We start from the raw sequence: 55,596 nt of genomic DNA on the forward strand, positions 1-55,596 counted from the left end.
TCCGGCGCCAAAGGCACCTTGCGGGCGTGAACCTTGAGGATCTTCTCGCGGCCGATGAAATCCGGGTTCGGCACCTGGATCTGCCGGTCGAAACGGCCCGGACGCATCAGCGCCGGATCGAGCACGTCCGGACGGTTGGTCGCGGCGATCAGGATGATGCCCTCATTCGCCTCGAAGCCGTCCATCTCGACGAGCAGCTGGTTCAGCGTCTGCTCGCGCTCGTCGTTGCCGCCGCCAAGGCCGGCGCCGCGATGGCGGCCGACCGCGTCGATCTCGTCGACGAAGATGATGCAGGGCGCGTTCTTCTTCGCCTGTTCGAACATGTCGCGCACGCGCGAGGCGCCCACGCCGACGAACATTTCGACGAAGTCAGAGCCCGAGATCGAGAAGAACGGCACGCCCGCCTCGCCGGCGATGGCGCGCGCCAGCAGCGTCTTGCCGGTGCCGGGCGGTCCAACGAGCAGCACGCCGCGCGGGATGCGCCCGCCGAGCCGCTGGAACTTCTGCGGATCACGCAGGAATTCGACGATCTCCTGCAGATCTTCCTTGGCTTCGTCGACGCCGGCGACGTCCTCGAAGGTGACGCGGCCTTGGGTCTCCGTCAGCAGCTTCGCTTTCGATTTGCCAAAGCCCATCGCGCGGCCTGCGCCGCCCTGCATCTGCCGCGAAAGGAAAATCCAGACCGCGAGGAATGCGACGAGCGGCAGCGCGTTGAGAAGGAGCGTCATCAAGAAGCTGCCGCCTTCATTTGGCTTGGCGCTGATTGAGACGTTCTTCGCTTGCAGGCGCGGCACGAGATTGGCGTCGTCCGGCGCATAGGTCGTAAACGGCCGATTGTCGTTGAAGTGGCCGACGATCTCATTGCCCGCGATCGTCACGTCGTGGACGCGGCCCTGGTCTATCTGCGTCAGCAGTTCGCTATATGAAATGTCGCGGATCGGCGTGCGTTGGCCAGGCTGCTGAAATAGCATGACAAGCGCAACCACGAGCAACCCGATGATTGCCCAGAGCGCGAGGTTTCTGAAGTGTGGGTTCATGTGGGAAGCCTGTCGGGAGCCGCTCGGTCGGGCTTATCCCCCGAAGCGCTCCGGTCATGTGCTTAATTTAGGCGCACCTGGTCGCGTTGCCAAGTCTCGGAAAGCCCGTGAATCCAAGCATCGCTGCGTGGCGACTTGGCCGTTTCAGACAAGTTGGTCCCGCGAAAGCCGAATTCGCTAAGTTGAGCTTGAGCGGCGAGGCGGCGCCGGACGCAGCCGAATTCGTCCGCTATTCGCTTCAATCGAGACATCGGCAAGCGTCATTCGGACCGATCCACGCGCGGTCAGCGCAGCGGCCACTCGCGCGCTGGCGCGCTCCAAACGTTCGAGGCGAAGCACCGCCGCCGGCGCCAGACGCTGAATCGCACTCGCGAGCACGCGTAGGAGAATTTCGAGCGGCGCCTCGCACAGCGTCGCGGCGTCGAGTTCGACGCATGATGCGTCCTCTCGACGCAGCGCGCGCGCCAGCATTTCGGCGGCGCAATGCGCCAACGCGGCGTCGGCGCGCGCCGCACGCGATCCAAGCCGCAGGAGCGCGTCTCGACTGAGTCCCTGCGCGGCGAGCATGGGCGCCAGCCTGCGCAGCCGCACGCGCGCGAAGCTGTCGTCTTCGTTGGACGGGTCGCGAAAGAACGGTTGCCCTGCGCGCGCGCAGACCGCCTCCAACTCCTCTTTGCGAAAGTCGAGCAGCGGCCGTAGCAACGGGATGTCTTCGTGGCGTGCGATTTGCGCCATGCCGGCAAGACCTGCGACGCCGGAGCCGCGCGTGAGACGAAACAGGATTGTTTCGGCCTGGTCTTCCGAGTGATGCGCAAGCACGATGGCGGATGCGCCGATCCGCCGCGCGCAGGCGCTGAGCAGCGCGTAACGCGCTCGCCGCGCGCGCTCCTGCACGCGCGTCGAAGGCTTCTCGTCGTCCCAGGTCAATAAATGATGCGCGTAGCCAAGAGCGCGCGCCCAATGGCCGACTTCTTCAGCCTCCGCGCGCGCCTCATTGCGCAAGCCATGATCGACTGTGGCCACGGCGATGTGGCGCGACGCGCGTAAGGACCATTGCGCGCAAAGCAGCATCAAGGCGACCGAGTCAGGCCCTCCCGAAACCGCGAGCAGCAAGGAAGGGTAGGGCGCAATGAGATCGAGCGCGCTTTCACGACTTCCCTCGAGCGAGTCGTCGTCGATGGCGGCGCGGTCTTCCGGCTCCCTGCGCGGCATGCCTAGGGAGGGGCGCCGACCGCCGCGCGGGCGGCTAGCATTGAATCTTTTTGCTTTCGCGTTGAGCCGCTTCGCGGACACGCGTCGCCGCCTTCGGAAATTTGACGTTGATCTCGGAATAGGAGGCGCACGCCTGCTCCTTCGCGCCCATTGCGCTCAGCGACTGGCCGAGTCGCAGCAGCGCCTCTGGCGCCTGCGCCGAATCGCCGTATTTCGTCGAGATTTCCAAATATCTTTCAGCCGCCTCGCGGTGCCGTCCGCGCAAAAAGAAGCTCTCGCCCAGGTTGAACGTCGCGGCCGCGGCGAGCTTGCTCTTGCCGTTCTTCGATAAAAACGTCGAGAGCGACTTCTCCGCTTCCTCGTATTTACCGGCGCGTAACGCGCCTACCGCTTCATCATACTGCTCCTTGGGCCCCGCGACGGGCGGCGCGGCGGCGATTTCCGCTGGCGCGCTCTGGTCGCCGACAAGGCGGCCGTGGGCGATATCCAGCGGTTGGCCTGCTTCGCGCACGGGAGCGAGCGTGACCGAGCCCGACGGTCGCGCGGCGCTTTCGAGCGGCGCTGACGGTGTCGTCGTGCCGAGCGGCCGCGGCGCGCCTGGCGCAGTCGGCTGCGTCCCCGGATCAAAGGCGTCGCCGCGCTTGCCGGCCTTGGCTCCCGTCTCAGACGCCGTCTGCGCCGCGGTTGATGGAACCGTCGGCCCGCGCGGCGCAGCCTCTGAGTGTGGCTCGGACTTTGCGGCGCGCAGCTGCTCTTCCAAAAGCTGCACCCTGTGCTGCAGCTCCTCGTTTTGTCCGGTCAATCGGCGTAGCTCGCGCTCCAGCCGATCGACCCGCATCGCCGCCGCCGCGTCCGGCCCCGGTCCCGCCTCAGGACCTTCATAGATATCCGACGGCGGAACATTGTAGGTCTGAGCCTTGCGGATCTCGCCCTCTGGCCGCGGATCCCCATAGAGGTCGAACGCCTGGGCGGCGCCCGCCATGAACAAGGATAGGGTGAAGAGGAGGGCGTAGCGTGGGGACATGGTCGCGAAGGCCGGGACTTCCGCTAAAGGCGTCGCTCACTTCGACGCGGCGTGACAACGCCTTACCATAGGCGCCCTTTCGGCTAAAATTAGGCGATGGGATTATTCCGCCTCGTTTGGCTCCAAAGAATGGCGATGGCCTCGCTTGTGACGGCGGCGTGGCCGTCATGCGCCGAGTCGCTTCCGCCGGCCGAGGAGACCGGCGAATGCTCGCTCGAGGGCGCCGTTCCGGCGACCGTCGCCGCCGTGGATGAGGATTTCGAACTGCTGCTCGATGACGGCCGCTGCGCTGCTCTCGCGGGGCTCGACTTTCCGCCGCCGGAAATGGCGGAGCTGCGCGCCGCCATCCGCAGCCGTCTGTCGTCGTGGCTCTCCGGCCGAGACATATTCCTGGGCGCATTTGCTTCGACAGGGGACCGCTGGGGCCGAACGCCGGCGAGAATTTACGCAAGCTCGGTCGAGGGAGGGGCGGCGCCCCTTGCGTCCGTGGCGGCCGCGCTGCTCTCGGCTGGCGAGGCGCGCTTTCGTCCGGATCCGACCGCCGCGGCCTGCGCCAAAGCGTATTTGGCCGCCGAAGCCCGGGCGCGCGATACGGGCGTCGGACTTTGGTCACGACCGGAGTTACGCCCGATCGACGCGTCCGCGCCCGGCGCAGTGGACGATCTGAAGCGGCGTAAGGGAATGATTGTCGTCGTCGGCGCGATCCGCTCGGTAGGCGAGTCGCGGCGCGCTTTCTACCTTAATTTTGGCGACAAATGGCGCGATAGCTTTACCGTCGTGATTCTGCGGCGCAATTTGGCTATATTCGGGCAAATCGAGCCCCGCTCGCTCGTTGGGCGGCGAGCGCGCGTACGAGGGCTTATTGAGACCGGGGCTCGCATCGAAATCGCTACGCCAGCCGAGATCGAATTTCTTGACGGCGTCGCCTCTCATTAGGCGGATGGCGCTCTCCCTGCTGGCTGTCATCGGCTTGGCGATTGGAGGCTGCGCGGAGCTCGAGCGGCAAGGACAGATCTTTACCGCCCCCTTGCCTCCGACGCGCCCGGCTGGGCCGCGAACCGATAATCGCAGCACGGTTCAGCATAAGGAGCTCGTCGCCCAATTCGGCGGCGAATATGAGGCCCCGGCTGCGGAGCACTACCTTGATGGCATTCTCGCCAAGCTGGCGACCGTCAGCGATACGCCCGGCCAGCCAACCTACAAGGTGACGATTCTCAACACGCCCGTCGTCAACGCCTTTGCGCTGCCCTCCGGCAATCTTTACGTGACGCGCGGACTGCTGGCGCTTGCCGGCGACGCTTCGGAGGCGGCGGCGGTCATGGCGCACGAAATCGCCCATGTCTCCTTGCGCCACAGCGCCCTTCGCGCCGAACGCGAGCGCGAGGCGGCGATCATCTCGCAAGCCGCGGCGGTGATTCAGAACCGTCAGAAAGGCGACGAGGTGCGTTCCAGTCAGCGGCTCTCCGTCGCGAGCTTCTCCCGTCAGCAGGAACTCGACGCCGATTCCGCCGGCGTGCGCGTCATCGCCCGAGCCGGCTTCGACCCTTATGGCGCTTCGCGCTTCCTGACGGCGCTGGGTCGGTCCGCGGATTTGCGCGCGGCGCTCTACGGCAAGAAGAAGTCGCTCGACTTCGACATTATGTCGACGCATCCCTCCACCCCCGACCGCATCTCCAAGGCTGTCGCTGCGGCGCGACAAATTGGAGCGCCAGGGATCGGCGTCGCCGACCGCAGCGGCTATCTCGAGGCCATCAAGGGCGTCGCGTTCGGCGACGATCCCATGGAAGGCTACGTTCGCGACCGCAAATTCACCCATCCGCGACTGCGCTTCGCCTTCATCGCGCCTGAGGGCTTTCTTCTGGAAAATTCCAACGAAGCGGTATTCGGTGTGCGCGAAGCCGACAATGAAGCCTTGCGGCTCGACAGCGTGCGCCTGCCGTCGGACGAGAATCTTGAAGCCTATGTCGGCTCCGGCTGGGTCGACGGCCTGCTTCCTTCCTCCGTGCGCAAGATCGACATCAACGGGCTCCCCGCCGTCATCGCCGTCGCTCGGGCGGGGGAATGGAATTTCCGGCTGGCGGTGATCCGGTCGGGCGAGTTTCTCTACCGCCTGATTTTTGCAGCGCGCAAACTGAGCGACGAGGCCGACGCGCTGTTCATGGAGTCAATCAGATCCTTCCGCCGGCTCGGCCCCGATGAAACCACTGACGCCCGGCCCTTGAGGATTGCGATCGCCGTCGCCGCCCCAGGCGACACGATCGAAACGATGGCCTCACGGATGGTGGTGCCTAACAGGCCCGTCGAACACTTCATGCTTCTCAACGGGCTGTCCCCCGGCGACGCCCTTACCGCCGGCGAACATTACAAAATCGTAACCGAGTGACGGTCGGTATTTGCTCGCTTTGGGAACAACTGCCGCGTCTGGCGGTTATCCCAGCAAGGCAAATCTTGGCGCGCGGACTCCCACCATTAGTGGCGGATAGCCGCGTATGGAGGGCGTCATGGCTTATATGCCTGGACTGGGGCGCGAATTAATTAAGGCTGCGGCCGAGGCGCCCTTTCTAGAACGCGAGGAAGAAAAGCAGCTCGCCATCGCATGGCGTGAGCGGGGCGACTCCACAGCGCTTCATAAACTCGCCGCCGCACATATGCGCCTCGTCATCGCGCTGTCGGCGAAGTTTAGACATTACGGATTGCCGCTCTCGGATCTCGTGCAGGAAGGCCACGTCGGACTCTTGGAGGCCGCGGCGCGGTTCGCGCCGGAGCGAGACGTGCGCTTCTCCACCTATGCGACATGGTGGATCAGAGCGTCGATCCAGGATTACGTATTGCGCAACTGGTCGATCGTGCGGGGCGGAACGAGTTCGTCGCAAAAGGCGCTGTTCTTCAATTTGCGTCGCCTGCGTGCGCGGTTGGCGCGCGAAAATCACGGCGCGAGTTCAGTCGACACCTATCAGACGATCGCAAATGCGATCGGCGTTTCGCGGGCCGACGTGGAGATGATGGATTCGCGTCTATCGGGCTCCGACGTGTCGCTGAACGCCCAGCTCGTCGACGACGATACGTCCGGCTCCGCGCAGAGGATGGATTTTCTCGTCGACGAGAAGCCGCTCCCCGACGAAGTCGTCGAGGAGACTCTGGATTCCGATCGGCGCGCGCGCTGGCTTAAGGATGCCCTGACCATTCTCTCCGAGCGCGAGTTGCGCATCGTGCGCGAGCGTCGGCTGGCGGAAAATCTGGTGACGCTTGAGACGCTGGGCGATCGCCTTGGTATTTCCAAGGAGCGGGTGCGGCAGATCGAAAGTCGCGCGCTCATCAAGTTGAGGCGCGCGCTGTCGCGGATGCAAGAAACGACGACGTCCGACGAGCCCGCAAGAGTGTAACGAAAAACCCCGGAAGTCGCTTCCGGGGTTTTTGTTGTCTGATGAGAGTAGGTTTCGAAAAGAACCCGCTTGTTTTGAGCGATTCCTATCGATCACATGATTCGATGTGATCGGAAGCGAACTAGGCGGCTCGGTCCACGTCAGCCTCATCCCCGCCATCGTCGCCCGTATCCCCGTCCGCCTTCGGCCCGCGGCGGGGGCCCTTCAGCAGAAAGGACTCGATCAACTTCAACGATTCCGAATCGATGAGCTTGCGCACGGCGGCGACTTCACGCGCCATGCGATCCAAGGCGGCTTCGTAAAGCTGGCGCTCCGAATATGACTGCTCGGGCTGAGTGTCGGACCGGTACAGGTCGCGGACCACCTCGGCGATGGTGATGAGATCGCCCGAGTTGATCTTCGCCTCGTATTCTTGAGCGCGGCGCGACCACATGGTGCGCTTGACGCGGGCGCGGCCGCTCAGCGTCTGCAGCGCCCGCTCAACGACGGCCGTTTCGGCGAGCTTGCGCATGCCGACGCTGACGACTTTGCTGGTAGGCACTTTGAGGGTCATCTTGTCCTTGATGAAGCTCACGACAAAGAGCTCCAGGCTGAAGCCCGCGACTTCCTGCGTCTCGACGCCGACGATCTGCCCGACGCCATGCGCGGGGTAGACGATGTATTCGTTGAGTTTGAAGCCAGGCTTGGCCGACGGCGTCGTGGGCTTCGGCTTGGCCGGCGCGCCGGGCATCGGCGCACGACTAGGCATACCGCGTTCAATCGGCGCCGAGGTCTCCTGAGAGGGAGCTGCGGGCGGCGCCGCGACCATTTGTTCCACCAATTTCGACTCCGTTTCCACCGCGGGACGCGGCTTTGCCGCCGCAGGCGCGACTGGCGCCGCCGGCTTCTGCTGCTCGACGGGCTTGCCCGCCGACTGCTTGGCCGCTGTCGCCGCTTGGGCGGGCTTCGCCGCCGCGGTCTTGCTGGCCGCAATGGGGTTCGCCGCCGGCGTCTTCGCGCTGGCGCTCACCTTTTCCACCGCCGTTTTGGCAGCCTTCGCGGCCACGGCGCGCTTCGTCACGGTCTTGCCTGCGACCGCGGTCTTGGCGCTCGACTTGGCCAGCGGCTTAGCGGCGGGGACGCGGGTGACGCTGCGAGGGCTCGCCGCCGTTCGACGCGTCGCCGCAGCGCGCGCCGGGGTCTTGGCGGTCTTGTCCTTCGCAGTCGATTCCTTCGCGGTCGATTTCGATTTCGTCGTCGTTGTTTTGGCTGTCATCGTTCTCGCGGCTTTTGCGGAGGTTTTTGCGCTCGCTTTCCGGCTCGAAGCGGCGGCGGCGCGCGCAGGCTTTCCCGCCGAGGCGGAGCGGCTGGCCGGCTTCTTCGAAGTCGAACTCTTCGCTGCGGCGGTTTTCGTCGCGCCGCTCTTGGCGGCTCGCTTCGCGAGCGTTTTGGAGCGAGCGGCCGAGCCCTTGGCGCGCGCTGCGGTGGAGGCAGTCGCAGGCGACTTTTTCTCGGTTTTGTTGGAGGGCATACGCGGGCTACTCCTATGCTGTCCCGCTGTGGAGACGGGACCATCGCTGCCTGACGAATCGCGCGCGCCGTCGGCGAAAAAGCCGCGGCGGCGCCGCGAAGGCGGCTGGTGGAAACCTTGCTAGCGCCGCATACCCAACAGACGGCCAAGCGGCCGGCCCTCGAGAAAGAGAGGCTTCGAATTCGTCGCGAGACGGTGACTGGCGCCGCATCGCCCTTCGACAAGGCGTGCATTTAGTGTGTGATTTATAACACGCCGAAGCGTGAAAATCAAAGGCATATGCGCGCGAGCGGCGCCCGGGCTGAGGCCGCGAACTACGCTAACATATTATAGCTTCAGACTTTTTAAATAAATTAAGGATGTGGAAAGCCATCCTACGCAAGTTAGGCGCCAGATTGGCGCTGAACGCCGTTCAGTCTCCCTCGCCAGCCTCGGGCGAAAAGAACTGCTCGAATTTGCCCGGCTTGCCGTCCCATTCCTTGGCGTCCGAAGGCGGTTCCCGCTTGATGGTGATATTGGGCCAGTTCTGCGCCATCTCGGCGTTAAGCTGCAGCCACTGTTCGAGATTCTCTTCCGTATCGGGCTTGATGGCGTTTGCCGGGCATTCGGGTTCGCAGACGCCGCAGTCGATGCACTCGTCCGGATGGATCACCAGCATATTCTCGCCTTCGTAGAAACAGTCCACCGGACACACTTCAACGCAGTCCATATACTTGCACTTGATGCAGTTTTCCGTGACGACATAAGTCATAAGGGTGATCTCTCCCGCGACCTTGCCGCTTGCTAGCTTTTTTGCCAGCGTCACGCAAGGCGAGCAGAACGAGGGGCGCGTCAGAGATATAATTGCGCTTGCAACCCACAAGGTCAGCAAATGGTCGAAACAATAAATTCGCCCGCGACGACCGCGATCAGCCGGCAGGCGCTGACGGCCCGCGCCTTGCTGCTTGGCGAGCGGATCGACACCGACGGGCTCGAACGGGCGGATCTCGTTTCTACGGCGCCTCTCGCGTTTCACGCCGGGCAGAGCGGATTCGCCGTGCTCTACCGCTTCGGGGTCGCCGTTCTCTTCGGCCTTTCGCCGCTCGAGGAGGATGAGATCGTCCAAAAGATCGGCCTTCGCGTAGCGGGCGCGTCGCGGGGCGATGACGAGACGTTGATCATCGAAGCGACTCCCGACGGCGAGGAGAAGGCGCTGCCGGACGGACGCCTCGCGGTAAAGGACCTTTCCGAAGCGCGGTTGTTGGTGATCGCCGACGTCTTGGCGAAAAGCGTCGCCCTGGGGCGTGACGAGCGCCGCGTCAACGCCGTTTTCGACACGATCGAGCCCTTCGCCGCCGAACTTGCGGCGAGGGGCAGCCCGCCATGGAAGCGCAAATCCATGTTGGAGCTCATGGGTCAGACTCTGCTCGTGCGGCACCGCGTGTCAGGCCGCGTCGCCGTCGACGACAAGCCGGATGTGCTTTGGGATCGGCCTGACCTCGAAAGGCTCTATGCGCGTCTCGAGGATGAGTACGAACTTACGCCGCGGGCGCGCACGCTGAACGCCAAGATCGATGTGATTGGCGAGACCGCCCGCGCGCTGACCGATCTCATCGACGCGGCGCGCTCGGTTCGGCTGGAGTGGACGATCATCATATTGATCGCGATGGAGATCGTCCTCACCCTGTTCCAGATGTGGGTCGCGCGCATGAGCTGAGCGCGTCTTCGACGTCGCGCAGCGGCGTTTCGCCAGCGATCCATTCGAAACTCGGGAGCTGGTGTCGCGCGAAGGTGAACTGACGCTTGGCGTAACGGCGCGTATCGAGCTGACTGCGCAAAATCGCTTCCGCAAGCGTCAGTCGACCCTCGAGATACGCGATGAGGTGGGGCACGCCATGCGCACGCATCGCCGGCAGCGACGGATCGAGTCCCCGCGCCTTAAGCGCCGCGACCTCGTCGAGCGCGCCCGTTTGCGTCATCCTCTCGAAGCGCGCGTCGATGCGCGCGTAAAGCGTCTCCCGCTCGGGCGCGAGGAAAAAGGCCGCGCATTCTGACTCCTTCAAAATCGGCGGGCTGCGCGGACCTTGAAAGGAAACGAGCGGCTTGCCTGTCGCCTCCAGGACTTCCAAAGCCCGCAACAGCCGCTGCGGATCGGTTTTGCGCAGCACGGCGGCCGTTGCGGGGTCGCGCGCGGCAAGTTCGGCATGAAGCTGCTGCGCGGTCTTGTCCTGCGCCCAGGCGCGCATCGTTTCCCGCACGTCGCCGGGAACGGCGGGAATGTCTGAAAGCCCGTAAAGCGCGGCTCGGAAATACATTCCCGTGCCGCCGACGAGAATCGGCGTCAATTCGCGCGCATCGAGGTCGTGTAGAACGCGTGCGAGATCCTCGAGCCAGCGTCCGACGGAATAGTTCGTCGCCGCATCGACGTGGCCAAAGAGAAGATGCGGCGCGGCGGCTTCCTCCTCGATCGTCGGGCGCGCGGTGACGATCCGCAGGTCGCGATAGACCTGCATCGAATCGGCGTTGACCACCGCGCCGCGCCGGCGGCGCGCGAGGTCGAGCGCGAGCGCGGACTTGCCCGAAGCGGTTGGACCTGCAATGAGAATGGCGCGTGCGCGCATGGCGCTATTGCCGCTGAAACGGTGGAGATGTCAAAGCCCATCGAGTACGTCGCAACCTTCGTCGCCGGACGGGGCGCGGCGCTCAACGAACGCGCAGTGTCGGGCGCGCTATACGACGCTGGATTGATCGACGCGGGGCGCGACTGGCTCGCGCCCGATCATGCCGTTGACGTTTTCCTGTCGGGGGCGGGGCATGACCTTGCCGACTTGCGCGCGCGGCTGCAGGTTGCGGTCGCGGACGATCCGATCGACGTCATCGTTCAGCCGACGACGGGGCGGCGCAAGAAACTGCTGGTCGCCGACATGGATTCGACCATGATCGGGCAGGAGTGCATCGACGAGCTTGCTGACCTCGTCGGCTTGCGCGAGCATGTCGCGGCGATCACCGAGCGCGCAATGCGCGGCGAGGTTGCGTTCGAAGGCGCCTTGCGGGAGCGCGTCGCGCTGCTGGCTGGCGTGACTCTGGCGCAGGTCGAATCCCTGCTGACGCGCATCACGCTGACGCCCGGCGCGCGACAGCTTGTGGGCGCGATGCGGGCGCATGGCGCCCATACGGCGCTTGTATCTGGCGGCTTCACGCAATTCACAGAGCCCGTCGCTGAGCGCATCGGCTTTCATGAGACGCGCGCCAATCATCTTGAAATTGCTGACGGCGCGCTGACCGGCGCGATCGTTGCGCCGATCCTGGGAAGCGAAGCCAAGCGCGCGGCGCTTGTCGAACTGCGCGAGGCGCGAGGGCTGTCGCGAGACGCGACGCTGGCGGTGGGCGACGGCGCCAATGATCTCGAGATGCTGCGCGAGGCGGGTCTGGGCGTCGCCTTTCACGCCAAGCCGAAAGTGGCGCAGGCGGCGGATGCGCGCGTCGACCATGCCGATCTGACGGCGCTGCTGTATGCGCAGGGGTATCGGCGCGAGGAGTTTGTTGAGTGACAGCGCGCTCCTTGGCCATCCTCGCGTTTCGCAGGAGGGCGCGCTAACGATCGGCGCGGCGAGGTGAAGTCCCTCTCCCGCCGCAGGCGGAAGAGGGTTGTGGTCACTCCACCGGCAACGCGACGAAATGCGCGTCGCCCTGGCCGTTCGCGACGATCAGCAGCGCAGTCTTCTTGCCCGCGCCTTTCAGGCTCTTGATTTTCTTGAGCACATCCGCCGGGTCGCTCACCGCTTCCTGATTGACCTCAAGCAGCACCTCGCCCGCCTGCAGGCGTTTCTCGGCCGCCTCCGAGCGCGGATCGACGGCGGTGATGACAACGCCGCCCTTAACGGTGTCCTTGATCTGATAGCGCGTCCTCAACGCATCTGAGAGACGCGACAATTCCAGCCCCAGCACGCTCTGCGAGGAGCCGTCGCCGCCGCTTTCGGACTTCTCCTTGTCGCCGCCGTCCTTCGACGCGACCTTCTCACCGTCCTCAAGACGGCCGAGCTTGACGATCTTGGTCTGCTCCTTGCCGCTGCGCACCACGACGAGTTCGACATCCTTGCCGACCGGGGTCGCCGCGACGAGCTTGGGCAAATCGCGCGACTCCTTGATCGGCTTGCCGTCGAATTTGACGATCACGTCGCCGACCTTCAGCCCCGCCGGCTTAGACGGGCCCTTATCGTCGACGCCGGCGACGAGCGCGCCGCGCGTCGCGCCGAGGTTGAGCGTTTCAGCGATGGCGTCGTCAATATTTTGAATCCGGACCCCGAGCCAGCCGCGACGGGTCTCGCCGAATGCCTGCAACTGCTCGATGACGGGCTCCACGGTATTCGCCGGCGTCGCGAAACCGATGCCGACCGAGCCGCCCGACGGCGACAGGATCGCTGTATTGATGCCGATGACTTCGCCGTCCATGTTGAACAGCGGTCCGCCGGAATTCCCCTTGTTGATGGAGGCGTCGGTCTGAATGTAGTTGTCGTATGGACCGCTATCGATGTTGCGGTTGCGCGCCGAAACGATGCCGGCCGTCACCGAGCCGCCGAGGCCGAACGGGTTGCCGACGGCGAGCACCCAGTCGCCCACTTTCGCCTTGTCGCTGTCGCCGAATTTGACCGCTTTCAGCGGCTTTTCCGGCTTCACCTTCAGAACCGCGACGTCCACTTTCTGGTCCTTGCCCAGGACTTCCGCCTTGAGTTTCTGGCCGTCGTTGAGGATCACCGTCACCTCATTGGCGTCGGCGATGACATGGTTGTTAGTGATCACGATGCCGGAGGGATCGATCACGAAACCGGAGCCGAGCGAACTCGACCTGCGCTGCCGCGGCATTTCCGGCATTCCCTGGCCACGCCGCCGGAAGAACTCCTCAAAGAGATCGTCGAAGGGCGCGCCCGGTCCGACTCCAGGCGGCAGGGCGGGGCCGTCGTTACGAGAGCTGCGTTTCGCATCCACCGTGGTGGCGGAAATATTGACCACGGCGTCCGAGACCTGGGTGGAGAGTTCCGAAAGCGAATCGGGACCTTTCGCCTGTGCGGGAGCGACGACGAGGTAGAGTGCAGGCGCGGTCGCGAGGATCGTTCTCGCGGCGCGACGAAGTGCGGACGTCATGCGTTATGTCTCCTGTCGAGGGACAAGTATGCCCGGGCGCGGCTCAACGCTCGCGCTTGCGGGTCATTTTTTTAGGTTTCGCTCCGGTTCCGATTGTTCCGCGCTCGGCGCGGCGCTCGCCTCCGGAGCTGAGAAAAAACGGAAGAATTCCGAACGCGGACTGATCAGGAAGCGCGTCTCCCCCGGCTTGAAAGCGCTCTCATAGGCTTGCATCGACCGATAGAAAGCGAAGAAGTCGGGATCCCGGCCAAAAGCTTCGGCGAAGATGCGGTTGCGCTCGGCGTCGCCTTCGCCCTTCATCTGGTCGGCCTTCTGTTGCGCTTCGGCTTTCAGCACAACGACGTCGCGATCGGCCTTGGCGGTGATTTTTTGCGCCTGCTCCGAACCTTGGGCGCGGTATTCGGCGGCCTCGCGCTGGCGCTCAGTCTGCATGCGCCCGAAAACCTTTTCAGAGATCTGCTGCGGGAGATCGACGCGGCGAATGCGCGCGTCGACGACCTGCACGCCGAACTTCCGCGCCTCGCGGTCCGCCTGCTCCTTGATCTTCACCATCAACCCGGCCCGCTCGTCGCGCACGATCTGCTGCTGGTTGGCTTCGCTCAGCACGCGTCGGACGGCGGAGTTCAACACCGAACCCAGCTGATTGTTCGCGCCCATGACGCTGTTAACGGTCTGATAGAACCGCAACGCGTCGACGATGCGATAGCGGATAAAGCTGTCGACCTCGAGTCGCTGATTGTCGGCGGCGAGAACTTCCAGATTCGGGCTTTCAACGTCGAGAATGCGGTTGTCGAAGGTGACGACATTCTCGACAAGCGGAAACTTGAAGTGGAGGCCAGGCTCGGTGATCAGTCCCCGCCCGGCCACAGGTTCGCCAAACCGCAGCACCACCGCCTGTTCGGTTTGTGAAACGGTGAAGAGGGCGCCGCCGACGGCGATGACGCCGATAAGCAGCGCGACGGCGAGCGCGAAGAGAAGGCCGGACCTCATTTGCGGCCTCCTTGGAAGGGCGTAAAGGCGGGCAGGGGCACGAAGGGCGTCACGCCGGCGCCGCCTTTCGATGAATCGTCGAGAATGACTTTCTCTGAGCCGCCCAGCACGCGCTCCATGGTTTCGAGATAGAGACGCTGCCGGGTGATCGTCGGCGCGTTTTTATATTGAGCGTAAATCTGCTCGAAACGCGACGCCTGGCCGCGCGCCTCCGCGACGATCTGTTCGCGGTAGGCCTCGGCCTCCTGCAGAATGCGGGCGGCGCCGCCGCGCGCTTCCGGAACGACTCGGTTGGCGTAAGCTTCGGCCTCATTGCCGAGACGCTGCAAATCCTGCTGGGCGGCGGTCACGTCGCGAAAAGCCGCGATCACCTGCTGCGGCGGATCGACCGACAGCAAGAGCACCTGCAGCACCAGCACGCCGGCGTGATATTCGTCGAGCACCTTCTGCATCAACGCCTGACTGGCGGGCTCGATCAACTTGCGGTCGGCAGTCAGAATCTTTTGAATTCGAGTCTGACCAACGATCTCGCGCATGGCGCTTTCGGCCACGGCCTTCACGGTTCCGGCCTGATTGGCGACGTTGAAGGCGTAATCTTCCGGCTTCGCCGGATCAATTTGCCAAATGACGCGAAACTTGACGTCGGCGATGTTCTCATCGCTGGTCAGCATCAGGCTTTCTTCAGGCGCTTCCGGCCCTCGAGGCGCGGTGACCGACCCCCGGCGACGCCCATCCGAGACGACGTTCGGCTCTTCGCGGAAACCGACGTCGGTGATGTTACGGTCGGTAACCGCAAGCTTCACAACCGATCCGATCGGACCCGGAAGATTATAGTTCAGGCCCGCCTGGGTCTTGCCCATATATTTGCCGAAGATCAGATTGAGGCCGATCTCATTGGGTCCGACGGTGTAAAGCCCGGAGAGCAGCCAGGCGAGCACGGCGACCAGCACGAGTATCGCGAGCCCGCGTCCGCCGAATCCGCTCGGCAGAATCTGTTTCAGACCTTCCTGGCTGCGGCGCAGCATCTCCTCGAGGTCCGGCGGCTGCCCGCCGGAGCCCTGTCCCCAGGGACCACCCGGCTGTCCCCAGGGATTGTTATTTTGATTGCGCGGCCCGCCTTGATCGCTCCAGGGCATGTCGTCTCGCATAAAGAGGAATGGGCGGCGCTCGCGCCGCGTTTGGCAATGTTATAGGCATTCGCGGGCGCTGCGGCAATGACGCGCCGGTTAGCGCTCGTGCAGAGGAGAGGCGCATGATTCGCGATTACACCAATATCGCGGCCAATGAGCGGACCTTCCTCGCTTGGGTTCGAACAGGCATTGCGGTCATCGCTCTCGGCTTCGTCATTGAGCGATTCAATCTCTTCCTGTTGACCATCGCCGGCGCGCTAACCGTCGACGCCGAGCGACTGCACCTCCATCGTTTGGAGCATCCGGCCGGCCGTTACGGCGGCGCGGCGCTCATCGTCGCAGGCGTCATGCTGATCGTGATTTCAACGGTCCGTTTTATTCACACCGCGCGGTTGCTCGCGCGCGACGAGCCGTATACGGCGCGCGCGACGAGGGCCAGCCTGTATTTCCTCGCCGTGCTGCTGCTCACCGTCGCCGCGTTCAGCGCCTATCTCGCGATCGTGTGAAGCCACTTCGACGTTGCGGCGGAGGGCAAGCGCTCGTCTGTCCGCCGAGCGACGCGGGCGCGATTGACTGCCTGCTGGAGCCGTCGATGGGCAGGGCGGCAGAAGAATATCTGGACTGGCGGAGACGGTGGGATTCGAACCCACGATAGGGTTTCCCCTATAACGATTTAGCAAACCGTCGCCTTCAGCCTCTCGGCCACGTCTCCATGCGCCCGCATAATAAGGCGGCGCGCGAAAGACATATGCCAAAGGCCCGGCGCGATGGCAAGAGAACGCCTGTTTCGGCGTCCGCGCCGAGCGCCCTGACGCGCAAATCACGCGCGAGGCGCTCCCCGGCCCACAAGTCCGAGCGCGGTTCTCGCCAAAGCGGGCCGGCGTCGACAGGGCAATCTGCGTCGCCTCAATGAATTTGCTCGACCGCCGCGGCCATATCGGGGATCAATCGCACGCGATAGCGGGCGTTCGAGCAGGTCAGCAGCCAGACCGGCTCGTCCGGTCTGGAAGCACGCGGGTCGCGCTTGGCGGCTTGCGGCGCGTCGCAGGGGTATCCCTGGCTTCGAATATGCGCGGCGACAATGTCCGCGGCCGTGGCCTGCGCCGACGCCGGGGAAACAAACACCGACGTAAAGGGCAGAAGAACCGCCAGCCGAAATAATATCCGCATCGTCGCCTCCATCATCCGCGCAATCGCTGGCGCCCTCTCGGGGTTATAGCTCCGATAATAGCGGAGCGTCGGGACTAAAGGGCGTCGGCGAGGCGACGCGGATCCCGCGCAGATTCGCCTCGATCAGCGGCGCGATGCCAGCCACCATGACCGCGGTGCCAAGCGCATTCGGGTGCTTGCCGTCGCTCTGCATGAGCGCCGGGTGGCCGAAGACTCCGGCCAGCATGAAAGGATAGAGCGGCACCCGATTACTATGCGCGAGAGTAGGATAGATGTTGTTGAACCCAACAATATAGTTTGGTCCGTTCTTCGGCAGCGAGAGCATGCCGGCCAGCACCACGCGCGCGCCGCGCGCCTTGCAGACGCGGATGATCGCATCGAGATAGCGGTAGGTGACGCGCGGGTCGACACGATCCAGCATGTCGTTCGCGCCGAACTCGACAAGAACGAGATCTGGATTGTATCGCAGCGCCTCGTTGATGCGCGCATAGCCGTCGGAACTCGTGTCGCCGGGGTTGGAGCCGTTCCACACGACAACGTTATAGCCGTCGGCGAGCAGCCGGTGTTTGAGCTGAGCCGGAAATCCCTGCGCCTCGGTAAGGTCGAATCCGGATGTGAGGCTGTCGCCGAAGACCAACACATTCATCGGTTGCGCCAACGCTGGAGTAGCGAAGGAGGCGAGAAGGAGCGCGAGCGCGGCGAATTTCGACAATGAAGTGAACAGAATTTTTGACATGCCTCACCCCCACACGTGCCGCTCAATCTCAGCTAGGGCGACGTGACGCCTTAGCCAGCTTAGCGCCCGAGGGAGAGCAACAGGTTAAGAGAAGTCGGCAAGACCGAGTTGATGGGGAGGGCGCTGCGCCGCGGCCCCTGGATGGCGCCTCGCGAGCGAAGGGACGGCAGCGCCGGCGTGAAGGAATAGCGCCGATCACCCGGCCTCAAAACATCGCGCATGGGCGCCCGTTCTCAGATCCCTTAGCTGAGCGGTTACCGGGGAGCTGTTATTGAGATGGATGCTAATGACATTGTTGTAGAATCCAAAGCGGTAGTCAGTCTTCATCGGATAGGATTGGCCCGCCGCGACATAGAAGCAACAAGAACTGTATTGTGGATTGGCTCTCATAGAGATCGAGCAATGTACGGAATAGTTCAGCGGCGCGCACTTGAGCGCGACGTCTTTCGTGGGAAGCCCAAAATTGTTGGCGCTCATCGCCCCTGCGTCGGCGGTCTCAGCGGTCAAACTCAAGGCCGCGCACGCCGCCGCGATCACGGATAGATTTTGCATGTAAGACCTCGCAGCAGTTGCGCCTAAGACGGTAGCCACGCGCGGGCGCTCCCGAGACGGGATCCCGCTCCCGCGCCTATTCAGATAAGGCGCCGCTGACATCGACAAGCGAAATTATCGGCACAGATCGCTCCAGCCTGCCCCGTTCTATGCTAACATCGAATACGGCGCGCGCCTCGCGCCGGGCGAAACGAGCCCGAGGAGGCGACGATGGACAATCGAATATGCTCTTGCATCCCGCCGCCGGTTGGATGGAGCGTCAACCGGCAAACGCATCCTGCAATCGCTCAAGCGATCTTCGCTCTTTCCAATAACGAGCGAACGCCTGAAGCGATTTGGGAAACGCCAACGCCAGAAGAGTGGCGGAGGATTTCCGAACTCGTCGTCGAATATGTCATTGACGGTGATTTCGCCGTCGACAATGGCAAATTCGCCTGGGGACCGTTCGAAACGCTTCGCCTCTTGCCGGCGCGTCGCAAAGACTGATTGCGCGCGCATCGAAGGTCATCAAGCATCGTGGCGCGCGAGCGCGGCGACTCTCTCTGGGCGCGCGCCACGGGCGCCGATGATCAGTAGCGAGGGAACATCGGCGGTTCGAAGGGGTCGGGCTCAAAGCCGTCGAGTTCTCGCGCGAATTGGCGCCGACGCGGAACCGGAGCGCGCGACTGTCCACGCGCATTCCCCAGAATCTCTCCGCTCTCCGTGACGACCACCCAGCGACCGCCGCGTTCCTGAATGGCCATCACTCGACCAACGCCCGGCACCACTTCGCCGGGCTCGACTCCGATCATGCCCCTGTCCGATTCAATAAGGGCGGCGCCGTGATAGACGTCGCGCACCCTGTAGCCGCTGACGACTTTCGAAGCCGGCGCGATCGTCTGAACGGGCGTCATGTCGACTTTGGCGTTTTCGTTCCCGGCGGCGCGCGCAACTTTGGCCTGCCCCTTTTCGGGCACACGCGTCGCGGGCGCTGCTTTCGCCGCGACGGCGGCAGCCTGGCTTTCGACAGCGGGCGGAGGGGGGCTGGCGGCCTGCGCGCGATCGCGGTCGGCCTGTTGTTGTTTCGCCACGGCGTCGAGTCTTGCGCGCAGCTCCTGCACTTCATCTTGAAGGGCGGCGATCCGACGCTTCGACGCTTCGTCCAACACCGGGATCGCGACTTGCTGGGGCGCCGGCGCCTCAGCCTTTTGAACTGCCGTGTCCTTTGACCGGTCTGGCGCATAAAAATGCGTGGCCGCAAGTCCGGCAAGACCGATCAACGCGGCGATCAGACCATAGCGGACCGGCCGACCGCCGCGGCGGTCGATGACGATCTCCACCGGCAGTTTTGCTGGCGGGCCGTGTCTTTTCGGCTGTGGCGGCTCCGGCGGAATGATGAGGTCGTGCATGTGTAGAAACCCACCTTCGGTATAGGGCGGAGATTTTGTACATGCGCCTGAATCGCGGCGAAATGGCGTCGATTCTTTTTCGCCGCTGCGCCTTACGCAGAGGCAGTGCGGGCATCAGATGAGAGCGTCGCCCGGCGTGAATCGCTCAAGTTACTTGAAGGGATATGGAGCAGGAGGCGTATTGAGAGGCCGGGGACCCGGCGAAGCCGTCATCACCGTATAGAGTCGCTCAAAGAAGCAACTCGAATCATAAGGCTCCACGCCCCTGTTGCATTCAGGCCGGGGAATATAGAGCGGGGGTTGCAGGTGATCGGAGAGGGCGATGCAGACGGGGTCGATGTAAGGTTTTCCGACATTGTCCGTGACGATCGGATGACCGCATTGATCCACGGGCGTCGTCGTCTCTGCGCCCGCTGAAATTGGCGGAGGAGCCGCATGCTTCTGCTTCGCATCGGCAGCGCTCGAGAGCGCAACGACCAAAACAGCAATGGCAAGGGCGCCTCTGTCGAACCTGGCGCACACGCTTCGATGTTGTTTTCGGCGGCGGCGTACAGCCGAGACCGCGAGACAAGTGCTTTGCAACGAGATCCTCACGATGTGCCTCTCGAAATTCGGTGTCGGTCCGATCCAGTCTTATAGCCGATAGCCTGCTGGCCGCGAAGGCGGAAGGCAGGGCGCCTGGGCCGAGTACGGCGATGACGGCCGAGCGGTCGGCATGGCCTGAGTTCTTCTCAGGAGCGGCGCGCGAGTGGTTTGAGGACTTGGAAAGCCCGGCGCGCGTCCTCCGTGTCGTCTAACCCTTTATCAACTAGGTATTTTCCACAGGTGGAGCACTGCTGCGCCGAAGGCTAGGAAGAACCATTGATCTGGACATTGCGGCAATGACAACAGTTGCAGTGGGCTGCGGCTTGGTCTCATTGATCGGACCGAATTTCGCGGCGTATGTCTAGGGCGAGACGCTGGCCGTCTCGCCCTTCTTTTTTGCTGCGCATTACAGGAGCCTTCGTCGCTCGAACGAGCCGACCAGCGCTTCTAACCATCGCCCCCCAATGCAGTGGATCAGCGTGGGATCGGCGTCGCCCGTCCCAGATCTTGACTCGACGAGGCGATCCATTCCTGGCGCGCATCGCCTCGGCTCGACAAAAATATTTTGAGCGCAAATATAAGGCGACGATCCAGCTTCTCGCGTGGGGCTCGTCCGGATGCGTCCGCATCATCAATCAGGATATCGCGCATTTGTATACGCGTGCAGCAATCGGGACGCGCGTTATCGTCCTCGCGTGATCGGCGTCGCCAATTTGCCCGAACGATCCGGTAGTCGACGACACGTCGGCGCGCTTGCAGGTCGAACGAGCGTTCTGCCGACTGCGCATCACTGTGCCGCCAGTGAGTCAGTCCGAGTAAAATTGCTATTCCGATAATCCGATTTTGTAGTCTCTCTGGCGCTTCTCCTTCTCGCCGCGCGGACCATTTAGGTCTCTGTGGAGACATTTCATGCTCGATCTCGCCTATGTGACGTTGCTCGACTTTCTCTCTCGATCGCGGCCTCTGCAGGACGGCAGAGATGAGGCTTGTGAGCCGCGGTTCGTGCCAATCGTCGGCGAGGGTGAAGACAGTTGCGAAGAAGCGGCGCCGCTGGACATTGCCAACGATCATGCCGAGAAATCCTCGCGCGCCTAGCTCAACGCTCAACACTGCGCGAGTGAAGCTGATGACGGTCAGTCCTAGGGGCGCGCTGCGTCAACGTTGCTTCAGAAGAATTGTAGAGTTCAGGGCGTCATCAAAATTGCGGCGCGGCCACTACTACAACTCAGTGACAGAAATTTAACTCCCCGCATGCGCTCACGTCGTAGCGGCGCTGCTGGGAGAGTAAGATGTCGAAGCAATCTAGGCCGCACTCTTTGTTGTGCTGTTTGGTTCAGGTTCGGCTCTCGCGAAGAGCCCCAGATGTTTTGAAGGTTACGTCAGGGCGCCCTGCGGCGCACCCCCGCCGTACTACGTCGAGGGCATGACGTATTGGGGGTATGCGCTGCCTCATGCCGAGCCGCACGATGCCACCGGCCGAATAGTGCTTGAAGGCGCGGCAGGGGGAGGAGCGCCGGACCGCGATTAGCCGCCGTACTCTGGTGACGGTGGGCGCAGCGTAGTTGCTGCGCCTGCGCAGATCGGAAACTCGCACGGTTCTTCCTTTGGCTCGCGCGCGTGACCGACCGATACGACGGCGTCGCCATGCAAATGTCCCGGCGCATCGTCGAAAGCGCCGAGCGATGCGCGCTTAAGTCGGACTATTGCGGCATAGGCTCGCTGAGCGACGACCGCCCCCAAATCGTCGTCGCCCATAGAAAACGCCCCGACCGTGGATGTAACTGCGGGGCGTTCTTGTTTTGCTTGGGCTACTTGAATTCAATCAACACGCCGTCTGCCCCCAGCGCAGTCTGTAATCCTTGGCGGCTTGCGCTCAATTTCATGGTGACGCCATTCCCATTCGTTAGCCACATCGTCCCTCGCCCGCGCTCAGCAATAGCCCAACCTCGTCGCACCTGAACGTAAGCCCCAGGGAAATCCGAAAGCCTCGTAAGGCCATAAACGGCGCCAGAGGCCGTCAATTTGGAAGCTCCTATACCGCCAATTCCCAATCCCCCAACGGTGATGGGATAGGATTTTCCAGCGTATTCTAGTGTCCCACCGCCAAGCGAGCCGGACCCAATGAACGCGACCTGGATTTGCTCGATCGTCACTGTGGCGGACGGCTTTCCAGCGGGAGCATCTTGGGCAGACGCAGGGGCGCCAAATGGCGCGAAGGCCGAGGCGAACATTAGAAAGAAGCGGACAGCGCCGGAAGGCAGTGCACAACTATTGAACATTAATTTTCCTCTCTCGAAACACGATGCGCCAGCATCCGCCGACTGGACACGTCGATTGTCGCCGCCAGATACACGAAGCCGCGCCGCATGGGAATGTCGCTGATGTCCATCGTCCGCATGCTTGGCGCAATCTAGCTGGAAGCCAGACGGCGGCCAGTCCGGCATGACCTGCACCTCACGGGCGCCGCATTCCCGGCGACGAAGCGTCGCGTCTTCGGAAGGTCGATGAAGGTGAAGCCCGAGGGCGGGCCGATCGTCTCGAAGCTCACGACACCATCGTGCTGGCAGTCGCGATTAAGCACCATACCCGCGCGCCTTGGACGCTCTCGGCGCGAAGGTCGGCGATCGTCGCGGGGCGGGACGCTGCATCCGGGGAGCATAGACGACGACCGGGCTTTTTGATGAGGGAGGGGGCGCCCGATAATGCCCCGAGCACGGATGAACTGGCGAGGCGTTTTTCGTGAGGGATGGAGTGGTTGCGGACAGTGTGCGGACACAAGAGAAGAGCCTCGTATCCGCCGCATCCGTCATTTTCATAAATAGCTGTATTAATGTCGATTTATGGTGCCGGTTAGAGGATTCGAACCCCTGACCTACTGATTACAAAGCATATCGATACGTTTGCTATAGTTGCCAATAATATCAGATGGTTATAATCATTATTGCCGCCGATTTTAGGGTTTGAGACACTATAGGAGCCACAACGCCTCTGTCGTCCACATGCTGAAGTGGGGCAGGGGCGCTTGGCCCGTGGCGCTCCTTTTCAGAATCGAACGCGCTCGCAAGTTCGAGAGCCCGCCGATATCTTGATGCATGCACCGCCTCGCGCCACCGAGCATCGCCGATCTTCGCGCGGAAGGCGTCGCTGGCGCGTGGGTCTGGTGCACGGGGCTGGGCTGCGTCAATCACAGCAAAATCGCGTTCGACACGATGCGCGCGCCGCCGGAGACGCGGTTCATCGCATTGGCGAGATCGCGGCGATTCGTTTGTTCGCGATGCGGCTCGCGCGCCGTGCATAATGCCCGATTGGCAGCCGTATCGAGGGCGAGGTGAGCGACGCCCAGCGCGGGCGCTTAAGGCGATTCGTCTCTTTTAAGGGGCAAGTGGCGGTTTCGCCCTCAAAAAATTTTTGACATTCCATTGCGCGGCGCTTTCCTGTCTCCCATCTCGAAAACTAGGCGGTCCTCCCGCCAACGCGCGAGCGTGAACCTTCGGGAGAGGATTCTCGCGCCGACCTGATCGCAGGCGTCGAGAAGCATCGCCAGCCAAGCGATGGGACGCGGTAAGGTAGGGCATGGCCTCTAAATGAGGTCGGGGCGACGCGAGCGAGATCAGGGCGACGCCCGACCTTTCGTATTCACACTCGAAAACGAAAGGTAATGTCATGAAACAGTATGCGTATGGCCGCAACGGCGGTCACGCCAAAGGCCACGTTCGCGACGCTTTCTTAGAGATGATCGAAGCGTTCATTCACTGGCGGCCGGGCGAGCCGGAACCGACAGTCGAATTCGAAGAACGCCAGATCACACTCAAAGAAATGGTTGGTCTCGTTTGGAATTGCAGCGACACGCTGCCGAGCGACTACAGCGATTTATTCGATGAGCGCCCCGGCAGTTATGCGGCAGCGGCGCGGATCATGAAGCGTGAGCTGGCGGCGTAGAGACTTTAAGGAAGGCGCGGAGGGCAAAAGGCTTCCGCGCCTTTTCGCTCTTCCGAAGTCACGCATCGATGAGAGCGCCGTGTTCTGAAGCGAAGAAGTCGAGGGCGCTGTTCGCTAGCGGGCAGCTTCGATCATCTCCGCTCGCGAGCGTTACGAGCGGTGACAACCGGGTTTCCTCATTGAAGTGGGAGAGGAATGGGGAATTAAGTCGCTTAGTTCCCGACACTCGCCTCCAACATGAATCATTGCATGGCAGTTCGCGCAAACGACGGCCAAGTCCTTCAGGGTCACTGTCTGGCCTGTTCTCGCCAAAAGGCTTAGCTCCAAGAGATGGTGGACATGGGCGAACCCCCGGCCAAGTTCGCCGTAACGCTCAAGGAAATCAAAGTCGCATCCCGGAACTTCACAAATTAAATGTCCCCCGTTGGCTTTCAGCGCCTCCTCGATTTTCTCCTTTCTTAGCTTGGCTTCTCGATGCCGATGGAGGATGAATTTTCGTCGCAACTCGCCTTCAAAGCCGGCGAGTTCGGGGTCCTCTAACCCTCCCTCAATCGGGACTGGGGACACGCCCCGAGTCAAAACAAAATCGCCAGTCTTGCTGTTATATGCTGTTACCGCCCATCCGACTTCATCTAGCAAGCGGTTGCTCACGTTCGACTCCGCTCCTCTCTCTCCGTCGAGAACGATCACGCGAACCGGAAGTTCTTCCGCGTAAGCGAGATGAGCTGCGGCATCCATTTTCAGGTTTCGCCTGATCCAAACATCCTTGCCTCCGGCAGCCTTTAAGGACGCCGCTCGTGTGCGAAGGTTTAGTCTTAGGATTAGATCACCATTGTCTTCTGTTATATCGTCAAACCAAAGGTTAAGAACAACGACATGACCAGGTTGAACGAAAGACCAATCATAGCAATACTTTGGGTTTGCGGCTGGAGGACCATCGTAGTTTGACCAGTCGGCGACATCGACACCGGCAGCTTTGACCAAGTCGATCACACGTTCACGTTTTCGCGGTTTGATTTTATCTTTTGTGAAGGACATTAGTGCTCCGATAGGATCGATATCTGCATGATTCCTTATCTCGGCAAGCGGTAGCGTATGCCGAAGTTTGGGCCGTCGCTTGCTTTCTTCGAAATAGTATTGTCGATCCCAACTCGTTGCTCTTGCCGCATCACGCTACAGCAGTTGGGATAACGTTGGGTCCGCGTTGGGTTGGTTCGCTGAACGGCGTCGTGCAGATCACGCGCCAAGACATCGATTTCGCTTTGTCCAACCGATTCCGCGGTCCGAAAGCGTGAATGCAATTCAGATCGGAATTCATCAGCTGTCGCCATTATCCTCTGCGCTTTCGCTAAGCGAAGCAAGGAGGTTGGGCTAGACGCAAGCGCGCGTCAAGACCGCCAAATTCAAGCTGAGAAACTACCCGCCAATTCGTCTTCTCTCGATTGGCGCGACGCGGACGCTTGGATAGCCGGCGACAACCACGGTTCGTTGCTGCGCGCGCCGCCCGAGGACTCCTTGCAGGAGTGGATCGTGTCGCCGCGCGTCAACCGCTCGGGCGTCGGCGATGATGATCCGTCAATAATCGAGCCTGAACGACTTGGCGCGTCGGAGTCTGCTTAGCGCCATTTTCGGACCTTGGTTCCTCACCGGAAAGCAGACCTTCGGCTTCGCGCCTCCATTTCGGTCGCCGGGTACCTTGGATCCCAGCCTAAAAACTGCCATTCATTTTTCAGTTTAGAACAGAGATCGAAATCGCGGCACGCGGCAGGATCCTATTCCCAACTGCGCGACAGGAGATATCGTGCAGTCGACACACGGGAGCAGCACGGGATGCAATTAAAACGTTTAAAGATTGCAAATTTTCGTTCCATTCGACAGGCGGACATAGATCTCGGTCCCGTTACAATTCTGATTGGCACCAACAATGCTGGCAAGTCGGCGATCCTAGAGGCGATCCGTATCGCACTAACCCGAAGATGGGGGCAGCGGGGCACCGGATTTACAGAATACGACGTTCACCTATGTGACGGTAGGCCCGATCCCAAAGTCGGCGATCCGGTAGTCATTGAAGTCGAGCTTCAGGAAGAAGCCGCCAACGAGTGGCCCGAGGATCTGCATGGAGAGTTGGAAGATATCATCCAGCTCGACCCAATGTCCGGCCGAGCCTCCATCATCATGCGCGTCAGTTGCTCATGGGACGCAGCTGAGGAGAGTTTCGTTCCTCGATGGGAGTTCCTGAACGTCGACAGGAACCCTCTCGCTGGTCGTGGTGCCCGCGCGGTGAATCTCCAGGAGTTTTTCCAGTTCCTCCCCGTCTTCTATCTGGAAGCACTTCGTGATGTCGCAGATGAGTTTTCGTCGCGAAGCCAGTTTTGGGGCAAACTGCTCAGGACGGTCCAAATCCCCGAGCCTCTGGAGCAAAAGTCAAAGCGCATATTCGATCTGCTGAACCGCCGCCTTCTCGGTGCCGATCCGCTTCTCGCCAATCTTGCGACCGGCCTATCGCACATTAGCCGTGTCGCGGCGGCCGACGTCCCCGGCGAAGCTGACTTACGTCTGTTGCCGCTCAACACTTGGGATATCCTCTCGAAAGCCGAGGTCATCTACCAGACAGAGGGTGACAAGCCCTGGTTGCCACTGGCGCGGCATGGACAAGGCGTCCAGAGCCTCTCGATAATGTTCCTGTTCAAGGCCTTCGTCGAGTTGATCCTCAAAGATCTATATCGGCCCGAAAGTTCGGCCGTTCTCGCTCTGGAAGAGCCTGAGACGCATCTCCATCCCCAAGCAGCACGCAGCCTCTGGCGTCATATCAGTGAGCTTCCAGGCCAAAAGATCGTCACGACGCATTCGCCTTATTTCCTTCAGCACGTTCCTTTCCGCGATATTCGCGTCGTGCGGGTCGGGAAAGACGGTACGACGGTCGGCTCGCTGCCGCGCCAGTTTCGCGCGCCGGTTCCTTATATTCCTCAACTTGATGCCATCGTCGCAGCCTCTGCTGGCCTGATCACCTATGACCGAGGCCTCAATGAACTGGTGCTTTCCGGTTCCTTGCCGCAAAAGCAATACCGCCAGCTTCTAGTTGCTTATGGGGATCGGCCCGACAGGCAGGCTATCCATGCTGCTCTCCGTAAGGCTTTTGATACGTCGCAGGAATTCATTTCAGACGCTGAATTAGAGCAACTGGAGACATTCGCCCGACGTATCCGCGGCGAAATTTTTTTCGCGTGCCGATGGCTGCTGGTAGAAGGGCCTTCCGACTATCATCTGGTTCACGGGATTGCCAAGGGCTTGGGTTATGATCTCGACGAACACGGTGTTTCAGTCATTGATTTCCAGAACAACGGCAGTCCGGAAATCTTCGCTGTTCTCGCGAGGGCGCTGGGTTATCCATGGCTGGCCGTCGTTGATGGTGATGCCGCTGGGCTCGACTATATCGCTAGAATTGCGGCACGAAGTTTTTCCGCCGACGAGATTGCGCGGCGCACTTACTCGTTGCCAGCAGGCCATCTCGAACAGCAACTGGTCGCGGATGGGCTGCAGCCTGAACTTAAAGCGATCCTGATTTCTTTCGGCAACGCAGCGGCAGCAAGCTTCGATGACGCAACGCTGATTGCGACGCTTGAGAATGACAAGATTGGCTATGCTGCCGTACTCGCAAAACAGTGCGCAGAGAATCCTGTGCTGGCCCAACGCATGTCGGCACCTTTCCGCAACGCTATCCTGTCTCTGAGAGGCCTAACATGACCGATTCCGCCCTCAGCGTTGCCATGTCCGAATTGACGGAGGCACAGGCTGTCGCCGTCGCTTGGCGCGACGGACCGATGTTTGTGTTGGCAGGCCCCGGCTCCGGCAAGACTCGTGTGCTGACCACTCGGGTTGCCAAGCTGCTCGCCGACACCCCGGACCGCTCGTTTCGCGTTCTCGCCCTGACCTTCACCAACAAGGCCGCCGACGAGATGTCAGGCCGCGTCACCGCACTCGTGCCCGAACAGGAACGGCGCGCGTTGGTCGGAACCTTTCATTCTTTCTGCATGCAGATGCTGCAACAACACGGCTCGCACATCGGTATCAATCCAGACTTCGCGATCTATTCCCTCGATGTCGACCGTCAGGAAATCCTGCGAGATGCGATCAAACAGGCGGGTTTGGCAGCCGACGATATTCGTCTCCTCTCGACTATCGACAAACTCAAGTCCCGACTCGTCCAGCCATCAGGGTCGGCGCGATATTTCCGTGACCCGTCCGATGGAAAGCGCGTCGAGCAGGTTTATACCGCTTACGAGGACGCCCTTACGCGGGCCAATGCCCTGGATTTCGGTTCGCTCATTGCCCAGGCCCATCGCCTCGTCACGAGCTTTCACGGGATCGCCGTACGTTATCGCAAGACCTACGCTTATTGGATGTTCGACGAATTCCAGGACACCACCGACGGGCAATACCAGCTGATCCGCGCGCTGGCGGGTGAAGATTTCAAGAATGTTTTCGCGGTCGCTGACGACGACCAGATCATCTATCAGTGGAACGGCGCAAGTTATCAGCAGATCCAGCGGTTTCGAGCCGATTTTAGCCCCCAGGAGCTACAGCTTCCCACAAACTATCGTTGCCCACCAGCAATCGTCGCGGCGGCTAACCACCTTGTAGTACATAACATTCAGCGCACCACCGCCAAGCAGCCGCTGGAGGCGGGCAAGACCTCGCTACGATATCCTAATGAGCAGCACATCCGTGTCCTACGCTATTCCACCGATGAGGTGGAAGCGGCGTCGATCGCGGAGGGCATTTCTAAAATCGATCGTGCCCGGTGGGGCGAAGTAACTGTCCTGGCACGTACACGCTACCTGCTCGAAAAGCTGCAAGCCGCTCTGACCCGAAAGCAGGTCAGCGCGGTGATCTCCCAACGCCGCGACGATTTCAGGTCGCCTCAGTTCTTGTGGCTTGCCGCCGTCTTGCGTCAGGCTCTCCGGCCTCTCGATCGCCGCGCGCTCGAAATCCTAACGGGCGCGTTTAATCGCTGGTTCGGCACCGATACGCGGGTTGATCTTATCATCACCGCTACTGAACTCACCGAACGATCCTTGCTCGATGAATGGGCCGTCGCGGTGAAAGCGGCCTTGAGCGAAAACCCGGGCGCGATTGCCCTGGTGGACCTCGCCGCAAAGTTCGCAAAGGAGCCCACACGATTTAGGTCGTTTATTGAAGCGGTCCTCACAAGAATTCCCGCACAAGATGACGAATCCAGCGACATTGCTGAAGATCGTGCGGCCTGGTCCGATTTGGTAAGAAGCATCGGAAAGACCCTCGGCCGCGATGCACCGCTCGAGCAGTTCCTGCAGGAACTGGCAATTCGTTCTAAAGAAGCTCCTGTCGGAAAGAATACGGTTACGCTTATGACCATTCATGGTGCCAAGGGAAAGGAATTCGATCACGTCTATGTGGTGGGTCTCGCAGAGGACATTCTTCCGAGTTTCCAGAGTCTCAAAGCTGGAGAGAACAGCCCGGAGATGGAGGAGGAGCGGAGAAACTGCTTCGTGGCCATCACCCGCGCGCGCGAATGGCTTTGCCTGTCCTATGCAGACAGTTATCGAGGTTGGGGAAAACAGCCTTCACGTTTCCTGCGCGAAATGGGTGTTGATCTTCCCGTTACGCCGGCCGGGTGAGCTTTCAATTGTGGAGTTTTTTCTGCGTTATCGATTGACGTCGGGGATATGAAGAAGCGAGTGAGAAATGCGCGACAGAGTCGAGCCGGCGTCATTGCCGTCGAACAGGCTTGTAACCGGCTTGACCTTATCTGGCGCAATCTGCTGGAGGAGGATGTCGGGGTTGACGGGACGATCGAGATCGCGCTCGGCGAATTCCCGACGGGAAAGCTCGTCGGTGCCCAGATCAAGTCGGGCATGAGTTACATCCGGTCGGAGACATCGACCTCCTTCAGATTCTATCCAGACAGTAATGACCTCGCCTACTGGCGCGAGCTGTCGATCCCGCTCATCCTATTCGTACACCATCCCGGTGAAGACCGCGTTTATTGGGTGGACATCACCCACCATGTCGAGTGCCGCGGCGACGATCCGTTGGGCGCTAGCTACATAGAATTTTCGAAGAACAACCAGGTCGACGCCGCGTTCGAAACCTATCTTCACGGACGGTTCGACTTGGTCGTGTACAGCGACGACCAGTATGCGCAGTTGCGCCACGAACTTGAGACGCTGGTGCACACAGATGGCAGCGGTGGCGGAACGGTGAGCGTCAGCGCCCTAGATCTCTTTGTCGAGGGTCTATGGGGTCTTTGCAGCAAGCTGCAGTTTCATTCGAGCCTTCTCGCGGACATCATCCGCAAGTCAGTTCGGGACCGAGAGGGTGCGGTTCCTATCACGTACACCTTCGACCGGGCTGTCCTCTACCCATTCTTTTCTCGCTATTTCAGTCTCCTGACCAGGCATCATCTCGCGCTGATCGACAGTGCCGACATCAACAATTCGCTATACGCCAAGCTCGAATACCCCGCCTTCATCGCCGTCCTCACCACAAACGGACGACGGTTCGTCAAATATCTCCGGTCCACAGGGCGCGAGAATGTCCATGACAACCAGTTTCTCAGCCTTACGGCGCGTCCACATGTGCAAATCGAAGTCTATTCGAGCTTCGAACAAGTGGGCGGTCGCGCAAATTTCGGTCCGTTCACCGATGTCCTCGCGATCCGCTTCAATCCCTATCTCGACTATTACGAACTAACGCACATCTGTCGCTCATCACCGGAGGAGCAGCCAGTAGAGGTCGTCGACCAGACGGTCCATTATCACGAGCTGCGCGAGTACATCGCTAATCGGTTCGATGACGTCGACAAGGACAATCTCCTGTTCCGCTATCTCGACATACCGCTCAGCCCGCTTATCTGCTGGCTGGAAAGTTGGAACCCTAACCCGAGCGAGATGCCGACCAAGGAACTGCGCGGAAAGTCGGTCACCGATTGGGCAGGGCTTCATGACGAGATGATGGCGATCATGCCGGGTTCGGCAACGGTCACGGAGCCGCCGGAGATGGCTTTCCCTATTGAAGTTCTCGCCAGCGGGGAAAGACTGGCCAGAACTCCTGGCCTAGCCCGCCGCAAGCTTGCCCGAGGGCCCTTAGGAATGGGGCTTAAGCCTCCAATTTAGCTGGAGAGATCTTGCTGATTGCCGCGACGGATGGCAGCTGTCTCCCGATTGGTTCCTAAAACGGCCTGTCCGGAAATGGACCCAGCGGTCGCTCGGGTCGGGGCAATCAACATATCCGGAAGCGGACGCTCCAGGGCTCGCTTTGGGTCAAACTGAGACATTAGTGGTCGGTCCGCCGCGACTCTGGCATTGGCGCGTCCATGAGATTGACCGAGGTGTAGTTCAGTTCTCTAGAATCGCAAATCGATCAGCGAGGCGCGCGGACTCTTCCGGGCAGACGTTGCGCAGCGGCTCCACGCCAGCCATGCTGCATCATCTGCCGGCGCTGCCGATGCGCATCGCGCATGATCGCCGCCTTGTCTCATAATGGCCGATTGGTCTGAGTAAGCTGTCGGGCTTCACGTCTCGCCACCGTCGTCGGTAGCCGTGAAGCTGAGCCCGTTGAAGCCCTGAAGGGCTTTCGTTAGCCGCCTCTGCAACGCAGGATCGTTCGCGGCACGGTCAGCCGCTCAGGACCACACAGCTCGCGCCGCCCGTGCAATGCGCTTCTTGAAGATCGCGCACGATCCTCCAATCCGAACGCTTCGGCGTCTTCCCGTGGCTCGCGCGACCAACAGCGCGTCTTGCCGGAGGCCATCAAGCCAAAGGCGTATATCAATTCCGGCCCGGCGAAGCGCCCCCACAAAAGCGGCGGATGGACGCCCAGATCTTCCGCCTCTCGCAAGATGATGCGACGTTCAATCGCGACGGCGTTCATTCTCCTGCTCCTTACGAAATCGGACCGGGACCAGCGGCGCGGTTGATGACACGCCTGCCGGTCCCGACCCTTTTCGTCCGGCGGAGGGACGAACGACCGCCGGACGTTCCGCGCAGGAAGACGGAGGTCAAACCGCGCGGAAACTCCCTTCAATGTCGCCGGGATCGGGGTGGAAGCCTGACACCCCGATCCCGGCTTTGCCCGGCGAGCCTGCTCCACAAGCGCCGAGCGGTCCGCGTGCAGGGCGAGACGCCCACCGCGCGCGGAAACTTCGAATTGCGCCCGCCCCGAGACGCCGCGCCTCGAACGCCCCGGAGCGGACTGGTCGTCGCCGGGCATGGGGGCGGCGGCGGCGACGTTTTCTTTCCCGCGATGAGGAGCCGCGAGAAAGAAACCATCAACTCATCTTCGCGTCGGCGTCGCCGCATAACGCGCTGAACCATTCACGATGACGCTCGCCGCCGGGCGCACGTTCAATCGAGTTTGGCGAGCACCACGGCTGTTGCAGAAAGGATTCGATCGCCTGTCGACCTAGGCTTGCATGAGGCAACATGTGCGCGACCGCAATCAAGGTCGCCGACTCGGAAAGCACGGCTTGTCGTGCAGTTTCGGCGCGCGCGAGCATCGGCGTAACGTCAATCTCAGCGGCGGCGACTCGGCGCGCAGCGTCCGCGACACGATGCTTTGACATATCGAGCGCGATCAAACGCGCTTCGATCGCCTCTTCGGCGCTTTTGCGGGCGGCGCGCCAAACAGCGATCTCGACTTCCGCTTCGTCGAGCTGCTTGCGCAGTTCGTCGACAGGGCTTTCCGTGATGACGTCGAGCCCGCCGGCAAGGCTGGCGATGAATGCGTCCGTCGAACCCGGCGCATCTTGTTCGGCTTCCTCAATCGCGCGTTCGAGCGCGCCGACCTTGCCGGCGGCGTCGGACCATTTTGTTTCCGCGTGGTGCGCGGCACGTTTCGCCTCGTCCAGCGCGCGCTCTGCGAAGGTCTGCGACTCAATTTCTTGTCGCAGGCATTGGCGTTCGACTGATGCTGACATTGTGTGCCCTCTTTAGGCTTGCCGGATGCGCATCGCGCCGGGAAAGCGCCGGGCGTAGCCATCAATATCCGGCGTTACTTGGCGCTGCGGCTCCGGCGTGCAAACCGGCTCGATTTTGATTCTCGCAGCGGACGGGAAACGCGCGGCATAAGCGATCTTCGCGTTCTTCGCGTCTTCGCCGATATCTTCGGGGCTGTTCGACGCGGCGCGTTGCTTTTTCGACGGCTGCGTCAGAATTTGTTTGACCGCCGCCAATTCGGTCGGCAGCAATTTCATTTCGAGAAGCGCCATAACGCGATCGACGACGCTCTGATCGACGCCGTTCGACGTTTCGTTTTTCGTGCCGTCTTCTTCGACAGCGTTCTTCATTTTTCTCTTCAGTTCAGGAACGGCGACGTCACAAGTGAGGTCGCCCGATGTTGCGCGACAGACAGCGCCGACAACATCATCGAGACGGTCGGCGATGTTTCCGTCATCGCAGCCGATGAAAAACGGCGTGCAGTCAAGAGCGAAGCCCGGTCGCAGTTTCGGCGTGAGAAACTGACGCAAAGCGCGATGGGCCTTTTCGGTTTTCGTGTTGCGGATCATTGGACTATTCCTTCTGTTTTGAGTTGCATCACATCGGGACGATCGGGACGCCGTTGCGCCTCGGGCGATTGTCGTGTCGCTCGCCGAGCCGTTGCCTGACGTAAGGCGACGGCTGCCCCGCCAGTTCGATCATTCGTTGCGTTGGGCGGAAGGCGCGCTTGCCGGCGGCGGCCAGCAGCAACGCGCCGCAAACGGCGTTGGCGACGTCATCATGACCGCCCGGCGGATGATCGATTGAGTCACGACCGCCGCGCGTCGTTCGACGTTCCAAACTAATGAGCTGGTTCACGAGTTTCGGATGGTCGAGCAATTCGCAACGCTGGCCGTTGTAGAGCGGAATTGAGTCCTTGTAGATTTCGACCTTCGGCTTCTCGGCGCTCTCGTATTTGATGCCGTAGCTCTTAAAACGGTCGGTCGGCCATTCGCCGGCATACTTGTCGCCGCGCACGGAATGCAGCCCGTAAGACTTCAACGTCTCCGCGAAGTCGGCGCAGACTTGGTCGGGTGAGAACGGCGGTTTAGCGGCGCGGATGCAATCGACGATGACGATATTGTTTTCGCGATGACAGATCGCGAGCGTCATGTCGTCGCTCGACCCTCCAGAGGGGTCGGCGAACGCTAAATATCGCACGCCCGACATGGGCGGGATTTCGAAGCGGTTGGGAATGACGCACGCTTCGACGACTTCTCGCGGAAGGAACGCGTCGATATCATTTCTGAAATCGCCATACCACTCTGCTTGCGCCGATTGGGGATCACGTTCGACGGCGCGGTCGATAGTTTTCTGCGGCACCGTCTCGTTGAACTGCCGCGTCGCGCCCTTGGCGACGATGATCTGCGCGTCGCCTTTGTCGCCGTAGTGCTTCGCAAACATTGAATAGCCGAAACCGGCTTTGCGATAGGGCGAGCCAATCGTGTAGAGCTGGCCCTGTGTCGTCACGGTGCCGGGACGAATGGCGTCGATGATTTCGAAGTCCGGGTTGGCGCTATCTTCCGAGCGCCAGAAATTGATCTCGTCTGCGCAGACGATGATGTAAGACGGCCCGCGCAATCCTCTAAAATCGGCAGGACGCACTTCGATCTCGACGGCGTTCGATAGTGACAGACTGAGCTGCGTGCGACCGACGATCATCTTGCGCAGCGCTGGCGATTGATCGATTGCGCCTTCGATGTAGCGCAGCATGATTCTCGCCTGCTTCATATTCTCGGCGATCAGCAACGCGACGCCTGTCTCGCCGGGAGACAAGCGGTCGGAGTAATCGCACAAGCAGGCCGCATAGGTGATCAGCGCGGCGAGGCCGGAACTCTTGCCGGAGCGGCGGCCGGCGAAGACGTGTGCTTCCTCGCAGCGTATGCCGGGCGAGACCTCGCGACCAGTGAGCGTGCGCCAATGCGTCATTTCGCTGGCCGTCAAAGGTTCGCCTTGGCTGGCGAGAAGAAGCGCACGCATCGCCTCACGAGTCGGGCCGCCCATGACGCCGCCGAGCAGGCTCGGGTCTTCGAGGGCTTGGCGAAGTGAGACGAGCGGCTTCATCGTCAATGGCCTCGCATGTCGGACGGCCGCCAGTCTCCGATCGCTTGCGTCGTGAGCCAGCGGTAGGCGATGCGCGCTCGAACGCGGGCCGTCATGCGCCGGCGCAGGGCCTCACGGGCGGGGGGTTCGCGCCAGACTCCGCGGGGGCAGCTTAACCATTCAGCGCAGCGGGCCGTGGCCAAGCGGGCCTCATCGCGCGAGTTGGCGAAGATGGCGGCCGCGCGGGCGAGGTCGTCGTTCGACCATTGAACGAAAGCGTCGCCGAGAGCTTCGCCGGTATGTGGGAGGGCGGCCGTCATTCTGGCGTCTCCTCGCCGGCAAGGGCGTCAGAACGCGGCTGCGGGGCGGGATGGGCGCGCGAAGCGCCGTTTGTCGCTACGGGAGGGCCTTCCGGCGGCTTCGACGCTGTGGCGGCGCTCGCTGCAGCTTTGGCGGCATAGCCGGCGACGATGTCGGCGAGTGTGGGCGTAACGTCGCGCACGGCTCGGTCTAAGCCTATCGTCTCGGATATCCTCCGAACGTGGCTACTCAATCTCGCGAGCAAATCGACGTCGATCTCTTCGCCGTTCGCGAGCTGAACCTCCATCTTCTCGCATTCTAGGATCAGAGCTGCACAGCGCCTGATTAAGCTCAGGCGCAATTCGGTGAGGTTTTCGAGGCCGCCGGCCTCATTGGCGAGCATCCCGACCATGTCACGGTAACGTCTAGCCCAAGGCGACCTACCGTCCGCTGCGATGAAGAGCGAGCCGACTGTCACAGGCCCGCCTCGTAGGCGTGCATTCGTGACGCGGCTTCTAGCGGCGGCCTTCAAAAGTCCGTTCGGTGCGCTGTTCGTGCTCATTTATCATACGTAGTGCGGGCGTTACGCGATGTGAATGGTATTAACATTGACCGCCAGACCCAGGATTTTGAGACGTCCGGCGGCGCGGCTTGTGTCCCTCACAGTGCCTCATCCCTCGCGCGGAACGCCTAGAGATTGTGGGAAGCCCGGAATTGCTGGCGTTCGATGGCGGCGACGGAATGCTGATGGAGCAGTTGCACAGCGATTTTCGTGGCGTTGAGGTTGGCGCTTTTGAGGGTCTGGGCGGAGAAAAATCCCGACCAGTCCGCTTCTAGCCCAGGACATTTGAGGCTTCGAGGCTTCGAGGCGACCCAAGGGTTTTCGAGGTGGCGGCGCTGGGCGGAGAAAAAGCTGGGCGATGCTGCCTGTTTCGCCCTTGCTCCCGGTTACTTTTGGCCCGGTTTTCCGTAGTCGACGCCTGGGCGCTTTTTGCGTACTCTCCCAAGCCTTGACCAAGCTATCTGCCTCACCTAACCGATAATACAGCCAATCATAAACCTGATACTTGTAAATCTTGCCGTGGTTATAAGCCTGCACGGAAGACATATAAGCGATATAGCGCGCCTGCCTAGACACGCTGTTCCACAGAAATCGTGCACTTGAGCGTCGGCTATCAACTTGATCCAAGCAATAGTTCATCGCTGCCACGCTGGTATGGAAATTAGTGTGATTTAAATCGGCCCGACAAAGCATCTGCGTTTCGAATTCCGGGAACTCGTCTTTATAATCATCGGGAACAGGAGGAGGTTGACTTGCATCTACTCCTCCAAACGCTTCGCTAAGGAAAGCAACAGATAGCGTAAGCGCCAGAGCTGTACGTTTCATAATGAATCTCCTTGCTGTTTACCGGAACAGCCGGCCTCTTCGCTCGTCTGCCCCATCGGCCGTTAGGCCGCCAATCGATCGTCCTCGGGCGGCTCAATCCATCTGCGCGCAATGCGGGCTCTTTCAAGCGTCAGCTCGATAACGGCCGGCAGATCGGCGAAGGGGACGATCGGTTTTTCGGGCGTGTCTCTTTCGAAAAAAGGACAACGGGCCGAGCAGACTTTCAAGCTTGGCTCTCGGATCGGAAACGACGGAGAGATCGGCTGAACCCCGCTTGATGCGTTGCTTAGGTGCAGCCAGTTGGTAGCGGAAAGAACAAGTGGACATTTCCGCTATACAAGAAGATAGAGAAGCTTGAGTATCGGGCTCCTTATAACGGAAATGTCCACTTGTTCCTGAGCGCTGCAAAGCTTTGAGCGCAGCTCCTTGGCTTCGCCATAAGCTCGGGTATGCCCTGAACGCGTCTGCCGCGCTCTCAAAAGCGATTCCGCCTTCCGCGAACATGCGGTCGAGAGGTTCGGCCCGATAGAAGGCGTTCCCGTCAAACCAACCGTCAAGCGCAAGCTCCGGCAGCGGCGTTTCGTTCAGGATCAAAACTGTCGCCGCCCGGTCGCCCGTCCGAAGAATCGGCCGCAGCCTGCCAACGGCTTGGACGATCTCCCCTTCGCAGATGCGCGCCCGATGCGCTTCGGCGTTTTTGTCCGGGTGACGGTCCCCCTCGATATTGATGACGCCGAATCCCTCACCGTTCGGCAGCCGCACAAGCTGCTCGGCCGGTTCCTGCTCATACCAGCGATCGGCTTCAATCGGCGCTCGGCCCGTGATCGCCCCGGCGATCGATTCAACGGCTTCCGGCGGCGGCAATGGCCGTCCGATAATGACGAGAAGATCGAAGTCGCCCCATTTGTCGCGGCCGGCGATCGCGTTGAAATTCGCCGTTTCGATCGGCGACGGCAGATCGAGCAGTTCGACAAGTTCCTTGTAGGTGATAATCAGCGTCCGGCCGCTGCGACGCGCCAGATTGATGATGTTTGTTCGCAACGCCTTTCGATTGTTCTCGCGCGTCAGATTTTTTGCGATTTCCTCTTCGGTAAAGCCGGCTTTCGGGTCTGCCGGCGGTTGCGGCAATAGCATCGCTTTTGCGCTTGATCTCCCGAACGATTGCAAAACCCGAACGTTCGGCGCATCGACGTCGATTGCATCAAGTTCGACGATGTTCGGAAACAGCGGTTTGACACGCGCCGCATCAAAATTCGCATCGATCAGCAACGTCGGTTTGCGAAAGTCGGGATGGATTTCGTCATAGTCGGTGACGCGCAGTTCACAAACTTTTCTGCCGCCCTCGTGCATGATGCGCAATTCCAAACGTCCAGAAATCTTCGGTCCGTCTTCCCGCAACAAATCGGCGATGGCTTTCCACATGCGCGTCATTGGCGCAACGGACAGGTTTTGCTTCAGCAAAAACGAATCGTCGCCCCTATAAATCCGTCGCTGTTCAGCGCGCGCCGCCCATAGAGCGTCATCCGCCGTGATCTCGTAGCCTGTCAGCGCCGCCGCTCGCAGACGGCCAAAATCCTTCCGCTGGCGCGCGCGGTCGAGCGCTCGGCTCAGCGAAGCGCGCAGCGTTTCAAGCCGTCTGGCGTTCGCACTCCCCATTTTCCACGGCAGCGGCGTCGCGTGCGGCGCGAGTTCGGCGAGCTGCACGATGATTTGCTCGTTCGCGCCGAGTCCGCGCAGGCCGGCTCTTTCGATTGATTCATCGACAACGACAAATTCGACTCCGGCGGCGGGAAACGGTTTTGGCTGACTGCCAAACAAGGCTTGATGCGAAACGAGCCAAAGGTCGGCGCGTTTGCGATATTGCTGGCGATAGGCGCATGTGTCGCGAAATTCGCAGCGCTTGCAAACCTTTCCTTCGATGTCTTGTTGCTGTTTCTGCGCCTCCCGCACGACGTCGAGGTTCCTGCACATCTTCCCCGAACCGTCCGGCGCTTCGGCCTCTCGCCCCCGCCATGCCGCCGCCCGCAAACTCCCCGCCTGTCGGACGAGGCGTTCGATCGCGAGCGGCGACATGCCGGCGTCGCGCGCCCGCTGTTGAATCGACTCGACTTTTTTTCTGACGATATCGTTGAAGCGCCTTACGAGTTCTTCGCCAAGACGATGCGTCGGAACGCCGAGCGTTATGACACGACGGCCGCGTTTGCCGCGCCGTCTGCGAATAAGAAACAGCGCACCGAAAATCGCGCGCAGCCCGATTTCAGTCTTGCCGATGGCGACTGTCGCGCGCACGCCCACTGCCGGCGGCGGTTCGTCCCGTTCGGGATTCCAGTCCAGAAAATCGATGATCGTTGATTGCACGCTTTGGGCCAGCCGCGTCTGGCCTTCCTCCAGCGAAACGAATTCAACTTCGATGGGAGTCGCATGTTCGATCGACGGGCCGACTGACTGTCCTGCGTTCGCATTCGGATGCGCATAGCCGATCGGGCTTTCGCGCGAGAATTCGAGGCCGACAATCTCTTGCTCCAACTCCTCGCGGTCGACATAGGGCGGCTTGCATTTCGGCGACCAGATTTCAAACATGAGATCGCCGGCCTTCTCCGGCGTCACTCCGACGTCGAGCAGCTTCATGAACACGACGACCGCCGCGTCGTGGCGTCCCTCGCCCTGCACGCCGCCCGGCGTGCTCGCGAGATATTCGCGCGCCGCTTCGATAGCTGCATCGTCATCCCACAGATGCTTATACGTTTCGTCGAGATCGGGCGTAGCTGCGGCGGGCTCTTCCTTCTTCGCTGGGGCCGGCGCTTGCTGTTTGGGGGCCTTCTCGCTTTTGGCCGGCGGGGCCTTCTCGGCCTTCTTCGTCCCGGCCGTGTGCGCCTTCGGTTGCGTCGCAAGTCTCGTTTGACGCGCCGGCTTTTTGGCAGGCTCGAAGAAACTGTCGTCCGGCGCATCGACGGTCGGCTTGTTGCCGGGCAACACGACGATGCGGCCGTTCGGCAGTGGGTCCATCGACAGCTCTTCGAAGACCGGGCTCGCCGTATAATTGCAGCCGTTCGCTGAGCATGGCGTCGTATCGACGTGCGGTTTTTTGCGGCCGGCAGGTTTTGTCGCATGCATCCATCTGCGGAATTGGCTCGGCGTCAGCGCTCGCGACAGGCGCACCCATGCACGAAACCGCAATCCGGGTTTGCGCAGATAGCCGGACGACGCAACGAAAACCATTTCGACGTCGCTAAACTCGGCCGGCAATTGCGCGCGCGCCAGCGCCGCCGCCGCATGCAGGTCGTGCAAGTCGAATCCATCTGGAAGCGCGACGTCATGCAGGTCGAGATCGAGCAGGAAAACGTAGCGCGGCGTTTCCAAGAGTGTCGCCGGGTCGCCGGGCCGCGCTTTTTGCAGCCGTCGCACGCTCCAATCTAACCTGACGCCCTCCGCGATCTGTCCGTAGGTGATGCATTTGTCGGGATGCGTCGCCAGCTCTTGCGCCAGCGCGACGATCTTCGCCGTCGTCGAGACGTCGCACGGCGTCATGATGATTTCATACGCCTTGTCGTAATCGCGTTCGCTGCCGTCTGCGAAGACGACCTTCGTCAAGAGCTTTCCGTCCGTCGCCACGACGAGCGTCAGCGCGTGCGGATCGTCGGTCTTAAGGTTGCCGAGCGTCGACCGTTTTACTGGCGGCGCGGTTGTCGCGGGCGCGGGAGTCGTGGTATTCTTCGAACGCTTCATGAACGCAACTCGTGAGCACATATTGAGGCCGCCGGCTCCGCAAGGCCGGCGGCCTCTATTTTTTACAGATGCGACGCCGTGTGCGCCGAGCCGCGCCAAGCACGCAGGGCAGACTCAAAAGCGTCTTTCGGGCTCATTTCCTTGGCCGTCGTGACCGCCGTTGCCGTCTCTGCGATGAACCAAAGCTCGTTTAGGTCAGCGTCGCTCAGCGCCGCGCCGAAGTGCGTTTACGGCGGACGGCAAGTTTGATGCGTAGCGGCGAAGATCGGAATCGAGGATAAGCGTTTTGCGGCCGAATTTTTTCGCGTGCAGTTCGCCGGCCTTGATGGCCTCGAACAGCCGCGTTCTTCCAACGCCGAGCTTCTGCGCCGCTGCGAGCGGCGAATAGGCGATCGGATCGTCATTACCCATCGCGTAATCTCCTGGACGCGCCCGGTTCGTCGTGGGCGTTGGCCAGAAGATGGCGCATATGAAGCAGCCGCAACAGTTCCCGTAAGAAATTTCTTAATGGGACGGTTCCCTTAAGGGAGTGGCTTAATGGGACGGTCTAGCGGTCCATTTGACGACTTGTTGCTTGCTGGTTTCGGTGGCGGTCGCGACCGACGAAATTGTCGCGACTGTCCCAAGATTACGTCGTCCGTAAAACGCAAAACTCCAAGCCGCGACCATTCGCGCCTGCACGCGCGTCGCGTCGTCGCCGACACGTCGCTCAATAATGTGCGGGTCGTCGCCATTCGCTTCAATCAGCTCGGCCTGAAAGTTGAAGTGGTCGGCGACGATGGCGAGCGCCTGCTTCAAGTCGCCGGCAGCGTGTTGGCGCTGCTCTCGACACAGCGCGGCGGCTTCGGCAAGCTTGCTGGCCTTTGCGTCGTGCTCGGCGCGCGTCTTCAATGAAGGCGACTTGGTGAGCGCAGCGACGGCATTGACGAATAACGCCGCCGCCGCACATTCCGCCCGCGAATGTTTGGAGAGATCGTCGCGCGTGAGGCCGAGCGGCGTATCGCGCTCTAACCAAATAAGATGCGCGTCGACAAGCTTGTCATTGGCGCGTTGCCGCAACAGCTCGCGCCATGCGGCGTTCATGCGCGGATCACTCAGCAAGCGATCGACGACGTCGCTTGGCGGTAGGCGCTTGGCGATGAGTTCGACGAGCGTGGGAGTCCCTTTCGCCGTGCGCGTCGTCATGTCGACGATTCCTTTGCACGGGCGCGGGCGGCGTCGATCGCATCGGCCCATTGCGTCAACGCGTCGAGCATCGGCGTCAGTCGCGTCGACTGATCATAATGCTTCGACAACGTCGTCGTGCCCTTGTGCCCGGCGATGCGTTCGGCGAGCACCGTATCGCCCTTCAGTTCGACGATGGCGCTTAGAGCCGTGCGCCTGAGATCGTGAAGGACGGCTTCCTTGATATCGAGCCGGTCACACAGGCGCGAGAAGGCGCGCGACAAGGATTCGGGATGCAAATGCTCGGCCCGGCCGCCTTCGTTACGGGCGGGGAAGACGAAGCCGGTCTTCTTCGGCGTCTCCATTTTCAGCGCCCGCAACAGGTCGGCGGCTTGACGCGGCAAGGGCAGGGTGCGAACGCCCGCTGCGGTCTTGGCCCGCACGACGGTTAACGCCGGCGTGCTGTCGTCGAGGTGGACGGCGCTCCATTGCAGCGACGCAACCTCGTTGGCGCGCATGCCGAGCAGCAAGGCCAACAAGAGCGCCGCCCTTGTGCCGCGATCGGGACCGGGCGTGTCGAGATCGGCCAGCGCCTCGGCGAGGCGTCCAATCTCGCCCTCGTCGCCAGTCACGACTCCGTGCTCGTCGGGCGACGGCTTCAATACGACGCTGTCATAGAGGATGCGGGCGCGTGCAATTTCGCTCGCCGGCCGGTCGAGATCGGCGGCGGGGTTTTGTCGCAGGTGGCCCTTCTGGCGGGCAAATTTGAAAGCCTGCCGAGCGACGCCGAGAGCGATATTGGCGGCGCGTCCAGTCCTGCCCGCCTTGCGCAATCGCTTCTCCTCGCGATCGATAACGGTGGACACGTCGAGCGGTTTGATGTCGTCGAGCAATCGATCGCCGAGCGCTTTACGCAACATGGCGACGGCGCGCTTCTGCATGAGCATCGTTTTCGCGGCGAGTGGTTTGCCCTTCCGGCTGCCCCTTTGGTGGCCTTTCTCGGCGCGTTCGATGAGATAGAGATCGAGGAGCCGGCCGAAGGTGGCGACGGTCTCGATCCCTTCACGGGCGCGCCGCCGGTCGAGCGCCGGGTCACGGCCCGACTTCACGGCGGCGCGGGCGGCCAAAAGCTTCTGGCGCGCCTCGGCTACGCTGGTCTCGGGAAAATGCCCGATCGTGATCCGACGGGCGTTCTTGTCGCCGATGCGACGAAGTCGAGCCTGAAAGGTCTTGTCGCCGCTCGGCGCGATGCACACCGTCAGCCCGTGCCCGAGCGCTAACCATTCGCGCTCTGCCGGCGGCTTCCGGTTTTGCAGCCATGCTTGGAGACCCTGATCGGTCTTCGGAAGCTTCTCTATCGTCTTCGCCATCGTCCTCGTCCGCGACACGCTGCGAGACACAAATACCGGGGACGGCGGCGTGTCTCAGCGAACTAATACGTAAGATCGCGGACGGATGAAAGCAAGCTGCGGCGGGACACGGCTTGACGTAAGTTCAGCTTATATAAGTGGAAACGGCTGGTTTTCCGGGGGATTAGGTTGGTGCCGGTTAGAGGATTCGAACCCCTGACCTACTGATTACAAATCAGTTGCTCTACCAGCTGAGCTAAACCGGCCCGTGGCGTCATCGAGGCGCATCGCGCGGCTTCTCTATGCGTCCAAGCCGGTGGAGAGGTCAATCCCGGGTTTTATCCAAGCCGGGTGGTCACAACGCTCAACGCGGCGGCGCAGGCGTTCGACACATTGAGGCTCTTGATCGGCCCGGGAAGATCGAGCCGCGCCACGGCGTCGCAGCGTTCGCGCGTGAGGCGGCGCAATCCCTTGCCCTCGGCGCCAAGCGTGAGCGCCAGCGGCTTCGACAGCGGAGTGGTCGAAAGCGATTCGGCGCCGTCCGAGTCCAGTCCGATGCGCGTATAGCCGCGCGCGGCGAGGTCGTCGAGCGCGCGCGCGAGATTGACCACGGAGACGATCGTGACGAACTCCAGCGCGCCCGAGGCCGCTTTGGCGAGGACGCCGGAAAATTCCGGACTATGCCGCTCCGTGACGATCACCGCGTCAACGTTAAAGGCGCAGGCCGTGCGCAGGATCGCGCCGACGTTGTGCGGATCGGTGATCTGGTCGAGCGCGAGCACCACGCCGCTGACGCTGACGATGTCGGAAATATCCGCCTCCGGCAGCGGACGCGCTTCGAGCAGCAGGCCCTGATGCACGGCCTCTGGACCGAGCCGCCGTTCGAGATCGCGCGAATCGACGAGGCGCGGCTCGAGTCCCGCCGCCTGCGCAAGCTCGTTGATGCGCGGCAGCGCGGTGTCGGTCGTATAAAGCGTCAGCAGCTTGCGCTTGCGCGCCGTCAGCGCGGCGCGCACGGCATGAGCGCCGTAAAGCGTGACGAGGTCGGGCGAGGCGGAGCGGAACGGGCTGCGCGTCTCGCCCTGTGCAACCGGCGCGCGGCGGCTCCACTCATGCCCGCTGCGGTCCTTCGGCGGCGGCTGGCGGGTCATCTCAGCACGGCCGTCTTGACCCACCATCCCGGATGCTGGGCGCGAATGACGCTGGCGGCGCGCACAGCCTCGCGCTGCGTCGAAAACAGCGCGAAGCATGTCGCGCCCGAGCCGGACATGCGCGCGAGCCTGCAGCCCCGGGCGCCGCGCAACATGGCGAGCGCGTCGACGATCACCGGCGCCTGCAGACAGGCGGCGTCTTCGAGGTCGTTGCGCCCCCTCGCCAGCGCCGCAAGGAGTTCGTCCGCGCCTGGTCGTGCGGCGATGTCGCCATGCGCGGCGCCGTCCCGCAACGCGCCCGGTTGCAATCCAAGCGCGGCGAAGACGGGTCCCGTAGCGACCGGCGCCCCGGGGTTGAGCAGCACGGCCGGCAGGAGCGGCAGGCGAATCGGTTCGCCAAGCGTCTCTCCGGCGCCGCGCATCATGCGCGCCCGTGGGTCGAGGCAGACCGGCACGTCCGAGCCAACCGCGCGCGCGACCTCGATGAGGCGCGGGTCGTCCGGCGCGAGATGATTCGCCTTGGCTAAAAGGCGCAGCGCCGCGGCGGCGTCCGACGAGCCGCCGCCGATGCCCGCTGCGACAGGCAGGCGCTTGTCGAGTCGAAACCGGCCGAGCCGCAGCCCCTTTATCTCTTCGGCGAGCCGCCGCGCGGCGCGCAGCACGAGATTGTCGGCGCCGGCGCCGGCGGCCGAGGAGGTCGGTCCCGAAATATCGAGCGACAGCGCGTCGTCGTCCGGCGTGAAGGACAATGTGTCCCCCGCGCCGGAAAAGGCCACGAGGCTTTCGAGCGCATGGTAGCCGTCTTCCCGACGGCCGAGCACGTGAAGCGTAAGATTGATTTTCGCGGGGGCGCGCGTCGTCAGCATCTGACCCCGGTCTCCGCAAGTGGGGGATTTGCGGAGCGTTGAATTGGAGCGGGCGAAGGGATTCGAACCCTCGACCCCAACCTTGGCAAGGTTGTGCTCTACCCCTGAGCTACACCCGCATCCGTCGCGCCGGCAAAGCAAGTCGCCGAACCGTCGCGGCGTCGTTATGCCGGAAACGAATTTGCTTTGCAACTGGCGCGACGCGCCTGCGTCGACGCTCCGGAAGGGACGGCTTCCGGAGCGTCGCGACGTCACTGGATCATGCGCGCCGTGTTGCCGGTTTCCACCGTGATATTCGCGCTGTCCGGCGAGATCCAATGCGGAACCCAGGTAAGAGCGACGATGACGAAAGCGGTGAAGCCGATCAGATACACGAGGATCTTGCCGACTTCGCCGTCGTGAACATTAACGGCCATTTGCCTCTCCCATTTTATGTTGTCCGGCTTTCGCCGGAAGGACAGGGACGGCGGCGGATGATGCAGCGATGAAAACCGCCGCCGTCCACCAGGACAGCTACAGGGGGACTGCCATGGCTGGGGCGTAGTCTGCGGAAACGGTCCACGGAAACAAGGACCACAGACAGTATTTCCGTTGGTAAAATACTTGGTATCATGGAACTTATACTTGCTGGACCTAGCGTCTCCCGATGGGCGGATGGCCTGCGGTTCGGTTTGCCTCCATGCTATCGAATTCTCCGACATCGCCATTCGTACAAGCCGAAGGGGCCGCCATGTCCGAAGCTCTGAGCCATGAAGAGATTGTCGATCTGCTCGCGCTCGAGCCCAATGCGACGTGCGGCTTCGTCCGCATCACCTATACGAGCAAGCTGTCCTTCGGCGCGGACGCCTTGCCGCCGCCCTTCGCGCGCAGCGGGCCGGTGGGTTCAGCGCTCTACTTTTTGGTGACGCCGCACGCGCCGGTTCGGCTGCACCGGATTCGCAACGATCAGCTCTATCATTATTACCTCGGCGATCCGCTGGAGCTGTTCATGCTGCATGGCGACGGTTCAACCGAGCGCGTGGTGGTCGGACCGGATCTGCGCGCCGGCCAAAGGGTTCAGCTGCTTATTCCCGGCGACACTTTTCACACCGCGCGGCTTCTGGGCGGCGGACGCTGGTTTTTTGGCGCCAGCACCGAATGGCCGGGCGTCACGCCGCAGGACGTCGAAATCGGCGATCTCGATCAACTGGCGTCGAAATATCCTGGCGTGGCGTCCGAAATCCGCTCAATCGCGGCGTCGGTCAACAACGTTTCGATACCGACGGGCCGGCGGTAGGATCTACTTGCACTCCTGCACGGCGCGGGCGAGCGCGTCCGACAATCCCTTGAGCGAATAGCTGTCGGTGGTGCTTGTCCCTTTCGACGAAGCGGCCTTCACGATGAGCTTGGCGCCGCCGCGCATGGCGCCGACGAATTCTTTCTCCCGCGACTGATCCTTCACCCAGGCGTTCGTTCCCTTGGTGATCAGTTCGTAGCTGTCGCCGTCGATATCGGCGACAGCGGCGGAGCCGTCCTTCGTCGCATAGCCCAGATTGATCGCGACCTCATTGTGGATATTTTCCGCCGGTCGCGTCGAGATAAAGATGTAGGCGGAGGCGTCTTTGAGCTTCGCTTTGGGCGTCCGTTCCTTGGGCTGTCCGAGCGCATAGCAGGTCCTGTTGCGGCCGCTCTGAGCGGCGTAGGCGCCCCATTCCCCATAGTTGCCGAGTTGCTCAGGCTTGTCGGAGCCTTTGTCCGCCGGTTTCTCGGCTTTCTCGTTTTTCGCCGGCTTTTTCTTTTTGGCGTTTGCATCCTCGGCTGGGGCGTCTTCAGCGCCCGGCTTGGGCTTCGCTTCGGCAGCATTAAAAGCGAAGGCGATCGCCAGTCCGATGGCGGCGACAGCGACGAGAAGACGGGAGCGCGTGCGAGAATCTCTAAGCATAGGCTCAGATTTTACCGGCGAGAGTGGGCGCAAACAAGAGCCGCAGCTTTCTCGCTCCCCCTGCTGGCGCGAGTCTAGCCTTCTTTTCGAGCCGCCATCAGGTAATTGACGTCCGTATCGTGGCTTTTTCGCCAGCTTCTCGTCAGCGGCTGGAAAGTCATCCCCACGCGATCGATCTCCCGCATGCCGCCCTGGCGCACCCATGATGAGAGTTCGTCCGGGCGGATGAATTTGTCATGGTTATGGGTGCCTTTCGGCACCCAGCCGAGCACATATTCGGCGGCGACGATGGCCAGCAGATAGCTTTTCGTCGTCCGGTCGATCGTCGCCAGAAAGAGGAGCCCGCCGGGCTTCAGCAGCCGCCCCAGCATGGCGACGAATTCCCGCGGCCCTTCCACATGCTCGATGACTTCGAGCGCCGCCACTGCGTCGAACTGTTCGCCGGCCGCGGCGAGGTCTTCGGCGGTGATATTGCGATAATCGATGTCCAGCCCGGACGTTTCGGCGTGCCGTTTCGCGATGGCGATGTTGTTGGTCGCGGGGTCGACCCCGGTCACATGAGCGCCGAGCTGCGCCAACGACTCGCTCAATATGCCGCCGCCGCAGCCGATATCCGCGATGCGCACGCCCTCCAGCGGTCGGTCGCCGGGCGCGTTCAATGCGCTGGCGTCATGTCGGATGAGCCGGCGCACGTGATCGCGGATATAGGCGACTCGAATGGGATTGATCTCGTGGAGAATCCCCATCTTGCCATTCTTGTCCCACCAGAGCTCGGCCAGGCGGTTGAAACGCGCGACGTCTTCGGGATCGACGCTGGCGGAGTGGGGAGCGGACTGTTGGGGCAAGAGAAACCTCGCGAAGATGCGGAGAAATATGTGCAAGCTCCTCAGCCTGAGGAGCGCGCGAAGCCCGCGCCTCGAAGGACGAAAGCTTGCGCATGATTCCCTTGGCGGAGCGCTGCCGTTGACAGGTCCGCCGACGCGGACACATATAGCGCCGCTTCCCGCAAGACGCGAGCGTCTCGCCCATTTTCGGTCTCCATGTCACGCCTGGTTATGAAATTCGGCGGCACCTCGGTCGCCACTGTCGAACGCATCCACAATGTCGCGCGCCATGTGAAGCGCGAGGTGGATGCTGGGCGTGAGGTCGCTGTGGTGGTCTCGGCGATGGCCGGCAAGACCAATGAGCTTGTCGCCTGGTGCAGGGAGGCGGCGCCGCTTTGTGACCAGCGAGAATATGACGCCGTCGTCGCTTCGGGAGAACAGGTGACGGCCGGGCTTCTCGCGATGGCGTTGCAGAAGTCGGGGGTGCCCGCGCGCTCCTGGCTCGGCTGGCAGGCGCCGATCTACACCAACTCCACGCATGGCGCGGCGCGGATCGAATCGATCGACGGCTCGGGCATCATCGAAGGCCTCAACCGCGGTGAAGTCGCCGTCATCGCCGGCTTTCAGGGCGTGCACCGTGAAACCGGGCGGATCACGACCCTCGGACGTGGCGGCTCGGACACAAGCGCCGTCGCCATCGCGGCGGCGATCAAGGCCAACCGCTGCGACATCTATACGGACGTCGACGGCGTTTACACCACCGATCCGCGCGTCGTGCCGAAGGCGCGGCGCATGGACAAGATCGCCTTCGAAGAGATGCTGGAAATGGCGTCGCTCGGCGCGAAGGTCCTGCAGGTGCGCTCGGTCGAGGTCGCGATGGTGCATGGCGTGCAGACCTATGTGCGCTCGTCTTTTGATGATCCCGAAAATCCGGGGCAGGGGACGCTGATCTGCAACGAGGAGGACATTGTGGAAGCCCAGGTCGTCACAGGCATCGCCTTCTCGCGCGACGAAGCGCAGATCACGCTTCGCGGCGTCGCCGATAAGCCGGGCGTCGCGGCTGCGGTGTTCATGCCCTTGGCCGAGGCCGGAATCAACGTCGACATGATTGTGCAGGTCGTCTCCGAGGAGGGCATGACCGACATGACCTTCACCGTAGGAACCGCTGATTACGAGCGCGCCTTCGCAATTATCGAAAAGGTCAAGGACGCCATCGGATTTGCGAGCATTACGGGTGAGAAGGATGTCGCCAAGATTTCCGCAATCGGGATTGGCATGCGCAGCCACGCCGGCGTCGCTGCGGAGGCGTTTCGCGCCCTGTCACAGAAGGGCGTCAATATTCGCGCCATCACCACGTCGGAAATCAAGTTTTCGGTGTTGATCGACGAGGCCTATACGGAACTCGCCGTTCGCACGTTGCACTCGCTCTACGGCCTCGACGCCGCTTAGTGGGCGGTATGGCTACGCTTGAAGGACAGCGTTGCCGCGACATCTACCGCAACCAAATGGTTCGTGGAGGATGTCCCATGGAAAAGCTTACCAGTAACGTCGTCTCCGAGACGAAGCTTGATCCGACCGTCGCTAAAGCGGCGATCGGCCTCGTCCTCAGTTTTCTTCGCGACAAGGACACGACCGGCAATATGCAGGTAATGATCGCCAAGATGCCACGCGCGCAGCAAGACATCGAGGCGGCGCAGTCGGTCGGCGACGGCGGCGTCACTCAAGTCATCGAAGGCATGACGAGCTTTATCGGACACGGCCGCGCCGATCTGAACATTCTTGCCGGACAGCTCGAAAAGCTCGGAATCAGTGAAGCGCAAACCGACGCGTTGGTTCGCCAAGTGATCAATCGCGCAGAAGACATTCTTGGTCCCGAGGGCGCCGAGAAGATCAGGAACATTCTGCCGGCGCTGCGTGAGCGTACCGACTCGCCGACGGATCTGCGCCAACGGGCGTAACTGTCGGGCTGACGCGCGCTCGCGCGTCAGCCATCCGTCGCGTGTATAAACGCAATCGGAACGCTTGATTTTCCTTCCTGTCGCGGCGACAGTCCGGCGTCTTTCGGTTTGCGAAGCGGAGGCCTGCAATGGATGAACTGGTGGCGCGCGTCTCGGCGGCCCTTGGCGTTGACGCAGAGGTCGCCAGGACGGCGGTGGGTCTTGTTCTGGGCTTCCTTCAAAAGGAGTCGCGCGACGGCGCCGTATCGGAGTTACTCGAAAAGCTTCCCGGCGCCCCTGAGGCGATCCAGTCCGCTGAATCCGTAGGCGGCGGGGGCGGGCTTGGAGGTTTGATGGGGGGCATGGGCGGGCTGATGGGCCTTGCCGCCAAGCTGAATGGCGCCGGCGTCGATATGAGCCAGATTCCAAAACTGGGCCATGAGATTTTCGGCTACGCCGAAGAGCAAGTCGGGCCGGAAAAGCTGCGGGAGATCGTCGATTCGATCCCAGGCATCGCGCAGTTCGTTTGATCCCTATCGTCTAAGGCTTGCGATCGTCACGCCGCTCGCGCGCAGCGCCCCGAGAAGGACGCCGGCGTAGACGAGCGCGCCGACGAGCGCGAGCGCGGTGAGCGCGACGAGATTGGCGAGAGCGCCGAAATGCGCGCCAAGCGCCAAGGCGGATGAACGGCCGAAAATGGCGACCGCGGCGAGACAGGCGCAGGCCACAAATGTCGCGCCGAGCGTCTTCACGAAAATGGCGTCGAATCGCATTCCTTCCTGGGCGAGCGCGAGTCCGACGAGCGCGGCGAGGTTGATCCACAATCCGACCGACGTCGCCGTCGCGAGCCCGACCGCGCCAAGCGGTCGAAACAGCACGATCTTCAACGCGACATTCGCGGCGAGCGCCGCCAGCGCGATGAGCATCGGCGTTCTTGTGTCGCCGCGCGCCTGGAAACTCGCGCGCGCCGAGGCGATCAGCACAAGCGCCATGAGACCGGCGCCATAGGCGGCGAGCACGTCCCCGGCGGCGTAGGCGTCGGCCGCCGAGAATTTGCCGCGCTGGAAGAGCCCCGCGACGATCAACTCGGGGATCGTGTCGAAGGCGATGAAGAACGGCGCCGCCAGCGCGACGGTAAGCGCCATGGTTCGGCTCTGCGCGTGAAGCGCGCCCGCCTCATCGCCCGCCGCGAGCCGGCGGCTCATCTCCGGCAGCAGCACCGTGCCGGCGGCGATGCCGATGACGCCGACCGGAAGCTGGTACAGCCGCTCCGCGTAAGAAATCGACGACACGCCGCCGTCGGGAAGCATCGACGAGAGAATTGTGTCGGCGAGCACGGCGATCTGCGGACTTGCCGAGCCGATAATCGCAGGCCCCAGGCGAATGAAGAAATCGCGCACGCGCGCCCAATGCGGCTTGCGCAAGCGTTGCAGAACGCCAATGCGCCGCGCTTGCCACATCAACAGTCCGAGCTCCAGAACGCCGGAGATGGTGATGCCCCAGCTCGCCGCATAGCCGGCGTTTGGGAATAGAAAGGCGACGGCGAGCGCCGCCATCACAGAAAAATTCATCAGATTGGGCGCGAAGGCAGGAAGCGCGAAGCGGCCGCGCGCGTTCAAGGCGCCCATGTGCAAGACGAAGAGCGTGATGAAGAGCAGATAGGGAAAGGTGATGCGCGTCAGATTGACGGCGAGCGCGAATTTTTCCGGCCGGTCGTCGAGTCCCGGCGCGAGCAGCGAGACGAATTGGGGCGTCAGCGTCCAGACGACGGCGAGCAATATGATCTGCGAGGCGAGGAGCAGCGTGTAGACTTCGCCGGCGAATTCCTCGGCCGCCGCGTCGCCCTTCTGCTCGATCGCCATCGAATAAGATGGAACGAAAGCCGCATTGAACGCGCCTTCGCCGAAGATCGCGCGAAAACTGTTGGGCAGGCGTTGCGCGATGAAGAAGGCGTCCGAAACGGCGCCCGCGCCCATGATCGCCGACTGCATGGCGAGCGACAGAAAGCCCGTCACCCGCGAGAGCAGGGTGAAGCCGCCGACCGAGAGCAGATTGCGAATCATCGCAATCGTCCTAGCAGGATTCGGTTAAGCCTGCGCTCCCGTCAGTGCGGACAGTGCAGGGAGTATCCGCCAGTGATCGTGGCGAGCTCGTCGCCTTCGCCCCGAGACCAGCGAATGTTGGCGCTGCGTCGGCATTTGTCGGAAATATCGGCTCGGCGTTCGTATGTGGCGACATCCTGATCCGCATCCACCGTGAATCCTTCGTCGCGCAGCTCATCAATGAGATCGTCGACTTCCGTCGAACCCACGTGAAAGCGTTTGGCGAGCCGCGCCTGGAAGAGCCGCTGATCGGCCTCGGTCTTCGATTCGGGGAGGCCGTCGAGCAGGGTCGGCACGGCGGGGGCCGCCACGAAGCGCCACATGCGGACGCCGAAGGCGGCGAATAGCGCAATCAAGGCCGCGGCGATCAAGAGGTTTCTGCCGCGCAATGGCGAACGGCGCTCGGTGTTCATAGATGCACGCCTCGTCCCCTTTGTGCAGTTGCAGCGCGAGGCATCTGCGAAAGCCCGCGCGCTTTCAGTTTGTCGACGCCCTAGTCGCCCGCTTTGGCGTTGGTTACGTCGTTCTCGCCCAGCCTCTCGGCGACGAGATAGAGCGGCCTTCCCTTTACCTCATTGAAGATGCGGGCGACATACTCGCCGAGCACGCCAAGCGAAATCAGCTGAACGCCGGAGAAGAAGGCGATTGAGACCACCAGAGTGGGAAAGCCCGGCGTATCCACGCCCAAAACCATGGTGCGGGCCCAATAATAGCCGGCCATCGCGATCGCGAAGGCGGAAATCGCCAAGCCTACATAGGTCCACACCTTGAGCGGAATCGACGAAAAGGACATCAGCCCGTCGAGCGCAAATCGCGCAAGCCGAAGGAAATTAAATTTTGACGTTCCGCCGGCGCGGCCTTCGACGTCGAAAGGCACGCCGATCGATCTGAAGCCGATCCAGGCGAAGAGGCCCTTATTAAAGCGCGCGCGCTCGCGCATCGTCAGCAGCGCGTCGACCGCCTGCCGGTCGAGCAGGCGGAAGTCGCCGGCGCCCGGCGGCAGGCGCACGTCGCCAAAATTCTCCAGCAAACGGTAAAAAACATGCGTCAACGCCGCGCGCAGCTTGGGATCGGTCGCTCGGTCGATGCGCTCGCCGTAGACGTTCTTATAGCCTTCCCGCCACTTCTCGATGAATTGCGGGATGACTTCCGGCGGGTGCTGCAGGTCGGCGTCCATGATGACGACCGCGCGTCCGAGCGTGGCGTCGAGCCCCGCGACGATCGCCACCTCCTTGCCGAAGTTGCGCGAAAGCGACAGAGCGCGAAAGCGCGGCTCCTCGGCGCAGAGCTCGCGTAATATCTCCAGACTCTCGTCGCTGGAGCCGTCGTCGACGAAGATCGCTTCATAGGAGGCGTCGCATGCGTCAACGGCCAGGGCGAGTCTGGCCGCGAGAGCGCGAAGATTTTGGGCTTCGTTGAAGACGGGAATCACGAACGATAGATCGGGCCTGTTCATGGCGGCGTTTAAACCAATATTTATAGGCGGAGCATAGGATTAACGGGCGCAGCAAAGGCGAAGCCGCTTGGGCGGCGCAGAGGAGCGGGCGATGGTTGATAACCAGATTGTTGCGGTTTGCGCGGACGATTACAGCCTGTCTTATGGGGTCAGCGCCGGCATTTTGGAAGCGCTCGACGCGGGGAGGCTCACTGCGGTTTCGGCTTTGGTGAATGGTCCGCGCTGGCCGGCGATGGGCTTGGAGCTGTCTCGCCGCGGCGGAAACGCGGACGTCGGCCTGCATTTCAATCTCACCCTCGGGCGGCCTCTCTCGTCGATGCCGAAGTTCGCGCCCAATGGAGAGTTTCCGCCGCTCTCCAAAGTTGTCCAGATGGCTTTCGGCCGGCGTTTGCCAATGGACGAGATCCGCACCGAGATCAATCGGCAGTTCGACCGGTTCGAAGCGGTGATGGACCGCCCCCCGGATCATGTCGACGGGCACCAGCACATTCACGTCCTTCCCGGCATCAGGACGGCGCTGCTCGATGCGATGGAGGCGAGAAAGCTGGGCGGCCGGGCCTGGGTTCGCGACGCCGGGGATGGCTTACATCGCATTCTCTTGCGCGGCATCAACGCCCGCAAGGCGCTCTCCACGCTCTCGCTGGCCAGCGGCTTTCGCCGGGAGGTGCGCCAGCGCGGCTTCGGCGTCAACGACGGCTTCGCCGGATTCTCGAATTTCCACCCAAGCTTCGATTACGCCAAGATTTTTCAGAGCTATCTTCGAGCGCCCGGCAGCAGACATCTCATCATGTGCCATCCTGGCCATGTCGACGAAGAGCTGCGAAGGCTCGATCCGGTGACGATCACCCGCGAGCAGGAGCTTGCTTTCCTGCTGTCGACTCGACTGCCGGAGATGCTGGAGAAGCGCGGTCTGCGTTTGGGTCGTCTGTCGCAGGCGAGCCGGAACCTAAGCGCCCAGCATGCGGCGGCTCAGTAGATCCCTTCGAAGGAGATCGGCGCCCGCTTCTTGCCGTCCTGCAAATAGATGTCCTTTGAGAACGGCGCGCGTCGGCGGTTGAAGGCCTGAAGCCACCATCCGTCGCCTAGCGGATCGAAGACCGGGGCGTCGGTTCGGCGGAAGATCGCGGTCGAGCCGACAAACTCCACCTTTTCGAACATGTGATCTTCGCTCAGGAAGTCCGCAAGCCGGCTGATGGTTGGAATGTGGATGTCGTCGACGACGAGCAGCCCATCCGTCTTCAGGTGCGGATAGAAGTAATAATATTCGAGTTCGGGGAACGGAAAGCCGTGCGGACCGTCGATCAGGACAAGGTCGTAGCGAAAATGGTCTTCGTGTCGCGGCAGCGTGAGCTGAGTTGGCCCAAAGACAAGGTCGAGGCGGTCCGGACGCGTCGCGGGACAGTTCATGAAATAGTCGACGCTGGACGCTTGCTGTCCGCGATCGTCAAAGCAGAAAACCTTGTGCCGTTCGGCGATGCGCGAAAAAAAGATGGTGGATTTTCCGCAGCCCGTTTCGGCTGAGAAGATCTCCGTTCCGGTCAGCAGGCGCTCGATGCGCAGCAAGGTGCGTAGGGGCATCGATCCCGCGCTATGGGCGTAGCCGAAGGCGCGCTCATAGTCCCCGATTTCGGCTGCGAGGCTTTTGTCGCGCGTCGCCTCCGCCCGCAGAGGCGACGGGATTGATGAGAGCGGAGAGCTCCAAAGCCTTCGCCGCACTCGATTGATCAGCTTGCGGGCGAAGGACGAGGGCATGGCTCTTGATGTTTCTCGAGGGTCCGCGAAAGGGTTTATGGCTTATAGCAGCGCGAGCCTCGCCAAGGAAGCGATAGGCCGCCGCCCGCCGCTGAAGTCCCGGCGCCAGATACTTTCAAACGAATTCAGTGTCTAAGCCGAAATCGAAGACCGGGGCGGAGTGCGTCAGGGCGCCAACGGAAATAAAGTCGACGCCGGTTTTCGCGATTTCCTCGACGCTCGCGAGCGTCACGCCGCCCGAGGCTTCACAGATCATGCGGCCGCCGACGAGCGCCACGGCGCTGCGCAGATCGTCGAGCGTCATATTGTCGAGCAGCACGGCGTCCGCCCCCTCGTCGAGCACCTCGCGCAGCTGGTCGAGCCTATCGACTTCGATCTCGATTTTGACGAGATGGCCAATATTCCGCTTGGCGGCTCTGAGCGCCGGAACGACGCCGCCAGCGACGGCGACGTGGTTATCCTTGATGAGCACGGCGTCGTCGAGGCCGAAGCGGTGATTGACGCCGCCGCCGCATCGAACGGCGTATTTCTCCAAGGCGCGCAACAAGGGCGTGGTTTTGCGCGTGTCGCAGATTCGCGCGGATGTTCCGGCGATGGCGCTGACGTAGCGCGCCGTGAGCGTGGCGACGCCGGACAGTCGGCCAAGAAAATTCAGCGCCACCCGCTCCGCAGAGAGAATGGGCCTGGCCGGGCCCGAAATTATCGCCGCGAGCGCTCCCGGCTCGACGCGGGCGCCATCGGCCGCCTGCGCTTCGAAGATGATTTGAGGGTCCATGAGCGCGAAGGCGGCGCGCGCCGCCTGAAGTCCGGCGACGACGCCCGAATCG

Annotated in this window: 53 protein-coding genes and 3 tRNA genes (1 of these 56 only partly in view); 18 read left to right on the plus strand and 38 right to left on the minus strand. The window is 62.0% G+C overall.

Features of this window, described 5'->3' with window-relative positions; genetic code table 11:
* The 3 genes from IYX23_RS02775 to ybgF all read right to left on the minus strand — a co-directional run.
* Positions 1-1,037, minus strand: a 1,037-nt coding sequence (locus tag IYX23_RS02775; RefSeq protein WP_196398820.1) for an FtsH/Yme1/Tma family ATP-dependent metallopeptidase, incomplete at its 3' end; no start/stop codon positions are given.
* Positions 1,038-1,214: 177 nt separating this feature from the next.
* Positions 1,215-2,249, minus strand: a complete 1,035-nt coding sequence (tilS, locus tag IYX23_RS02780; protein ID WP_196392036.1) for a tRNA lysidine(34) synthetase TilS — start codon at positions 2,247-2,249, stop codon at positions 1,215-1,217.
* A 34-nt stretch (positions 2,250-2,283) separates the two neighbouring features.
* Positions 2,284-3,273: a tol-pal system protein YbgF gene (gene ybgF, locus IYX23_RS02785; protein WP_196392035.1), complete on the minus strand. Its 990-nt coding sequence runs from the start codon at positions 3,271-3,273 to the stop codon at positions 2,284-2,286.
* A gap of 129 nt (positions 3,274-3,402) precedes the next feature.
* On the opposite strand from ybgF, the gene IYX23_RS02790 reads away from it, so the two are divergent.
* From IYX23_RS02790 to IYX23_RS02800, 3 genes are all read left to right on the plus strand, one after another.
* Positions 3,403-4,209 (plus strand): thermonuclease family protein, encoded by an 807-nt coding sequence (locus IYX23_RS02790; RefSeq protein ID WP_246716438.1) that lies wholly within the window; start codon positions 3,403-3,405, stop codon positions 4,207-4,209.
* Positions 4,187-5,656: a M48 family metalloprotease gene (locus IYX23_RS02795; RefSeq protein ID WP_196392033.1), complete on the plus strand. Its 1,470-nt coding sequence runs from the start codon at positions 4,187-4,189 to the stop codon at positions 5,654-5,656. Before IYX23_RS02790 ends, IYX23_RS02795 begins: the two co-directional genes overlap by 23 nt.
* A 118-nt stretch (positions 5,657-5,774) precedes the next feature.
* Positions 5,775-6,656, plus strand: coding sequence for an RNA polymerase factor sigma-32 (locus tag IYX23_RS02800; protein ID WP_196392032.1), 882 nt, complete (start codon positions 5,775-5,777; stop codon positions 6,654-6,656).
* 121 nt (positions 6,657-6,777) lie between these two features.
* Here the strand turns inward: IYX23_RS02800 and IYX23_RS02805 are convergent, their stop codons facing one another.
* Positions 6,778-7,665 (minus strand): CarD family transcriptional regulator, encoded by an 888-nt coding sequence (locus tag IYX23_RS02805; RefSeq protein WP_348643618.1) that lies wholly within the window; start codon positions 7,663-7,665, stop codon positions 6,778-6,780.
* Between IYX23_RS02805 and IYX23_RS20600 the strand changes: the two genes are divergently transcribed.
* Positions 7,628-8,290, plus strand: a complete 663-nt coding sequence (locus IYX23_RS20600) for a hypothetical protein (protein WP_196392031.1) — start codon at positions 7,628-7,630, stop codon at positions 8,288-8,290. The genes IYX23_RS02805 and IYX23_RS20600 overlap by 38 nt on opposite strands.
* Before the next feature lie 288 nt (positions 8,291-8,578).
* On the opposite strand, the gene fdxA is transcribed toward IYX23_RS20600, so the two are convergent.
* Positions 8,579-8,917, minus strand: coding sequence for a ferredoxin FdxA (gene fdxA / locus IYX23_RS02815; protein ID WP_123176018.1), 339 nt, complete (start codon positions 8,915-8,917; stop codon positions 8,579-8,581).
* A gap of 120 nt (positions 8,918-9,037) precedes the next feature.
* On the opposite strand from fdxA, the gene IYX23_RS02820 reads away from it, so the two are divergent.
* On the plus strand, positions 9,038-9,862 hold the full coding sequence (locus IYX23_RS02820) for an RMD1 family protein (protein ID WP_018408482.1): 825 nt from the start codon (positions 9,038-9,040) through the stop codon (positions 9,860-9,862).
* On the opposite strand, the gene miaA is transcribed toward IYX23_RS02820, so the two are convergent.
* Positions 9,825-10,766: a tRNA (adenosine(37)-N6)-dimethylallyltransferase MiaA gene (gene miaA, locus IYX23_RS02825; protein WP_196392030.1), complete on the minus strand. Its 942-nt coding sequence runs from the start codon at positions 10,764-10,766 to the stop codon at positions 9,825-9,827. The two genes, IYX23_RS02820 and miaA, sit on opposite strands and share 38 nt — an antisense overlap.
* 27 nt (positions 10,767-10,793) lie before the next feature.
* Here miaA and serB point away from each other — a divergent pair, with 27 nt between their 5' ends.
* Positions 10,794-11,696: a phosphoserine phosphatase SerB gene (gene serB, locus IYX23_RS02830; protein WP_196392029.1), complete on the plus strand. Its 903-nt coding sequence runs from the start codon at positions 10,794-10,796 to the stop codon at positions 11,694-11,696.
* Positions 11,697-11,799: 103 nt separating this feature from the next.
* Here the strand turns inward: serB and IYX23_RS02835 are convergent, their stop codons facing one another.
* The 3 genes from IYX23_RS02835 to hflK form a co-directional block, all read right to left on the minus strand.
* Positions 11,800-13,287 carry a Do family serine endopeptidase gene (locus tag IYX23_RS02835; RefSeq protein WP_196392028.1) on the minus strand — a complete coding sequence of 496 codons (1,488 nt, stop codon included), beginning with the start codon at positions 13,285-13,287 and terminating at the stop codon, positions 11,800-11,802.
* Between the two features lie 63 nt (positions 13,288-13,350).
* The gene (hflC, locus tag IYX23_RS02840; protein WP_196392027.1) at positions 13,351-14,277 is read right to left on the minus strand and encodes a protease modulator HflC; all 927 of its coding nucleotides are present in this window, start codon (positions 14,275-14,277) and stop codon (positions 13,351-13,353) included.
* Complete coding sequence (gene hflK / locus IYX23_RS02845) at positions 14,274-15,413, minus strand: FtsH protease activity modulator HflK (protein WP_246716439.1); 1,140 nt, start codon at positions 15,411-15,413, stop codon at positions 14,274-14,276. Before hflK ends, hflC begins: the two co-directional genes overlap by 4 nt.
* 116 nt (positions 15,414-15,529) lie before the next feature.
* Here hflK and IYX23_RS02850 point away from each other — a divergent pair, with 116 nt between their 5' ends.
* Complete coding sequence (locus IYX23_RS02850; protein ID WP_196392025.1) at positions 15,530-15,913, plus strand: DUF202 domain-containing protein; 384 nt, start codon at positions 15,530-15,532, stop codon at positions 15,911-15,913.
* 116 nt (positions 15,914-16,029) lie between these two features.
* Here IYX23_RS02850 and IYX23_RS02855 read toward each other — a convergent pair.
* From IYX23_RS02855 to IYX23_RS02870, 4 genes are all read right to left on the minus strand, one after another.
* A tRNA-Ser gene (locus IYX23_RS02855) sits at positions 16,030-16,119 on the minus strand.
* Positions 16,120-16,313: 194 nt separating this feature from the next.
* Complete coding sequence (locus IYX23_RS02860) at positions 16,314-16,577, minus strand: hypothetical protein (RefSeq protein ID WP_196392024.1); 264 nt, start codon at positions 16,575-16,577, stop codon at positions 16,314-16,316.
* Positions 16,578-16,620: 43 nt separating this feature from the next.
* Entirely contained in the window at positions 16,621-17,313 is a 693-nt protein-coding gene (locus tag IYX23_RS02865; protein ID WP_196392023.1) for an arylesterase, read from the minus strand.
* Positions 17,314-17,508: 195 nt separating this feature from the next.
* The gene (locus IYX23_RS02870) at positions 17,509-17,865 is read right to left on the minus strand and encodes a hypothetical protein (protein ID WP_196392022.1); all 357 of its coding nucleotides are present in this window, start codon (positions 17,863-17,865) and stop codon (positions 17,509-17,511) included.
* Between the two features lie 210 nt (positions 17,866-18,075).
* Between IYX23_RS02870 and IYX23_RS02875 the strand changes: the two genes are divergently transcribed.
* Positions 18,076-18,351, plus strand: a complete 276-nt coding sequence (locus tag IYX23_RS02875) for a hypothetical protein (protein WP_196392021.1) — start codon at positions 18,076-18,078, stop codon at positions 18,349-18,351.
* Between the two features lie 83 nt (positions 18,352-18,434).
* On the opposite strand, the gene IYX23_RS02880 is transcribed toward IYX23_RS02875, so the two are convergent.
* Positions 18,435-19,253: a hypothetical protein gene (locus IYX23_RS02880; RefSeq protein ID WP_196392020.1), complete on the minus strand. Its 819-nt coding sequence runs from the start codon at positions 19,251-19,253 to the stop codon at positions 18,435-18,437.
* A gap of 1,494 nt (positions 19,254-20,747) precedes the next feature.
* On the opposite strand from IYX23_RS02880, the gene IYX23_RS02885 reads away from it, so the two are divergent.
* Together IYX23_RS02885 and IYX23_RS02890 are read left to right on the plus strand one after the other, a co-directional pair.
* Positions 20,748-20,933, plus strand: a complete 186-nt coding sequence (locus tag IYX23_RS02885) for a hypothetical protein (protein WP_196392019.1) — start codon at positions 20,748-20,750, stop codon at positions 20,931-20,933.
* A 2,637-nt stretch (positions 20,934-23,570) separates the two neighbouring features.
* Positions 23,571-23,777, plus strand: a complete 207-nt coding sequence (locus IYX23_RS02890; protein WP_196392018.1) for a hypothetical protein — start codon at positions 23,571-23,573, stop codon at positions 23,775-23,777.
* Between the two features lie 150 nt (positions 23,778-23,927).
* Here the strand turns inward: IYX23_RS02890 and IYX23_RS02895 are convergent, their stop codons facing one another.
* Complete coding sequence (locus tag IYX23_RS02895) at positions 23,928-24,815, minus strand: hypothetical protein (protein WP_196392017.1); 888 nt, start codon at positions 24,813-24,815, stop codon at positions 23,928-23,930.
* A 792-nt stretch (positions 24,816-25,607) separates the two neighbouring features.
* Here IYX23_RS02895 and IYX23_RS02900 point away from each other — a divergent pair.
* The 3 genes from IYX23_RS02900 to IYX23_RS02910 are packed head-to-tail and all read left to right on the plus strand — an operon-like array spanning position 25,608 to position 30,931.
* Positions 25,608-27,521 (plus strand): AAA family ATPase, encoded by a 1,914-nt coding sequence (locus IYX23_RS02900; RefSeq protein WP_196392016.1) that lies wholly within the window; start codon positions 25,608-25,610, stop codon positions 27,519-27,521.
* Positions 27,518-29,434 carry an ATP-dependent helicase gene (locus IYX23_RS02905; RefSeq protein WP_196392015.1) on the plus strand — a complete coding sequence of 639 codons (1,917 nt, stop codon included), beginning with the start codon at positions 27,518-27,520 and terminating at the stop codon, positions 29,432-29,434. Before IYX23_RS02900 ends, IYX23_RS02905 begins: the two co-directional genes overlap by 4 nt.
* Before the next feature lie 48 nt (positions 29,435-29,482).
* Positions 29,483-30,931 (plus strand): DUF4365 domain-containing protein, encoded by a 1,449-nt coding sequence (locus IYX23_RS02910; protein WP_196392014.1) that lies wholly within the window; start codon positions 29,483-29,485, stop codon positions 30,929-30,931.
* Between the two features lie 463 nt (positions 30,932-31,394).
* Here the strand turns inward: IYX23_RS02910 and IYX23_RS02915 are convergent, their stop codons facing one another.
* The 16 genes from IYX23_RS02915 to IYX23_RS02990 form a co-directional block, all read right to left on the minus strand.
* On the minus strand, positions 31,395-31,688 hold the full coding sequence (locus IYX23_RS02915; RefSeq protein WP_196392013.1) for a hypothetical protein: 294 nt from the start codon (positions 31,686-31,688) through the stop codon (positions 31,395-31,397).
* Between the two features lie 397 nt (positions 31,689-32,085).
* Positions 32,086-32,733 (minus strand): hypothetical protein, encoded by a 648-nt coding sequence (locus IYX23_RS02920; protein WP_196392012.1) that lies wholly within the window; start codon positions 32,731-32,733, stop codon positions 32,086-32,088.
* Between the two features lie 12 nt (positions 32,734-32,745).
* Positions 32,746-33,321: a hypothetical protein gene (locus tag IYX23_RS02925; protein WP_196392011.1), complete on the minus strand. Its 576-nt coding sequence runs from the start codon at positions 33,319-33,321 to the stop codon at positions 32,746-32,748.
* 28 nt (positions 33,322-33,349) lie between these two features.
* Positions 33,350-34,855 carry a hypothetical protein gene (locus IYX23_RS02930; protein WP_196392010.1) on the minus strand — a complete coding sequence of 502 codons (1,506 nt, stop codon included), beginning with the start codon at positions 34,853-34,855 and terminating at the stop codon, positions 33,350-33,352.
* A gap of 2 nt (positions 34,856-34,857) precedes the next feature.
* The gene (locus IYX23_RS02935; protein WP_196392009.1) at positions 34,858-35,154 is read right to left on the minus strand and encodes a hypothetical protein; all 297 of its coding nucleotides are present in this window, start codon (positions 35,152-35,154) and stop codon (positions 34,858-34,860) included.
* Entirely contained in the window at positions 35,151-35,546 is a 396-nt protein-coding gene (locus tag IYX23_RS02940) for a hypothetical protein (protein WP_196392008.1), read from the minus strand. The genes IYX23_RS02935 and IYX23_RS02940 overlap by 4 nt, the downstream gene beginning before the upstream one ends.
* 258 nt (positions 35,547-35,804) lie before the next feature.
* Positions 35,805-36,521, minus strand: a complete 717-nt coding sequence (locus tag IYX23_RS02945) for a hypothetical protein (protein WP_196392007.1) — start codon at positions 36,519-36,521, stop codon at positions 35,805-35,807.
* Positions 36,522-36,644: 123 nt separating this feature from the next.
* Entirely contained in the window at positions 36,645-40,247 is a 3,603-nt protein-coding gene (locus IYX23_RS02950; RefSeq protein WP_196392006.1) for a hypothetical protein, read from the minus strand.
* Between the two features lie 195 nt (positions 40,248-40,442).
* Complete coding sequence (locus IYX23_RS02955) at positions 40,443-40,658, minus strand: helix-turn-helix domain-containing protein (RefSeq protein ID WP_196392005.1); 216 nt, start codon at positions 40,656-40,658, stop codon at positions 40,443-40,445.
* 123 nt (positions 40,659-40,781) lie between these two features.
* A complete protein-coding gene (locus IYX23_RS02960) occupies positions 40,782-41,432 on the minus strand; it encodes a hypothetical protein (protein ID WP_196392004.1) in 651 nt (216 codons plus the stop codon).
* Positions 41,429-42,781: an integrase family protein gene (locus IYX23_RS02965; protein ID WP_196392003.1), complete on the minus strand. Its 1,353-nt coding sequence runs from the start codon at positions 42,779-42,781 to the stop codon at positions 41,429-41,431. The genes IYX23_RS02960 and IYX23_RS02965 overlap by 4 nt, the downstream gene beginning before the upstream one ends.
* Before the next feature lie 169 nt (positions 42,782-42,950).
* Positions 42,951-43,026 (minus strand) — tRNA-Thr (locus IYX23_RS02970).
* Positions 43,027-43,098: 72 nt separating this feature from the next.
* On the minus strand, positions 43,099-43,911 hold the full coding sequence (locus tag IYX23_RS02975; protein ID WP_196392002.1) for an RNA methyltransferase: 813 nt from the start codon (positions 43,909-43,911) through the stop codon (positions 43,099-43,101).
* Positions 43,908-44,777: a 4-(cytidine 5'-diphospho)-2-C-methyl-D-erythritol kinase gene (locus tag IYX23_RS02980; RefSeq protein ID WP_196392001.1), complete on the minus strand. Its 870-nt coding sequence runs from the start codon at positions 44,775-44,777 to the stop codon at positions 43,908-43,910. The genes IYX23_RS02975 and IYX23_RS02980 overlap by 4 nt, the downstream gene beginning before the upstream one ends.
* A 44-nt stretch (positions 44,778-44,821) precedes the next feature.
* Positions 44,822-44,896 (minus strand) — tRNA-Gly (locus tag IYX23_RS02985).
* 132 nt (positions 44,897-45,028) lie between these two features.
* Positions 45,029-45,193, minus strand: coding sequence for a hypothetical protein (locus IYX23_RS02990; RefSeq protein WP_018408438.1), 165 nt, complete (start codon positions 45,191-45,193; stop codon positions 45,029-45,031).
* Positions 45,194-45,507: 314 nt separating this feature from the next.
* On the opposite strand from IYX23_RS02990, the gene IYX23_RS02995 reads away from it, so the two are divergent.
* Complete coding sequence (locus IYX23_RS02995) at positions 45,508-46,053, plus strand: cupin domain-containing protein (protein ID WP_196392000.1); 546 nt, start codon at positions 45,508-45,510, stop codon at positions 46,051-46,053.
* A 3-nt stretch (positions 46,054-46,056) separates the two neighbouring features.
* Here the strand turns inward: IYX23_RS02995 and IYX23_RS03000 are convergent, their stop codons facing one another.
* Together IYX23_RS03000 and ubiG are read right to left on the minus strand one after the other, a co-directional pair.
* A complete protein-coding gene (locus tag IYX23_RS03000) occupies positions 46,057-46,698 on the minus strand; it encodes an invasion associated locus B family protein (RefSeq protein ID WP_196391999.1) in 642 nt (213 codons plus the stop codon).
* 74 nt (positions 46,699-46,772) lie between these two features.
* On the minus strand, positions 46,773-47,543 hold the full coding sequence (gene ubiG, locus IYX23_RS03005; RefSeq protein WP_196391998.1) for a bifunctional 2-polyprenyl-6-hydroxyphenol methylase/3-demethylubiquinol 3-O-methyltransferase UbiG: 771 nt from the start codon (positions 47,541-47,543) through the stop codon (positions 46,773-46,775).
* A gap of 195 nt (positions 47,544-47,738) precedes the next feature.
* On the opposite strand from ubiG, the gene IYX23_RS03010 reads away from it, so the two are divergent.
* The 3 genes from IYX23_RS03010 (at position 47,739) to IYX23_RS03020 (ending at position 49,989) form a co-directional block, all read left to right on the plus strand.
* A complete protein-coding gene (locus IYX23_RS03010; protein ID WP_196391997.1) occupies positions 47,739-48,971 on the plus strand; it encodes an aspartate kinase in 1,233 nt (410 codons plus the stop codon).
* Between the two features lie 77 nt (positions 48,972-49,048).
* The gene (locus IYX23_RS03015; RefSeq protein WP_196391996.1) at positions 49,049-49,480 is read left to right on the plus strand and encodes a hypothetical protein; all 432 of its coding nucleotides are present in this window, start codon (positions 49,049-49,051) and stop codon (positions 49,478-49,480) included.
* Between the two features lie 128 nt (positions 49,481-49,608).
* The gene (locus IYX23_RS03020) at positions 49,609-49,989 is read left to right on the plus strand and encodes a DUF2267 domain-containing protein (protein ID WP_196391995.1); all 381 of its coding nucleotides are present in this window, start codon (positions 49,609-49,611) and stop codon (positions 49,987-49,989) included.
* A 3-nt stretch (positions 49,990-49,992) separates the two neighbouring features.
* Here IYX23_RS03020 and murJ read toward each other — a convergent pair whose 3' ends face one another.
* The 3 genes from murJ to IYX23_RS03035 form a co-directional block, all read right to left on the minus strand.
* Positions 49,993-51,522: a murein biosynthesis integral membrane protein MurJ gene (gene murJ, locus IYX23_RS03025; RefSeq protein ID WP_196391994.1), complete on the minus strand. Its 1,530-nt coding sequence runs from the start codon at positions 51,520-51,522 to the stop codon at positions 49,993-49,995.
* A 41-nt stretch (positions 51,523-51,563) separates the two neighbouring features.
* Positions 51,564-51,974, minus strand: a complete 411-nt coding sequence (locus IYX23_RS03030) for a hypothetical protein (protein ID WP_196391993.1) — start codon at positions 51,972-51,974, stop codon at positions 51,564-51,566.
* A gap of 80 nt (positions 51,975-52,054) precedes the next feature.
* A complete protein-coding gene (locus tag IYX23_RS03035; RefSeq protein ID WP_196391992.1) occupies positions 52,055-53,017 on the minus strand; it encodes a glycosyltransferase family 2 protein in 963 nt (320 codons plus the stop codon).
* Positions 53,018-53,108: 91 nt separating this feature from the next.
* Here IYX23_RS03035 and IYX23_RS03040 point away from each other — a divergent pair, with 91 nt between their 5' ends.
* Entirely contained in the window at positions 53,109-53,993 is an 885-nt protein-coding gene (locus IYX23_RS03040; protein ID WP_196391991.1) for a ChbG/HpnK family deacetylase, read from the plus strand.
* Here IYX23_RS03040 and IYX23_RS03045 read toward each other — a convergent pair.
* Together IYX23_RS03045 and nadC are read right to left on the minus strand one after the other, a co-directional pair.
* Positions 53,987-54,769, minus strand: a complete 783-nt coding sequence (locus tag IYX23_RS03045; RefSeq protein WP_210330460.1) for a class I SAM-dependent methyltransferase — start codon at positions 54,767-54,769, stop codon at positions 53,987-53,989. The two genes, IYX23_RS03040 and IYX23_RS03045, sit on opposite strands and share 7 nt — an antisense overlap.
* Positions 54,770-54,884: 115 nt before the next feature.
* On the minus strand, positions 54,885-55,596 hold the 3' portion of the coding sequence (gene nadC, locus IYX23_RS03050) for a carboxylating nicotinate-nucleotide diphosphorylase (RefSeq protein ID WP_196391990.1). 140 nt of this gene lie beyond the right edge of the window; only the last 712 of its 852 coding nucleotides appear in the window; its start codon lies off the right edge, out of view; the stop codon is at positions 54,885-54,887.

This window comes from Methylocystis sp. L43, from assembly GCF_015709525.1.
Lineage (GTDB): Bacteria > Pseudomonadota > Alphaproteobacteria > Rhizobiales > Beijerinckiaceae > Methylocystis.

Excerpts from the sequence above, each read along its gene's own strand:
- tilS (WP_196392036.1), bottom strand. The coding sequence starts at position 2,249 with ATGCCGCGCAGGGAGCCGGAAGACCGCGCCGCCATCGACGACGACTCG.
- ybgF (WP_196392035.1), bottom strand. The coding sequence starts at position 3,273 with ATGTCCCCACGCTACGCCCTCCTCTTCACCCTATCCTTGTTCATGGCG.
- IYX23_RS02790 (WP_246716438.1), top strand. The coding sequence starts at position 3,403 with ATGGCGATGGCCTCGCTTGTGACGGCGGCGTGGCCGTCATGCGCCGAG.
- IYX23_RS02800 (WP_196392032.1), top strand. The coding sequence starts at position 5,775 with ATGGCTTATATGCCTGGACTGGGGCGCGAATTAATTAAGGCTGCGGCC.
- IYX23_RS20600 (WP_196392031.1), top strand. The coding sequence starts at position 7,628 with ATGGGGTTCGCCGCCGGCGTCTTCGCGCTGGCGCTCACCTTTTCCACC.
- fdxA (WP_123176018.1), bottom strand. The coding sequence starts at position 8,917 with ATGACTTATGTCGTCACGGAAAACTGCATCAAGTGCAAGTATATGGAC.
- IYX23_RS02820 (WP_018408482.1), top strand. The coding sequence starts at position 9,038 with ATGGTCGAAACAATAAATTCGCCCGCGACGACCGCGATCAGCCGGCAG.
- miaA (WP_196392030.1), bottom strand. The coding sequence starts at position 10,766 with ATGCGCGCACGCGCCATTCTCATTGCAGGTCCAACCGCTTCGGGCAAG.
- serB (WP_196392029.1), top strand. The coding sequence starts at position 10,794 with ATGTCAAAGCCCATCGAGTACGTCGCAACCTTCGTCGCCGGACGGGGC.
- IYX23_RS02835 (WP_196392028.1), bottom strand. The coding sequence starts at position 13,287 with ATGACGTCCGCACTTCGTCGCGCCGCGAGAACGATCCTCGCGACCGCG.
- hflC (WP_196392027.1), bottom strand. The coding sequence starts at position 14,277 with ATGAGGTCCGGCCTTCTCTTCGCGCTCGCCGTCGCGCTGCTTATCGGC.
- hflK (WP_246716439.1), bottom strand. The coding sequence starts at position 15,413 with ATGCCCTGGAGCGATCAAGGCGGGCCGCGCAATCAAAATAACAATCCC.
- IYX23_RS02850 (WP_196392025.1), top strand. The coding sequence starts at position 15,530 with ATGATTCGCGATTACACCAATATCGCGGCCAATGAGCGGACCTTCCTC.
- IYX23_RS02860 (WP_196392024.1), bottom strand. The coding sequence starts at position 16,577 with ATGCGGATATTATTTCGGCTGGCGGTTCTTCTGCCCTTTACGTCGGTG.
- IYX23_RS02865 (WP_196392023.1), bottom strand. The coding sequence starts at position 17,313 with ATGTCAAAAATTCTGTTCACTTCATTGTCGAAATTCGCCGCGCTCGCG.
- IYX23_RS02870 (WP_196392022.1), bottom strand. The coding sequence starts at position 17,865 with ATGCAAAATCTATCCGTGATCGCGGCGGCGTGCGCGGCCTTGAGTTTG.
- IYX23_RS02875 (WP_196392021.1), top strand. The coding sequence starts at position 18,076 with ATGGACAATCGAATATGCTCTTGCATCCCGCCGCCGGTTGGATGGAGC.
- IYX23_RS02880 (WP_196392020.1), bottom strand. The coding sequence starts at position 19,253 with ATGCACGACCTCATCATTCCGCCGGAGCCGCCACAGCCGAAAAGACAC.
- IYX23_RS02885 (WP_196392019.1), top strand. The coding sequence starts at position 20,748 with ATGCTCGATCTCGCCTATGTGACGTTGCTCGACTTTCTCTCTCGATCG.
- IYX23_RS02890 (WP_196392018.1), top strand. The coding sequence starts at position 23,571 with ATGATCGAAGCGTTCATTCACTGGCGGCCGGGCGAGCCGGAACCGACA.
- IYX23_RS02895 (WP_196392017.1), bottom strand. The coding sequence starts at position 24,815 with ATGTCCTTCACAAAAGATAAAATCAAACCGCGAAAACGTGAACGTGTG.
- IYX23_RS02900 (WP_196392016.1), top strand. The coding sequence starts at position 25,608 with ATGCAATTAAAACGTTTAAAGATTGCAAATTTTCGTTCCATTCGACAG.
- IYX23_RS02905 (WP_196392015.1), top strand. The coding sequence starts at position 27,518 with ATGACCGATTCCGCCCTCAGCGTTGCCATGTCCGAATTGACGGAGGCA.
- IYX23_RS02910 (WP_196392014.1), top strand. The coding sequence starts at position 29,483 with ATGAAGAAGCGAGTGAGAAATGCGCGACAGAGTCGAGCCGGCGTCATT.
- IYX23_RS02915 (WP_196392013.1), bottom strand. The coding sequence starts at position 31,688 with ATGAACGCCGTCGCGATTGAACGTCGCATCATCTTGCGAGAGGCGGAA.
- IYX23_RS02920 (WP_196392012.1), bottom strand. The coding sequence starts at position 32,733 with ATGTCAGCATCAGTCGAACGCCAATGCCTGCGACAAGAAATTGAGTCG.
- IYX23_RS02925 (WP_196392011.1), bottom strand. The coding sequence starts at position 33,321 with ATGATCCGCAACACGAAAACCGAAAAGGCCCATCGCGCTTTGCGTCAG.
- IYX23_RS02930 (WP_196392010.1), bottom strand. The coding sequence starts at position 34,855 with ATGAAGCCGCTCGTCTCACTTCGCCAAGCCCTCGAAGACCCGAGCCTG.
- IYX23_RS02935 (WP_196392009.1), bottom strand. The coding sequence starts at position 35,154 with ATGACGGCCGCCCTCCCACATACCGGCGAAGCTCTCGGCGACGCTTTC.
- IYX23_RS02940 (WP_196392008.1), bottom strand. The coding sequence starts at position 35,546 with ATGGTCGGGATGCTCGCCAATGAGGCCGGCGGCCTCGAAAACCTCACC.
- IYX23_RS02945 (WP_196392007.1), bottom strand. The coding sequence starts at position 36,521 with ATGAAACGTACAGCTCTGGCGCTTACGCTATCTGTTGCTTTCCTTAGC.
- IYX23_RS02950 (WP_196392006.1), bottom strand. The coding sequence starts at position 40,247 with ATGAAGCGTTCGAAGAATACCACGACTCCCGCGCCCGCGACAACCGCG.
- IYX23_RS02955 (WP_196392005.1), bottom strand. The coding sequence starts at position 40,658 with ATGGGTAATGACGATCCGATCGCCTATTCGCCGCTCGCAGCGGCGCAG.
- IYX23_RS02960 (WP_196392004.1), bottom strand. The coding sequence starts at position 41,432 with ATGACGACGCGCACGGCGAAAGGGACTCCCACGCTCGTCGAACTCATC.
- IYX23_RS02965 (WP_196392003.1), bottom strand. The coding sequence starts at position 42,781 with ATGGCGAAGACGATAGAGAAGCTTCCGAAGACCGATCAGGGTCTCCAA.
- IYX23_RS02975 (WP_196392002.1), bottom strand. The coding sequence starts at position 43,911 with ATGACCCGCCAGCCGCCGCCGAAGGACCGCAGCGGGCATGAGTGGAGC.
- IYX23_RS02980 (WP_196392001.1), bottom strand. The coding sequence starts at position 44,777 with ATGCTGACGACGCGCGCCCCCGCGAAAATCAATCTTACGCTTCACGTG.
- IYX23_RS02990 (WP_018408438.1), bottom strand. The coding sequence starts at position 45,193 with ATGGCCGTTAATGTTCACGACGGCGAAGTCGGCAAGATCCTCGTGTAT.
- IYX23_RS02995 (WP_196392000.1), top strand. The coding sequence starts at position 45,508 with ATGTCCGAAGCTCTGAGCCATGAAGAGATTGTCGATCTGCTCGCGCTC.
- IYX23_RS03000 (WP_196391999.1), bottom strand. The coding sequence starts at position 46,698 with ATGCTTAGAGATTCTCGCACGCGCTCCCGTCTTCTCGTCGCTGTCGCC.
- IYX23_RS03010 (WP_196391997.1), top strand. The coding sequence starts at position 47,739 with ATGTCACGCCTGGTTATGAAATTCGGCGGCACCTCGGTCGCCACTGTC.
- IYX23_RS03015 (WP_196391996.1), top strand. The coding sequence starts at position 49,049 with ATGGAAAAGCTTACCAGTAACGTCGTCTCCGAGACGAAGCTTGATCCG.
- IYX23_RS03020 (WP_196391995.1), top strand. The coding sequence starts at position 49,609 with ATGGATGAACTGGTGGCGCGCGTCTCGGCGGCCCTTGGCGTTGACGCA.
- murJ (WP_196391994.1), bottom strand. The coding sequence starts at position 51,522 with ATGATTCGCAATCTGCTCTCGGTCGGCGGCTTCACCCTGCTCTCGCGG.
- IYX23_RS03030 (WP_196391993.1), bottom strand. The coding sequence starts at position 51,974 with ATGAACACCGAGCGCCGTTCGCCATTGCGCGGCAGAAACCTCTTGATC.
- IYX23_RS03035 (WP_196391992.1), bottom strand. The coding sequence starts at position 53,017 with ATGAACAGGCCCGATCTATCGTTCGTGATTCCCGTCTTCAACGAAGCC.
- IYX23_RS03040 (WP_196391991.1), top strand. The coding sequence starts at position 53,109 with ATGGTTGATAACCAGATTGTTGCGGTTTGCGCGGACGATTACAGCCTG.
- IYX23_RS03045 (WP_210330460.1), bottom strand. The coding sequence starts at position 54,769 with ATGCCCTCGTCCTTCGCCCGCAAGCTGATCAATCGAGTGCGGCGAAGG.